The organism is Ensifer sp. ZNC0028, from assembly GCF_000799055.1.
Lineage (GTDB): Bacteria > Pseudomonadota > Alphaproteobacteria > Rhizobiales > Rhizobiaceae > Ensifer.
This window is the reverse complement of the sequence record NZ_JTLA01000055.1, coordinates 1-56,009: the sequence shown is the minus strand read 5'-3', so window position 1 is coordinate 56,009 and position 56,009 is coordinate 1. Positions and strand designations below refer to the sequence as shown.

Here is a 56,009-nt window from a genome sequence, read left to right as displayed (position 1 = left end):
CGAGTCCTATGCGACGGACGAGGGTGGCGAGATCTGGCTGATCAACTCCTATCTGCCGGAATATCTGCAGGCGAACCGCTTCAACCATGAAACGCGGCGGCGGCGGAAACTGCTTCTGTCGAAGCGCGAGGTCAACCGGCTACAGGGTGCTGTCAACCGCGAAGGCATGTCGCTGATCCCGCTGAAGATCTACTTCAACGATCGCGGCCGCGCCAAGCTGGAACTGGCGCTGGGCAAGGGCAAGAAGCTGCACGACAAGCGCGAGACGTCGAAGGAACGCGACTGGAACCGCCAGAAGAACCGCCTTCTGAAGGACCGCGGCTAAGAGAAATCCCTTTGCGTTGCATCCGCCAAAGACGGCCGGTGCAACGCGACAGTCGCCCACCGCGCGCTGAAAAAGCTGCCGGCAATTTGAGATTTTTGAGAGAAGTTCAACGATCGACGTCGTTGATGCGGGGCGTTTCGAATGGCGCTCGCGCAATCGCGCGCCTTGCGTTCGGGCGAACGCTTCAGATCTCGACCGGATCGGCCACCGGCTCGGTGTTGTGGCGCGGGGTGCGTTCGGACGGTTCGCGGCCGATTTCGGCACGCAGCGTTGCAAGATCGATAAAGTGGTCGGCCTGACGGCGCAGGTCGTCGGCGATCATCGGCGGCTGCGTCGACATCGTCGAGACGACGGAAACCTTGCGCCCCTTGCGCTGAAGCGCTTCCACCAGCGTGGTGAAATCGCCGTCGCCGGAGAAGATGACGAGGTGATCGACGGTTTCGGACTGCTCCATGGCATCGATCGCCAGCTCGATATCCATATTGCCCTTGATCTTGCGGCGGCCGAGCGAGTCGGTGAACTCCTTGGCCGGCTTCGTCACGACCTTGTAACCGTTATAGTCTAGCCAATCGATGAGCGGGCGGATTGAAGAGTATTCCTGATCCTCGATGAGGGCCGTGTAGTAGTAGGCGCGCAATAGATAGCCGCGCTTCTGGAATGCTTTCAGGAGCTTACGGTAGTCGATGTCGAAGCCGAGGCTTTTCGATGCCGCGTAAAGATTCGCGCCGTCGATAAAGAGTGCGATTTTTTCGCGGGGGTCGAACATCGTCTTTCCTTTTTCAATAGCGGCGCATCAAAGGCCGCCTGCCGGCGGGTGCGCAAAAGTAAGTCGATTACATTAATAATTGCTGATATGGCAAATAATGTAGCTTATGTATTGCATTATTCCAGCCGCGCGCTCGCGAATATAGCTAGTTTTAGCAGTTGCTATAGATCGTCCACATCTCTGGGTCGCCTTTTCCATCAGGGGCTTCATTCCCGATCTGAAGATGCAACCTAAATGTGTGAGCGACGTTTCCAGCTCATTCGCATCGCATTTTATCACGAAGTGTGACGTTACGTGAGCGTCCCTTGAAGGAAAAACTTGAACTTGCCTTGTTTTGATTGTATCCGGGCGCTTAATTCCAGAAATCGGACCCGATGAGGCGCCGTCAGGCGACTGCTCCGGTTTCGTGTTGTCAATCCGTGCAGCGGCGATGCCGCCGCGCTTCGAGCCCAAAAGGACAGGCAATGGCCCGCGTCACCGTCGAAGATTGCATCGACAAGGTCGATAACCGTTTCGAACTCGTTCTGCTTGCCAGCCACCGCGCGCGCCTGATTTCTCAGGGCGCCGCCATCACCATCGACCGCGACAACGACAAGAACCCCGTCGTCGCACTCCGCGAGATCGCAGATGAGACCCTGTCTCCTGGCGACCTCAAGGAAGACCTGATCCACTCGCTGCAGAAGCATGTTGAAGTGGACGAGCCCGAGCCCGATCCGGCTTCGCTGCTCCAGACCGATGCCGAGACGACCTTTACCGAAGTCGCCGAGGACGAAGATCAGCCGGAAGCCATCACCTTCGACCGCATGTCGGAAGAAGAACTGCTTGCCGGCATCGAAGGTCTCGTGCCGCCGGAAAAGAGCGACGACTACTGAGATCCGTCGCGGAACGCCCGTTCCCACGTGTTTTCAAAGCAGTGCGCCACTCGTATGATTGGCGCACTTTTTTATTGATTTCTTCTAGAGCGGGAAATGGAAAGTGTTTGCGGTTTTCCGCCTGCATCCCGCTCTAAATTAGGAGAACGATCACGTTTATGATTTTAGGTCGGTGGGACCTGAAATCATCATGATCTAGAGGATCGCCAGCGAATGATGCGCCAATACGAGCTCGTTGAGCGCGTGCAAAAATACAAGCCCGACGTCAATGAGGCCTTGCTCAACAAGGCCTACGTCTATGCGATGCAGAAGCATGGCCAGCAGAAGCGGGCAAGCGGCGATCCCTATATATCCCACCCCCTGGAGGTGGCGGCAATCCTGACGGAGATGCGTCTCGACGAGTCGACCATTGCCGTTGCTCTTCTGCACGACACGATCGAGGACACGACGGCCACGCGGCAGGAGATCGACGATCTCTTCGGCGAGGATATCGGCGCGCTCGTCGAGGGGCTGACGAAGATCAAGAAGCTCGATCTCGTTACCAAGAAGGCCAAGCAGGCGGAAAACCTGCGCAAGCTGTTGCTCGCCATTTCGGACGATGTGCGGGTTTTGCTCGTCAAGCTCGCTGACCGGCTTCACAACATGCGCACGCTCGACCACATGTCGGCGGAGAAGCGCGCCCGCATCTCCGAAGAGACCATGGATATCTACGCGCCACTCGCCGGCCGCATGGGTATGCAGGACATGCGCGAGGAACTCGAAAACCTTTCGTTCCGCCATATCAACCCCGAGGCCTTCGAAACGGTCACCCGGCGGCTCGAGGAATTGTCCGAGCGCAACGAGGGCCTGATCAAGAAGATCGAAGACGAGCTTCGCGAACTGCTTCAGGCCGAGGGCCTGAAGGCGGCACAGGTCAAGGGCCGGCAGAAGAAGCCCTATTCGGTCTTCCGCAAGATGCAGTCGAAGTCTCTGTCCTTCGAACAACTGTCCGACGTCTGGGGCTTCCGCATCATCGTCGATGATATCCCGGCCTGCTACCGCGCGCTCGGTATCGTTCATACGCGCTGGCGCGTCGTTCCCGGTCGTTTCAAGGACTACATCTCCACCCCGAAGCAGAACGACTACCAGTCGATCCACACGACCATCGTCGGCCCGTCCCGCCAGCGCATCGAACTGCAGATCCGCACGCGCCGCATGAACGACATCGCCGAATACGGTATCGCGGCCCATTCGCTCTACAAGGACGGGGAGGGGAAAGAGGGTGCGTCGGCAGATGCGGCCCTGTCGCCGACGTCGAATGCCTATTCCTGGCTCCGGCGCACGATCGAATCGCTCGCGGAGGGCGACAATCCGGAAGAGTTCCTGGAGCACACCAAGCTCGAACTGTTCCAGGACCAGGTCTTCTGCTTCACGCCCAAGGGCCAGTTGATCGCGCTGCCGCGCGGCGCGACGCCGATCGACTTTGCCTATGCCGTCCACACCAACATTGGTGATACCTGCGTCGGCGCCAAGATCAACGGCCGTATCATGCCGCTGGTCACCCGCCTCAACAATGGCGACGAAGTGGAGATCATCCGCTCAGGCATCCAGGTGCCGCCGCCCGCCTGGGAAGAAATCGTCGTCACCGGCAAGGCCCGCTCGGCGATCCGTCGCGCAACGCGTGCGGCCATCCGCAAGCAATATGCCGGCCTCGGCTATCGCATTCTGGAGCGCACCTTCGAGCGCGCTGGCAAGACCTTTTCGCGCGAGGCGCTGAAGCCGGCGCTGCATCGGCTCGGCCAGAAGGAGGTCGAGGACGCCATCGCCTCCGTCGGCCGCGGCGAGCTTTCCTCGCTCGACGTGCTGCGCGCAGTGTTCCCGGATCATCAGGACGAGCGGGTCACGGTGAAGCCCAGCGCCGACGACGGCTGGTTCAACATGCGCAGCGCCGCCGGCATGGTGTTCAAGTTGCCGGGCCGCGGCAAGGATGTGAACGGCGTCGCCCAGGCCGAAGGGCCGGAGGCCCTGCCGATCCGTGGTCTTTCGGGCAATGCCGAAGTGCATTTCAGCCCGGCGGGGGCCATTCCCGGAGACCGCATCGTCGGCATCATGGAGAAGGACAAGGGCATCACCATCTACCCGATCCAGTCGCCGATCCTGCAGAAGTTCGATGACGAGCCGGAGCGCTGGATCGATGTGCGCTGGGATCTGGACGAGGCCAACAGCAGCCGCTTCATTGCCCGCATCGCGATCAGCGCCCTGAACGAACCGGGGACGCTTGCCGAGGTGGCCCAGGCGATCGCCACCAGCGACGTCAATATCCGGACTTTGTCGATGGGGCGCGTGGCCGCCGACTTCAGCGAACTGCAGTTCGACCTCGAGGTCTGGGATCTTCGCCAGCTCAATCACCTGATCACGCAGCTCAAGGAATTGCCAAGCGTGTCCATGGTGAAGCGCCTGTTCGAATAAGCCGACTGGCTGCGCCCTGCGCAGTTGCCTGCAAAACAGGCAGGCTGCGCATGACGAAACGGCAAGCCATGCCAATGGCGCATGGCTGCCGCCATTTCCTGTATCTGGTGGAACAGGGACCTCTAAACTATCTTCTCGGTCGGGAGGTAAACAAAGAGGTTTGCCATGTTTAATCAGTTGAAGAAGATCACCCGCGCTCTGCGCGTCCCCACTCAGGAAGAGCGCGAGCTCGCCTATCTCAATAGCTCGGTCGACCGTATCGATCTCGAGTACCGCCAGCGCCAGATCGATCGCGGCCTGTTCCGTAACTACTAAGCCCGCTGAGTCCCGTCTTCTGGCGGCATCCTGAGCCATGCGTTCGCCGGATGGCTCGCCTGCGACATGCGCGCGGCGCCTGGGCGGGTTGCAAGCGACAGGCAGGACGCCTATCTTGCGGCCAGCAAACAGGCGGACGCGCGGTCTTGTGCCGGCTGACGGCTTAAAGACGCGGTCATGACGGCATAATGTTATTCAGGCGCAGAAAACCGGTTACGATTTCCGAAAGGCTGCGGTCCATCCTTTGGCCGCGCAAAGGGTTTGCGCGCGGCCCGCGTTATGTGACGCTGCGTGTGTTGCGCCTTTCATCGACACCGCATTCGATCGCCGTCGGCGTGGCGGCGGGTGCCGCTTCGTCCTTCACGCCATTTTTCGGCCTGCACATCATTATTGCCGTTGCGCTCGCTTTCCTGTTCTCGGGTAATCTCGTCGCGGCCGCGATCACGACAGCGCTCGCCAATCCCGTGACGATCCCGATGATCCTGACGGCGTCCTACGAACTTGGGACGGCGATCCTCGGCGTCGAGAGCGCGCACGCCGCAAGCTCGGCCGACGTCATGCGCATGGTCGAGCACCTCGACCTTCCGGCTCTTTGGGGTCCGGTGTTCAAGCCGATGCTGGTGGGCTCGTTGCCGCTCGCGGCAGGCGGCGCACTTCTTTCCTACATTGCGGCTTACCAGGCGGCCCGGCTCTTTCAAAAGCGCCGCCGGGCACGCACCAAAGAGCTTGGATCCTCTTCATGATCATAGGCATAGGCAGCGATCTGATCGATATCAGACGGATCGAAAACTCGCTTTCCCGCTTCGGCGAACGCTTCGTTCAGCGCTGTTTCACGGAGATCGAGATCGCCAAGTCCGAAGGGCGGAAGAACCGCGCGGCATCTTACGCCAAGCGCTTCGCCGCCAAGGAAGCCTGTTCGAAGGCGCTCGGCACGGGCCTCGCGCAAGGCGTCTTCTGGAAAGACATGGGCGTCATCAATTTGCCGGGCGGCAAGCCAACGATGAACCTGACCGGAGGTGCCGCGGCGCGTCTGGAGCAGATGCTGCCGCCGCATCATCGCGCCGCCATCCATCTGACGATTACCGACGATTTCCCCCTGGCCCAGGCCTTCGTGATTATCGAGGCGCTGCCCGTTGCCCCGATTGAGGGAACGGTTTAGAGCATTCCGCTGGAAAAACCGGCCCTGACCAATTGAAGGGGCGGCGGTTTGCAGCATATGAGACCGGGATTGCGCGCAGTCCAAAGCCGGACCGAGAGTCCGGACAAAAGTTGAGAGCAAGCCCCACGCGGGCGTTGCGATGATAAAGGAACACAGTAGCGTGGCAGAAAAGACAGAAGCGAAGCAGAGCGGCCTCTGGGAGAACGTGAAGGTCGTCATCCAGGCATTGCTCCTGGCTTTGGTCATCCGTACGGTTCTCTTTCAGCCCTTCACCATTCCGTCCGGCTCGATGATGCCGACGCTGCTGGTTGGCGACTACATCTTCGTCAACAAGTTCGCCTACGGCTTCTCCAAGTATTCGCTGCCGCTTTCGCCCGACCTGTTCTCTGGCCGCATCTTCGCAAGTGAGCCGAAGCGCGGCGATATCGTCGTCTTCCGCTTCCCGCCGAACCCGGATATCGACTACATCAAGCGTCTCGTCGGCCTTCCGGGCGACCGCATCCAGGTGCGCAACAGCATTCTCTACATCAATGACAAGCCGGTTGAGCGCACGCCGGATGGCGGTTTCCGCGCCGACGACCAATACGACACCGGCGCCGACGTTCCGGTTTTCCGCGAAACGATGGACAATGGCGTCTCCTATGACACGCTTGACCAGTTCCCGGATGCACGCGGCGACAACACCCGCGAGTTCATCGTGCCCGCCGGCCATTACTTCATGATGGGCGACAACCGCGACAACTCGGCCGACAGCCGCTTCGACGTCGGCTTCGTGCCGGCCGAAAACCTCGTCGGCCGCGCCAGCATGATCTTCTTCTCGCTCGGTCACGACACGTCGTTCCGCCAAGTGTGGAAGTGGCCGACGAACCTGCGCTACGACCGTCTGTTCAAGGCGGTCGAATGATGAAGTCGCGGTCGCTGGGCGCGGAGGATCGGGTAAAGCTTGAGGCCGTGATCGGTTATCAGTTCGCGGAGAAGGAGCGCCTTGACCGGGCGCTCACCCATTCCAGCGCGCGAAGCGCCAAGGGTTCGAACTATCAGCGCCTCGAATTCCTGGGCGACCGGGTACTCGGGCTTTGCGTAGCGGAGCTTCTGTTCCAGACCTTTCGCGATGCCAATGAGGGCGAGCTTTCGGTCCGGCTGAACCAGCTCGTCAGCGCCGAAAGCTGCGCCAAGGTCGCCGACGACCTGGAGCTGCACCAATTCATCCGCACCGGCTCGGACGTCAAGAAGATAACCGGCAAGGCGATGATGAATGTGCGGGCGGATGTGGTAGAGTCGCTGATCGCCGCCATCTATCTCGATGGCGGTCTCGAAGCTGCCCGCGGCTTCGTGCTGCGCCATTGGAAGGATCGCGCAGTGCGCGCCGATGGGGCTCGCCGCGATGCAAAGACCGAATTGCAGGAATGGGCGCATGCCAAGTTCGGCATCGCGCCGGCCTACCGGACGGATGAGCGTTCCGGCCCTGACCACGACCCCCGCTTCACGGTAACCGTCGAAGTCACGGGTGTCGCGCCGGAGACCGGAACGGACAGATCCAAGCGCGGAGCCGAACAGGTAGCCGCGACGAAATTGTTGGAACGCGAAGGCGTGTGGCGGAAGAGTTCCGCCGGAAATTGACGGAAAACATGACGGACATGGAAAAAGATACGGCCGCCGAAGGCGCGCCGACCCACTCGGGCTTCGTGGCGATGATCGGCGCGACCAACGCCGGAAAGTCGACCCTGGTCAACCGCCTCGTCGGCGCCAAGGTTTCGATCGTCAGCCACAAGGTGCAGACAACGCGCGCGATCGTGCGTGGCATCGCCATTCATGACAACGCCCAGATCGTTTTCATGGACACGCCCGGCATCTTCAAGCCGCGCCGCCGGCTCGACCGCGCCATGGTCACGACCGCCTGGGGCGGCGCCAAGGATGCGGACGTGATCATGTTCCTGATCGATAGCGAACGCGGCCTGAAGGGCGATGCGGAAGCGATCCTCGAGGGCCTCAAGGAAGTGCACCAGCCGAAGATCCTGGTGCTGAACAAGATCGACCAGGTGCGTCCTGAAGACCTCTTGAAGCTGGCGGCCGCCGCCAACGAGACGATCAAGTTCGAGCGCACCTTCATGATCTCGGCGCTGAACGGCTCGGGCTGCAAGGATCTGATGGATTATCTGGCCGAGACGCTGCCGGAGGGCCCCTGGTACTATCCGGAAGACCAGATCTCCGATCTGCCGATGCGCCAGCTCGCCGCTGAAATCACCCGCGAAAAGCTCTTTTTGCGTCTGCATCAGGAGCTTCCCTACGCCTCGCATGTCGAGACCGAGAAGTGGGAAGAGCGCAAGGACGGCTCGGTGCGCATCGAGCAGGTGATCTATGTCGAGCGCGAGAGCCAGAAGAAGATTGCGCTTGGCAAGGGCGGTGACGCGATCAAGGCGATCTCGACCGCATCGCGCAAGGAGATCTCCGAGATCCTCGAGCAGCCGGTGCACCTGTTCCTGTTCGTCAAGGTACGCGAGAACTGGGGCGACGACCCCGAGCGCTTCCGTGAAATGGGCCTGGAATTCCCGCGATAAGGCCGCGCGCACACCGTCTGGTGTGATGTTTTTCGGCACCCGTTGAAACGGGTGCCGTGCCGCTCACCGCCCAGGTGGGCTCAAGCGCCTGAAATGCGCTTTCCATTCGCATCGAGAACCGGTTCGCCATCCTCCTTCGAGAACGGGCCCTTGTGCGTGTCGGGCAGGATGTCGAGCACCCGCTCGGACGGGCGGCAGAGCTGTGTGCCGATCGGGGTGACGACGAAGGGGCGGTTGATAAGGATCGGGTGCGCCATCATCGCTTCGAGCAGCCGTTCGTCGCTGACCGTGGGGTCGCCGAGCCCAAGCTCCGCATAGGGCGTGCCTTTCTCGCGGAGAGCGTCACGCACGGTCAGGCCGGCATCGGCTATCATCTTTTCCAGCGCCTGCCGAGACGGCGGCGCCTGCAGATACTCGATCACCGTCGGCTCGATACCGGCGTTGCGGATCATCGCCAGCGTGTTGCGCGAGGTGCCGCAGGCGGGGTTGTGGTAGATCGTGACGTTCATGTGCTTGCCTTCCGCGGGATTGAGACCGCCGTTGCGGCCAGCGTCGACGGTTGCTCAAAGCCATAGGGGCGAAGCTCGCCGCAGGCAAGCCGGCCGCCCGCGTCAGTTCGTACCGGCGTCGGCGACCTGCCGCTTTGCGAGAGCCGGGCCGATCATCTCGATCCGGTTGGTCCAGATGTAACCGGAGAACCCTGGCGGTACCATTTCCAGATCCTGCATCGTGTCGATGCCGGTGGTGGAGTCGCCACCGTCAAAGGGGCCGAGCAGGATGATCTCGCTTCCGGCCGCCTTCATCCGCGCAGCAAAGCGGTCGGGCCAGCCCCAGAGAAACGGCGCATAGTTTCCCGGCACGGCGACGAGGGTGTTCTTGCACGCGTCCGGGACGATGCCGGTCCAACCATAGCCGAAGTACTGCATCAGGCATGCCTTCGTCGACGTCCGGTCGTAACCGCGCATGCCCTCCAGGCGTTTCAGCGTCTCGCGGGTCGGCTCTTCGCCGCCATAGACGCCGAAAACGGCCTCCTGCCATTGCGGTTGCGCCTCGACGCGCGCCGCGAGTTCTGCGCCTTCTTCGGCGCGCCGGCTCTTGAAGTTGATCAGGAACTTGCGGTCGGGCAGGGCGGCCAGCACCTCCTCGAGCGTCGGCATCTGGCCGACGCCCTTGCCGCGGAAGGGGAAGGTCTTGCCGCCGTCGGCCGTATAGCCGTAGCCGATGTCGAGAGACTTCAGCGTCGCCATCGGCGTTTCCTCGGTCACACCCTTGGCCTCTGTCCGGCAATCGAGCGTCCAGTCGTGGAAGACGGCGAACTGTCTGTCGGGCGTCAGATGCACGTCGAGTTCGACGACATCGGCGCCTACCTCGAAGGCCGCCTGCATCGAGGCAATCGTGTTTTCGAGATAGGGATGCTCCGGCGTCCTGATGATCGTCGCCGTACACGTGTCCCTGCCGACATTCTCCTTCGGATAGGTTTGATGCATGCCCCGGTGGGCAAGCAGCTTTGCGGCACCCGCCGGCGGCGCGATGAACAACGATGTGTTCATCAACCACACGACCGCGACAAACAGCACGAAAATGGCAAGCGCTTTCTTCATCCTGATTCTCCTCTGGGAATCGGGATTGCCCGACATTGTGGCGCGACGATGTTGCTTTGCACGTATCGCGTGCGTGCATGTCGCGGATTGCGAACAATGTGTCACCCGTGCGCGCGATTGACCGTGAGCCGGGCCCCGTGAGAGGTAGCCGTCACTGACGTGCGATCCAGGAGAAGTGAGATGCCGCAACTCGTCGAAGGAAAATGGGTCAAGGGCGACGTTGCGGCGAGCGAGATGAAGGGCGGCGCGTTCCACCGCGAGCCGACGCGGTTTCACCGCTGGGTCACGCCCGATGGCAGGCCGGGCCCGGACGGGCAAGAAGCCTTGCCGGCCGAGGCCGGGCGCTACCGCCTGTTCGTTTCCTATCTTTGCCCCTGGGCCTCGCGCACGATCGCCTTCCGCAATCTGAAGGGCTTGCAGGACATTGTCGGCCTGACGGTTTCCAATCCGGAATTGGGCGAAGACGGCTGGGTTTATGACGAACCCGTCGATGCCGGTGCACGCGTCGGCAAGATCCGCTTCCATCACGAACTCTATGTGGCGAGCGACCCGACCTACACCGGAAAGGTCTCTGTTCCCGTACTCTGGGACATGCAGGAAGGGCGGATCGTCAACAACGAGTCCGCTGATATCATCCGCATCCTGAACTCGGCCTTCGACGGGCTCACCGGCAACCGGCTCGACTTCTACCCCGAGGCCCTGCGCGCCGCGATCGAGCGCTGGAACGGCCCGATCTACGAGCGTGTCAACAATGGCGTCTATCGCTCCGGCTTCGCCAAGACACAAGGCGCCTATGACGAGGCGGTGGCAAGCCTGTTCGGCATGCTCGACGAGCTGGAAGCCCACCTTGCGGACAACCGTTATCTTGCCGGCGAGCACCTGACAGAGGCCGACATCCGCCTCTTCGTCACCCTGGTTCGCTTCGACGCGGCCTATCACGGCGCGTTCAAATGCAACATCCGCCGGATCGAGGACTATCCTGCGCTGTCGAACTATCTGCGCGAGATCTACCAGTGGCCAGGCATCCGCGAGAGCGTGCGTATCGACCACATCAAGCGCGGGTACTACGGCATTGCCCACATCAACCCGACGCGCATCGTGCCTGCAGGCCCGCTGCTCGATTTCGACCGACCCCATGACCGCGCGCGCCTGCCCGGTCTAGGCGTCGCTGAAATCTAGGTTTGTTTCTCAGCATTTGCTAAGGAAACAAATTTATGAGGGGCCATAAAGAACCCATTGCCAATCGATCGAAGCTTCCTACCTTAATTTGAGTTCTGATGGATAAGAGCCCGATGGCGGCGGCCTGACGAATTCTCGGCGCGGCACCCAAGAGGAGCCAGATGTGTCCCGCCGGATACCCGTGAGGCTACGCCCGTGCCGGTTCTCGCCGCTTCCGGACGCGCTGGCGCCTGTTCCCGATGCGCCCCGCGCAACCACTCCTGAAGCCCCGAAAGAGCCGACCCTTCGCATCTCTCATGCACCAGGACACGTTCGATAGGTCTGGTAGGGGTGGGATATGAATGCAGCATTGTTGACATTGCTTCGCCGTCTGGTGCGCAACGGTAACCTGACGGTCGTATTTTCTTCCGGTGAAGAAGTGATCCTGGGTGACGGCAGTGGAAAGCCGGCATCAATCCGCATCATCGATGCGGAGGCGGAGGCGGCGATCGTTCGCGATCCCGCTCTTCGCTTCGGTGAAATGTACATGGACGGGCGTGTCGTCATCGAGAAGGGCGATATCTTTGACGTGCTCTCGATCGTGAAAAGGAACGGGCTCGAGAACGCCGCAACGGCGACCAATACGTTGGCTGCCCTCTGGCATGTGTTGCGCCAGCAGATGCGGAGCCGCATGCCGGTCAACCGCAACCGGCACAACGTCGCCCATCACTACGATCTCGATCGCAAGCTCTTCAACCTGTTCCTCGATGAGGACTGGCAATATTCCTGCGCCTATTTTCAACCGCGTGGAATATCGCTCGATGCGGCCCAACTCGCCAAGAAACGGCACATCGCGGCAAAGCTCCTGCTGGAGCCCGGCCAGAAGGTGCTGGAGGTCGGCTCCGGCTGGGGCGGCATGGCCATGTATCTGGCCGAATCCTCGGGCGTTGAGGTTACCGGCATCACGCTCAGCGAAGAGCAGCTGAAGGTCTCGCGTGATCGCGCCGCCAGGCGCGGGCTCTCCGATCGCGTCCGCTTCGAACTGCAGGACTATCGCACCCTGCAAGGCCGGCAGTTCGACCGCATTGTCTCCGTCGGCATGTTCGAGCATGTCGGCATCGGCAACTACGGCAACTTCTTCGAGAAGATGAACGCGCTGTTGAAGCCTGACGGCGTCATGCTGCTGCATTCGATCGGCCAGATCTACAAGCCCTGGGCCACCAATCCGTGGATCGAGAAGTACATCTTTCCCGGCGGCTATATCCCGGCGATTTCGGAGGTTTTGCCTTCCGTCGAGCGCACGCGGCTCCTGGTGAAAGATGTCGAAATCCTGCCGATGCATTACGCCTGGACATTGAAAGCCTGGCGCGAGCGCTTCGTCGCCCGGCGCGAGGAAGCGATCAAGCTTTATGACGAGCGGTTCTTCCGCATGTGGGAGTTCTATCTGGCTGCGTCGGAGACGGCCTTCCTCTACGACAAGCACTTCATCTTCCAGCTACAGATCTCGCCGTCTCTCAGTGCGGTTCCGGCCTCGCGCGGCTATATCGAGGAGAGGGAGCGGCAATTGATCGAGTTCGAAAAGCGCCGCCCACCGCTCGAACCCGTCAACACCTGGGATGCCGTGCCTGAGCAGGAGCATGTCGAGCCTGCCGCCATGGCGTGCTGAACCATCGGCCGTCCCGCCTGAAAGCGGGGCGGCCGATCCATCTTCTGTGGAGTTCCGGTTTTCCGCCGAAGGCCTTCACTTGGCCTTCAAGGTCTGCGCCTTTATGGTCGCCGACCAAACAGCAAAGACGGAATTCCCATATGGCCAGCCCTGCAAAACCCATCGCCGCCATTATCGCCAGCGAAATCAAGGCAACACCTTCGCAGGTCGTTGCAGCGGTCGAGCTGCTCGACGAGGGCGCCACGGTGCCGTTCATCGCACGTTACCGCAAGGAAGTGACGGGCGGGCTCGACGATACGCAACTGCGTACGCTTGCGGAACGGCTGACCTATCTGCGTGAACTCGAGGCGCGCCGGGCATCGATCCTCGAATCGATCCGCGGCCAGGACAAGCTGACCGCCGAACTCGAAGCCAAGATCGCCGCCGTCGAAACCAAGGCCGAACTCGAAGACATCTATCTGCCCTATAAGCCGAAGCGCCGGACCAAGGCCGAGATCGCCCGCGAGTGTGGCCTCGGGCCTCTGGCAGAGGCGATCCTTGCCGATCGCTCGGTGGCACCTGCCGACCGCGCCGCCGCCTTCCTGACTGCCGAGGTGGCCGACGTGAAGACGGCGCTCGACGGTGCGCGCGACATCATCGCCGAAGGTATGACGGAAAATGCCGATCTGCTCGGCCGCCTGCGCAACCACATGAAGGGCGCCGCCTTCCTGCGCGCCAAGGTCGTCGACGGCAAGCAGGAGGCGGGCGCCAAGTTCTCCGACTACTTCGATCATTCCGAGCGCTGGGCAACGACACCGGGCCACCGGGCGCTGGCCATGCTGCGCGGCTGGAACGAAGAGGTGCTCTCGGTCGACATCGTCGTCGACCAGGACGATACCTCGCCGGTCAAGCCGGTCGAGCGCATGATCGCCGCCGCCTACAATGTTGGCGGTCACCTGCCGGGCGACAAGTGGCTTGCCGAGATGATCGGCTGGACCTGGCGCGTGAAGCTTTCCATGTCGCTGTCGCTCGACCTCATGCGCGAACTGCGCGAGCGCGCCGAGGAAGAGGCGATCCACGTTTTTGCCCGCAACCTCAAGGATCTGCTGCTGGCGGCACCTGCGGGATCGCGGGCGACGATGGGGCTCGACCCGGGCATCCGCACCGGTGTCAAGGTCGCCATCGTCGACGGCACCGGCAAGTTGCTCGAAACGACGACCGTCTACCCGTTCCCGCCGAAGAACGACGTCCGCGGCACCCAGGCCGAACTCGCTTCGCTGATCCGCAAGCACAAGGTGGAACTGATCGCCATCGGCAACGGCACCGGCAGCCGCGAAACCGAAAAGCTCGTGGCCGACATGCTCTCGCAGCTTCCGGCGCCGAAGCCGACAAAGGTCATCGTCTCCGAGGCCGGCGCCTCGGTTTATTCGGCGTCCGAAACCGCCGCCCTGGAATTCCCCGGCCTCGACGTTTCGCTGCGCGGCGCGGTCTCGATCGCCCGTCGCCTGCAGGATCCGCTCGCCGAACTCGTGAAGATCGAGCCGAAGTCGATCGGTGTTGGCCAGTACCAGCACGACGTCGACCAGTCGAAGCTCAGCCGCTCACTGGATGCGGTGGTGGAAGACGCGGTGAATGCCGTTGGCGTCGACGTGAACACGGCTTCTGCTCCGCTGCTTGCCCGTGTGTCCGGTCTCGGCAAATCCTCGGCCGAGGCGATTGTCGCCCATCGCGACGCGACCGGCCCCTTTGCGAGCCGCAAGGAACTGTTGAACGTGCCGCGTCTTGGCGCCCGCACCTTCGAACAGTGCGCGGGCTTCCTGCGCATTCCGAACGGCAAGGAGCCGCTCGACGCCTCCTCGGTCCATCCGGAGGCCTATGGTGTCGCCAAGAAGATCGTTGCGGCCTGTGGTCGCGACGTCCGGGCGCTGATGGGCGACAGCGTCGCGCTGAAGAGCCTCGACCCGAAGGTCTTCGTCGACGAGCGCTTCGGCCTGCCGACGGTCAAGGACATCCTTGCGGAACTGGAAAAGCCCGGCCGCGACCCGCGCCCGAGCTTCAAGACCGCGACCTTTGCCGACGGTATCGACGACATCAAGGATTTGAAGGTCGGCATGCAGCTCGAGGGCACCGTGACCAATGTCGCCGCCTTCGGCGCCTTCGTCGACATCGGCGTGCACCAGGACGGCCTCGTGCACGTGTCCCAGCTCGCGGATCGCTTCGTCAAGGATCCGCATGAGGTGGTAAAGGCCGGCGATGTGGTGACCGTTCGTGTCACCGAGGTCGATGTTCCCCGCAAGCGGATCGGCCTCACCATGCGCAAGGATGGTGGCGCCGAGACGGGCCGCGAGCCGCGGTCAGGCGCACCGGGCGGCAACAACAATCGTGGCCCGGCCCCGCGCCAGCAGAAGCCGCAGCAACCGGCCCAGGGCGCCTTCGGTGCGGCGCTGATGGAAGCGATGAAGCGCAAATAGGGCAGGGCTTCGCCGCGGGCGCATCCGGCGCCCCGGCCGCTTGCTCTATAAATTAGTTAATTGTAATAATCCGGCTTTTCCACCATACTGGCTGCAGGGCGGCGCGGGTACACCGTGCCCATGCCGCAGCCGGCCGGCGACGGAAAGGTCAACGCAAACTCCTTCGCCGCGCGTCCGGTGAAAGGAGTTCGGTGATGGTGGGCAGTGCGATCCGCGGCCTGGCATTGGCCGCCCTCTTGGCGGCGGGCGTGGTGGCGCGTCCGGTTCCCGCGATCTCCCAGGCTCCGGTCAATTGTGCCGACCGGTCCGAAGTGATCGGGTTTCTGACGCGACAATATCAGGAGAAGCCGGCGGCAACCGCGCTGATCAACCAGCAGGCGATCATGGAGATATACGCTGCCGACAATGGCAGCTGGACGCTGATCGTCACCGACGTCAACGGGCGCAGCTGCGTCATTCTCGCCGGCAAGAGCTGGGAAACCCTGCCGCCCTTGCCGATACCGAAGGCCTAGCCGCTCTGGGGGAGTGGGCTCAGCCGCTCCTGTCAGAGCGAGCGGCCGACGCTCGAATAGCTGAAGCCGTGCTTCACCACCTCGTCCTGGCGGTAAATATTCCTGAGGTCGACGAGAATGGGCGTCTTCATCACGGTCTTGAGCCGGCGGAAGTCGAGTGCCCGGAACTCGTTCCACTCGGTAACGATCACCAGGGCATCGGCTTCGTTGGCGGCCTCGTAGGGGTCGCTGGCATAGTCGATCCCGTCAATCAGCTTCTTCGCGTTTTCCATGCCTTCCGGATCATAGCCGATGACATGAGCGCCGGCATCCTGCAGCGTCTGCACGACCACGATCGCCGGGCTGTCGCGCATGTCGTCGGTGTTCGGCTTGAAGGTGAGGCCGAGGATTGCGATCTTGCGGCCGCGCACGTCGCCACCGGCGGCGGCGATGACCTTGCGGCCCATGGCCCGCTTGCGGTTGTCGTTGACGGCCACCGTCGTCTCGACCAGCCGTACCGGGCTGTCATAGTCCTGCGCGGTCTTGACCAGCGCCAGGGTGTCCTTCGGGAAGCACGATCCGCCGTAACCGGGGCCGGCATGCAGGAATTTCGAGCCGATGCGGCCATCGAGGCCGATGCCGCGGGCAACGTCCTGGACGTTGGCGCCGACCCGTTCGCACAGGTCCGCCATCTCGTTGATGAAGGTGATCTTCATCGCGAGGAACGCATTGCCGGCATATTTGATCAGCTCGGAGGTGCGGCGCGAGGTGAAGACCAGCGGCGACTGGTTGAGATAGAGCGGGCGATAGACCTCGGTCATCACGTCCCGTGCCCGCGCGTCGTCGCCCGAAAGGCCGATGACGATGCGGTCCGGCCGCTTGAAGTCTTCGATCGCGGCACCTTCGCGCAGGAACTCCGGGTTGGAAACGACGGCGAAATCGGCGTCCGGATTGGTTTCGCGGATGATGCGTTCGACCTCGTCGCCGGTGCCGACCGGAACGGTCGATTTCGTCACGATCACGGTGAACCCCTTGAGGTTCTGGGCAATCTCGCGGGCAGCGGCATGCACATAGGAAAGGTCGGCATGGCCGTCGCCGCGCCGCGACGGGGTGCCGACCGCAATGAAGATGACGTCGCTGTCGGCGACGGCGGCAACGAGATCGGTCGTGAAGGTGAGACGGCCCGAAGCGACGTTGCTTGCCACCAGCTGGTCGAGACCGGGTTCGAAGATCGGAATGCGCCCCTGCATCAAGGCGTCGATCTTGCTCTCATCCTTGTCGAGACAAACGACGTCGTGACCGAAGTCCGCAAAACACACGCCGGAAACAAGGCCAACATAGCCGGCGCCGATCATCGTGATTTTCATAGGCTCTTTCCCTTGTTGTGTTCCACCGCGAGCTCAGTTCATAGAACGTGCAATTGCGTATTTTTGCAATTGCTTATGCGCTCAGGTTCACACCCATTTATGCTCGATTGCGCGTAAAGCAAGCCGTCCCGCCAACAGAATAATCCGTGGGGATTAGCTGGCGAGCGGCTTACCGGTTCGCGTTGTAGTAATCCTTGTACCAGGCAGCGAAGCGCGCCACGCCTTCTTCGACGGGGAGAGAGGGCTTGAAATCGGTCAGCGCTTCGAGAAGGTCGGGGGAGGCGTAGGTGCGGGGCACGTCGCCCTGCTGCATCGGCAGCATGTTGCGCACCGCCGGCTTGCCGACGGCCTTTTCGACCGTTTCGACGAAGGTCATCAGTTCGACCGGCTGGCCGCCGCCGATATTGACCACGCGGAAGGGTCCCTGGCGCGACAGCGTGTCCTTGGCCTTTTCCTCAGGCACGCGGTTTTCTTCCGCCGGCGCCACATGGGAAAGCCTGAGAATGCCTTCTACGAGGTCGTCGATATAGGTGAAGTCGCGGCTCATGCGGCCTTCGCCGTAGATGTCGATCGGCTGCCCCTTGTGGATGGCATCGACGAACTTGAACAGCGCCATGTCGGGCCGTCCCCAGGGGCCGTAGACCGTGAAGAAACGGAAAGCCGTGGTCGGCACCCTGTAGAGATGGGCGTAGCTGTGCGCCATCAGCTCCATCGACTTCTTGGTGGCGGCATAGAGCGTCATCGGCTCGTCGGCGCGGTCGGTTTCGGCAAACGGGATTTTCTCGTTGGCGCCGTAGATCGAGGACGTCGAGGCCAGCATCAGGTGCTTCGGGTTAAGCTCCCGCGCCAGTTCCAGAATGTTCCAGGAGCCGACTAGGTTGGAATCCACATAGGCCTTCGGATTTTCGAGGCTATAGCGCACGCCCGCCTGAGCGGCGAGGTGGATGATGACCTCGGGTTCGGCAAGCTCAGCGGCCCGGCGCAGCGCGTCCCTGTCCTCGAGCATGCCGACGACGGGCTTGAAGCCGTTCGAACGGGCGAGGATCGCATGCCGATCCTCTTTCAGCGTCACGTCGTAATAGGGGGTCATGCCATCGAAGCCGACCACGAAATGCCCTTCGTCGATCAGCCGCTTGGCGAGGTGAAAGCCGATGAAGCCTGCGGTGCCGGTGATGAGGTAGCGCACGACGATGTCCCCAATTTACGTATCGGCCGTTCATACGAAGAAAGGCGATCGATTGAAAGCCGAAACCATCGGTCTGGTTACCGGTCGAGGTCCTGTTGCAGGGCAGACAGCACCGACATCGCATGGCCGGCATACTGGCTGATCCAGCGATCATGGATCGCCTGGATCGGCAATGCGTTCAGATGGTTCCAACGCTCACGCCCCTCGCGGCGAACGAGTACGAGCTCGGCTTGCTCGAGAACCTTCAGGTGCTGCATGACCGTGCAGCGGTCGAGATTGCTGAAGCGTTCGCAGAGCATGCCGGTGGTCTGCGGCTCCTGCCGCATGGCGTCGAGCATCTGGCGGCGCAGCCCATTGGCAAGCGCTTTGAAAACCAGGTCGTCTTTCGATTCGGTTGACATGTTATTTTTGTGTAACATATTCTTGTTAGTCTCGACAGGAGGAATACACCATGCCCTTTGAATTTCGTGTGAATGGACGGATCAGCCGCCCTGTCGCCCAGGTCTTCGATGCGGTGGTCAATCCGGACCAGCTCAGCCGCTACTTCGTGACGCTTGGCGGTGTCAGCGGGCCGCTGGTCGCCGGCGCAACCGTGACCTGGTGGGGCGAAGTGCCGATTGAGGTGGAGGTGGTCGAGCCCAACGAGCGGATCGTCTTTCGCTGGCCCGCCATGGTCGCCGAGGGCGAGGATGCCTACCAGACCCGTGTGGAAATGCGCTTCCAGTCGCTGGAGGATGGCACCACCATGGTGACGATTGCCGAAAACGGCTGGCGCGAGAACGGGCAGGGGCAGAAGAGCTCCTACGCCAACTGCGAAGGCTGGTCGCAGATGCTCGCCTGCATGAAAGCCTGGCTCGAATACGGCATCAATCTGCGCGACGGCTATTACCTCAGCGAACTCTCAGGCAAGCCGGCGCTCGAGCCGCAGGCCTAGAAACCGCCTGGAGCGGTAACGCCGCAAGCGGAAGGACATCTCGAGGCCGCAGCAGGAGCGCCCATCGCACGTTCGTGCCCGCGGGCGGCGCTTTTGCTCGCTTGCGGCAATTCTTCGTGGGCTTTGACAGATCAACATCGCAGCCGCACCCAGACGGGTCGGCGGCCAACAGCAGCGTGCGTCATGACGAAAATTACCGGTGGTATCAACATCGCAATGAAGGTCCCCTCGCATCAATATGAAGCGGTGATCGCCTTCTATCGCGACACAGTTGGCCTCGAACCCATCCCGGAAAAGTTGCCTGCCATCGGCTTCAAGCTTGGGCCGAACCAGCTGTGGATCGACGAGGCTGCGAATTTCAGCCAGGCGGAAGTCTGGCTCGAACTCTTCACCGATGACCATGCCGGTGCCCTTGGGCAGCTCGCCGCCAACGGGGTCGTACGCTGCGACGCGGTCGAGGATCTGGGTGAAGGCTTTCGTGGCGGCTGGATCATGAACCCGGCCAATATCGTACACATGGTCAGGGCGCCGGACGCCTGGTAAGGCGCCCGGCCGCCGGATTTCACCTGTCCTCAGTACATCGGAGGGAGGCCGCCATTGTTGGCGCTTGCCATCGGGATGCCGCCGGCCGGCTCGGTCATCGGCGGTTCGGCCTGCAGCACGACGACGCGTGAATCGAGCGGCACGCGGCTGTAGAGGTCGATGATATCGGGGTTGAAGAGGCGGATGCAGCCGCTCGAAACGGCCTTGCCGATCGACCAGGCCTCGGTCGTGCCGTGAATGCGGAACAGCGTGTCGCGGTTGCCCTGGAAGAGATAGAGCGCGCGCGGTCCGAGAGGATTGCGCACGCCCGGCTCCATGCCGCCGGCAAGCGGGCCGTAGCGTTCCGGCTCGCGCTCGACCATGCTTTGCGTCGGCGTCCAGCGTGGCCATTCGGCCTTGCGCGCGATGCGCGCTTCGCCCTCGAATTCGAGACCGGCCTTGCCGACGCCGATGCCGTAGCGCATCGCCATGCCGCCATCTTGCACAAGGTACAGAAAGCGGTTCTGGGTATCGATGACGATCGTGCCCGGCGGCTCATGCGTCTGGTAGGCGACCTGCTGGCGCAGATAGCGCTTGTCGACCTTGCTGATGTCGATGGCATCCAGCGGGAACTTTTCGTTCGGCAGCGGGCCGTACATCGCCACGTAGTATGGATCCGGTCCCTTCGGCTTGGCAGGTCCCGACGTGGTGACGCAGCTTGCGAGCGTCGAGGTGGCGAGAAGAAGGGCGAAGAGCTGCGCCAGGCGGCCGGCGCTGTTCCGGGACACACACATAATTTGAATTTTGATCCTGCTGATTGTCATTTTCGGGCGGGAGGCACGGCTTTTGCCGCTCTTCCGTTCTAATGTCAAAGACGGCGTCGGGGCGGCGACAGCATGTCGCAAATGAGGCAACCGATGAGTGTGGCCGAATGGCGACAGTCGGCAACGGTGCTTTGCGCTCGCAACATAGCTTGATCCTCTTTCGACCACGGGTGTATGCCATAGCCATGCAATGGAGCGATCAGGCCATCATTCTCGGGATCCGGCGGCACGGCGAAAGCTCTGCTATCGTCGAGGTCATGAGCGCCACCCACGGCCGGCACCTCGGCATGGTGCGCTCCGGCCGCTCGCGCTCGATGCAGCCGGTGCTGCAGCCGGGCAACTCGGTGGAGGTCACCTGGCGCGCGCGGCTCGACGAGCACATGGGCGAGTTCCGGATCGAGCCGGTTGAGTTGCGCGCCGCCCGGCTGATGGAGACGGCGACCTCGGTCTACGGCATCCAGGCGCTGGGCGCGCTCTTGCGCCTGCTTCCCGAGCGTGACCCGCATCCGCATCTCTACGAGGCGCTGACCGTTATCGTCGATCATCTGGCCGATCCCGCGGATGCCGGCGAATTGTTCGTGCGCTTCGAGCTCGCAGTCCTCAACGACCTCGGCTTCGGCCTCGATCTGACCGAATGCGTCGCAACCGGCACCCGCGCTGAGCTCGTCTACGTCTCGCCGAAATCGGGCAGGGCGGTCTGCCGGGAAGCCGGAGAGCGTTATGCCGATCGCATGCTGGCGCTGCCGGATTTCTTGTCCGCCGAAGCGCGAAGGGCTGCGGACCACGACAGCCTTGCCGCCGCCTTCCGGCTGACGGCCTTCTTCCTTCACCGCCATGTCTATGAACCGCGCGGCCTCGATGTTTCTTCCGCCCGTGACGGCTTCGTCCATGCGGCGCTGAAGGCGCTGAAAGCGCAATCCTCGGCCGCCTGACCCCAGGAGTTATCGATGCACCAGGAACTTTACCCCGGCATGGCCGTGTCCGGCATCGGCGTGTTGTCGCTTGACCGTGTCGCCCGCGACGGCGGCCTGAAGGCGATGCAGGACCTTTTGAGCGGCGACCTGCCGGCCCCGCCGATGTCGAAGACGCTGAAGTTCGGACTAAGCGAAGTGGAAGAGGGGCGGGTGGTCTTCAGGGGACTGCCGACCGAAGAACACCTCAATCCGCTCGGCACGGTTCATGGCGGATGGACGGCAACGATCATGGATTCGGCCCTCGGCTGCGCGGTCTTCACCACGGTCAAACCGGGGGAGGCCTATACGACGGTCGAGTTCAAGGTGAACCTCGTGCGCCCGCTGCTGCCCGATATGGGCGAGGTTTTCTGCGAGGGAAGCATCGTGCATCGCGGCCGCACCATCGCGACCTCCGAAGCCTGGCTGCGCGACCGCAACGGCAAGCTGCTCGCCCACGGCACCGAAACCTGCGCCATCTTCCCGATCGACAATCTCAGGCGTTAAGCAATTCCAGGAAAAGTGCGCAGCGGTTTTCCGTCCGGAATTGCGAACTGGGAAAGCCAATTCCAGGAAAAGTGCGCAGCGGTTTTCCGTCTGGGATTGCGAACCGGGAAGGCCAATTCCAGGAAGTGCGCGGCGCTCTTCCGTCCGGGATAGCGTCGCTGTAACCACCTCTGAAACAAGAAACGCCGCGCTGAGTTGCGCGGCGTTCTTGCTTGTAATCGCAGTCCCGGTTAGCCGATGCGGCCGCCGCCCTGCTTGGTCACCGCAACGACGGCCGGGCGTACCGGCATGTCGTCCTTGAAGTCCGGCCAGCGAGTGGCTGGGGTCTCGTAGGTGGCAAGGCCGGCGTCGCCCGGATGCTGGATGGCCAGGAAGAAGGTGTCCGATGTCGGGTTGAAGCAGGGGCCGCACATTTCGGCGCCGACCGGCACGCGGAAGAAGAGCTTCGACGTGCCGCGGGCGGCACCGTCCGTGTCGATCGCCCAGATACCGTCGGTACGGCCGGTGTCCTTCTCGTTGTTGCCGTCGGTCGAAACCCAGAGGCGGCCATCGGTGTCGATGGCGCAATTGTCGGGCATGCCGAACCAGCCGTTCTTGGTGGTCGCGGTCGAGAACGAAGCGCCGACATCGGCCACGCTTGGGTCGCCACACTTCAAAAGAACATCCCAGCGGCTCTTGAGCGAGGCGAAGTCGCCATCGGTCTCGGTGATCTCGACGATGTGACCGAAGGCGTTCTTGGCGCGCGGGTTGGCGGCGTCGACTTCGTCGGCCTTGCGCTTGGTGTTGTTGGTCAGCATGACGTAGACCTTGCCCGTCTTCGGGTTCGGCTGAACGTCTTCCGGACGGTCCATCTTGGTGGCGCCGAGCGCGTCCGAGGCAAGACGGGTGTTGATCAGCACGTCAGCCTGCGAGGCAAACCCGTTGGCTTCCGTCAGCGGGCCTTCGCCGTGAACAAGCGGCATCCAGGTGACAGTGCCGTCTTCGTCGAACTTGGCGACGTAGAGCGTGCCCTCGTCGAAGAGGTCCATGTTGGCGGCGCGGTCGTCAGGGTTGAAGACGCCCTTAGTCACGAACTTGTAGACATAGTCGTAGCGCTCGTCGTCGCCGGAATAGAGCACGACGCGACCGTCCTTGTTGACGATCGATTCGCAGCCTTCATGCTTGAAGCGGCCGAGAGCCGTGCGCTTCTTCGGCACCGAGGTCGGGTCCAGCGCATCGACCTCGACGATCCAGCCGAAGCGATTGGCTTCGTTCGGCTCCTTGGAGATGTCGAAACGGTCGTAGAAGGACGCCCATTCATACTGGCCGCCCGGTGCGCCGAGCCGCTTCAGCTGCTTGTATTCCGGATGGTCCTCGGCGATCTCGCCGCCGAAGTAGCCGTTGAAGTTTTCCTCGGCCATCATGTAGGTGCCCCAGGCGGTGACGCCGCCGGCGCAGTTGTTGAGCGTGCCGAACACCTTTTTGCCGGTCGGGTCGGAGGGCGTCTTCAGGCGGTCGTGGCCGGCGGCAGGGCCGGTGATCTGCATCTCGGTGTTGACGGTGATGCGACGGTTGTTCTTGCCGTCGAGAACCGGCTGCCACTTGCCGTCGACCTTGCGGATCTCGATGATCGTGCCGCCATGGGCCGCCATCTCGATGTCGACCAGCTCCTTGCTGTATTCGCCGAGAACGACCTTCTCTTCCTCGACTTCCTTGCCGTCCTTCGTCACCTTTTCCTTCACGACGCTGGCGAAGGCGGGGAACATCAGTTCGGCATTGGTGTATTCGTGGTTGACGACGAGCAGGCCGTGGTCGGCGCTGCCGTCGAGCGGGATGAAGCCAACATAGTCGTTGTTGTAGCCGAACAGCTTTTCCTGGGCGGCCGCCGTCTGGTTCTTCGGGTCGAACTCCGGGCTGTCGGCGAAGATCTTGTCGCCCCAGCGAAGCAGGATATCGGCATCGTAGCCTTCGGCGACATGGTGCTTCTCGTCGACGCCGGCTTCGATCTCGGTGAAGTCGAACAGCGAACCGTCCTCGGCGCGTGCCTCTTCGGCGGTCAGGAGAGCGAGCGGGCTGACGGTGGTCGAGATCGCGGCAACCGCCAGCGAGCCGCCGATGAACGACCGGCGCGAGAAGCGGCGATGGATGATGTCGCCCATCGTCGGGTTGGCGGAACAGTTGTGGCCGACATCTTCCAGCTCTTCCCTGCGTTCCGTCAGCGTCTTGAATTCGGTCTCTTCCGTCTGGGCGAGATGCTTGTCCATGATCGGGTCTCCTGGTTGAACGATGGAAACCACTGCGCGAGGCAGCGGTGTTCATCCGCCTGTACCAGCTGCCCAATGACAGTTCTGCGACATTTCCGTGAAGAGATTACAGCGCTCGGCCGTCTATAGATTTGGCGCTTGCACAAAAGTCTGTATGGTTGCGCGCGCCGGCGATTGCGACTGCCAGGGGAAAGTATGTTCGAACTTATTGCTTTAGCTGCCTTTATTCTGGCCCTGTCCGCCTATCTCGGCAACCGCAGGACGACCGAGCGCCTTGGTGCCGAACTGGCCGCCCTCAAGGCGGAGGTCGTGGCGCTGAAGGCCGCGCCGGGCGATCGCGCTCCGGCCGAAGGAGCGACCGAGGCGCTTACGGCTGCGGACGAGTTGCCGGCTGTGCCGGAGACGCTGGGGCCGGAGACGTTGGACGATGCTACTGCCGCCATGTCGGCCAGCGCGCGCGAAGGCGCTCGGATTTTCGGCGATGCAGAGGGAACCGCGGCCGAAATCGAGGGCGAGGAGACGATCGCTGCCAGCACGGAAGCACCGCAGCCGGTCGCAACGGCACCCCGTCAGACCGAGAGCCTGGAAAGCCGTCTCGGCGCCCGGTGGGCCGTCTGGGTTGGCGGCATCGCATTGGCGCTCGGCGGCGTCTTCATGGTCAAGTACTCGATCGACGCCGGCCTGCTGAGCCCGGCGGTTCGCCTGACGCTTGCCGCTTTGTTCGGCCTCCTGCTGATGGCCGCTGGCGAGGTCATCCGTCGGCGCGCCGTGCCCGTGATCGCCAACGAATTCCAGAATGCCATGATCCCCGGCATCCTGACGGCCGCCGGTGCCGTCACACTCTTCGGGGTCGCCTATGCCGCCTATGGCATCTACGACTATATCGGCACGGGCACGGCCTTCGTTCTCTTGGCGGCGATTTCGCTTGCGACCGTCGGCCTGTCGCTGCTGCATGGGCAGGCGCTCGCTGGCCTCGGCCTGCTTGCCTCGCTCGCAACGCCGCTGCTCGTCTCGAGCAATGAACCGCGCCCCTGGGTGCTCTTCGGCTTCCTCTCGATCGTGTGGCTCGCGACCTTGCTTGCGTCGCGCCTGCGCAGCTGGACCGTCGTTCCGACCTTGGCCAATGCGGGCGTCGGGCTTTGGGGCCTGGCCTACATCACCGCTGTCGCGCCATTCGAACCGCGGCCGGTCGCCTTTGCGCTGCTGGTGATGATCGTTGGCATCGGCCTCATCTGGCCGGGCGCCACGGAAGCGGCGCCTGCGCCCGAAGCGCCAGAAGGGGCGGAGCGACGCGGCGCCGTTGCCGGTCCCTGGGAGCGGCTGTTCATCCCGCCGCATGCGGCCATCTCCATTTCGGCTGCCGTCGCCGCCACCGTGCTTGCGCTCCTTCTCATCAGCCCGGCGGTGGCCGCGGTCAAATATCCGGTGACGGAGTTTGCCGTCGTCATTGCGGCGCTGGCAGCCCTGGGGGCCTGGCGGCCGACGGCCGTGTACCCCGCCGCGCTTTCGGCGGTCGGCGCTGTCGCTGGCGTCTGGAGCCTGACGGCGCTGAGCGGCGTGCTCGCCTATCTCGATCCTTCGCTAGCCGATGCCCTTCCGGCTGTCGTCCTGCCCGGGCGCACCGCCATGTTCACCGCTATGCTGCTTGCTGCGCTGTTTATCGGCCTCGGTGGTTTCGTGTTGTCGCGCCGGCTCGTCGCCCATCCGCAATATTCGACGCTCTGGGCGGGCATTGCCGCGGTCGTTCCGATCGCGCTTGTCGCCATGTCGTTCCTGATGACCGGCAACTATTCCTTCGACCTGCCGCACGGCCTGTTCTCGCTCATCGCTGGGGCAGCGCTGCTGGCGCTTGCGGACTGGCTCTACCGCCGCGACGGCGCGGCGGAGGCGCGCGACACGGCGGCCGGCTTGCTGGTGGCCGGCTCGTTCGCCCTCTTCGTGCTTGCCCTCCATGCCTGGACGGACGGGCTGGTCACGACGCTTGCGATCGCCGTGCTCGGCACCGCCTACACACTTGCGACCCGCGTTCGCACCTGGCCGATCCTGCCGTGGATGACCGGCGCGGCGGCCATCGTCGTTCTGGGGCGCATCGCCTGGGAACCGACGATCGTCGGTGCCGGCGATCTTGGCACGACGCCTGTCTTCAATGCTCTGCTGCCGGGTTACGGCGTTCCCGCCGTGTTGCTTGCAGGCTCCGCCTATTTCCTGAGATCCTGGCCCGGCATCCGCGTGCGCAACCTTTTACAGGCGCTCGCCAGCCTCTTCGTGTTGCTGACGCTCGCGATCCTGGTGCGCCACGCGATGAACGGCGGCGTGCTCGACAGCGCTGTGCCGACGCTCGGCGAGCAGTCGATCTACACGCTGCTGGCAATCGGCGCCTCGGCGATCTTCATGAGCCTCGACATGAAGTCGCCGAGCCCGGTCTTCCGCTATGGCGGCATGGGCCTCGGCGTGCTTTCGATGCTGTCGGTGCTTTCGGCACATCTCCTCGGCCTCAACCCCTATTTCAGCGGCGAACTGCTGGGACGTATTCCGTTCTTCGATCTGCTGTTGATCGGCTACCTGCTGCCGGGGCTCGGCTATTCCGGCCTTGCCTGGTATGCGCGCGACAAGCGGCCCTTGCCCTATGTCATGGCGCTTGCCGTCAGCGGCGCGGTGCTTGCCTTCGCCTGGGCGAGCCTCACGGTCCGCCGTGTCTGGCAGGGGGAAAACATCGCGGAATGGAAGGGCTTCCTGCAGGGCGAGACCTACACCTACTCGGTCGTCTGGCTGCTGCTCGGCGTGTTGCTGCTGGTGTTGGGCTCGCGCTTCCACGCCAAGAGCATCCGCATCGCTTCGGCCGTTCTCGTCTTCGTCGCCGTGCTGAAGGTGTTTCTGATCGACATGTCCAACCTCGAAGGTTTCCTCAGGGCTCTGTCCTTCATCGGGCTTGGCGGGGTATTGATCGGAATAGGGCTCTTCTACCAGAAGATCCTGTCCGGCGTCGTCGCTGCACCGACGGCGCCGGCAAAGCCTGCCGAACAGCAATAGGAAAGCATGACAGAGATTTCGAAACTCGCGGCAGCCTTCGCGCCGCATGAGGAGCTTGCTGCAGCGCTGCTGCCGAATGCCTTTGCCGCCGATGACGGCTCGCACGATGCAGCGCATCTGATCCGGGTCTGGAAGAATGCCGCCCGCATCCAGGCGGAAGAGGGCGGCAACGCGCGTTTGCTCGCCGCCGCGGTGCTGCTGCATGACTGCGTCTCGGTCGAGAAGAATTCGCCCTTGCGCACCCAGGCGTCGCGACTGGCGGCTGAGAAGGCAACGGGCATTCTGAAAGATCTCGGTTGGGGCGCGGATGAGATTGCCGCGGTGGCGCACGCCATCCTGACGCACAGCTTCTCGGCCAACATCCCGCCGGAAACGCTGGAGGCGAAGATCCTTCAGGATGCCGATCGGCTGGATGCGATCGGCATGGTCGGCGCTGCCCGCTGTTTCTATATCGCCGGACGTATGGGCAGCGGCCTCTACGACCCGCTCGATCCATTGGCCGAGGCGCGGGCGCTCGATGACAAGGCCTTCGCCATCGATCATTTCGAAACCAAACTTTTCCGGCTGGCCGACGGCTTCAAGACCAAGGCCGGGCGCCGGCTCGCCACGGAACGCGAGCAGCGGCTGCGCGATGTGCTTGCCATGATGCTCGATGAAATCTAGTTGCCGGGAAGGGCGTGTCGCGCTTCTTTGTGCGGGTGTGTAGATTGCACCGGAACATTTCTCCGTTTCCATCAATCCGAGAAATGATCTAGGCCTTTCAACACATTGTGCCGCGCTGATGAATCGGATCGTCAGGCACGTGAATCAGTTTCTGAAGACGAGGGAAGTGCCCATGAAGGTGACCGGTCTCAACATTCATCCGCTGAAGAGCGGTCGCGCGATTGTCCGCGAAACGGTCTCGATCAATCTCGACGGCGTCGAGGGCGATCGGCGCTTCATGTTGGTGGAGCCGGAGGGGCGCTTCATCACCCAGCGCGAATTGCAGCTGCTGGCGCAGGTCGAGGCCAGCCACATCGATGGCGGCGTGCACCTGAAGATGGGTGACCGAGAGATCTCGGTTCGCTTCGATCCCGACCGCAGGCTGAACGTCGTCGTCTGGGGCAGCGAAGTCGATGCAGCCGTGTCGGACGAAACGACGGACGCGGTCCTCTCCTCATGGTTTGGCCGCCCGGTCAGGCTCGCCCATATGGACGCCTCGGCCGAGCGCCATGTCGGCGCCGAATGGGCGGGTACCGCGGCGCCCGTCGGCTTTGCCGATGGCTTTCCGGTGTTGATTACGACGACGGGTTCGCTCGCCGACCTCAACCGGACGCTTGCCGAAAAGGGACAGGAGCCCGTCGGCATGGATCGTTTCCGCACCAATATCCTGGTTGATTGCGATGACGCCTGGGATGAAGACTTCTGGGAAAGCGTCGAGATCGGTGGCATCCGCTTCGATCTCGTCAAACCCTGCGCCCGTTGCATCATGACCACGCAGGACCAAGTAACCGGCGAGCGCATTGGCGGCAACCCGATCCAGGGACTCGCCGAAAAGCGCATGTCCTCTGACCGACGTGTGCCCGGCGTTCTCTTCGGTTGGAATGCGGTGCCGCGCAGCGAAGGCACCGTGACGCTCGGCGACGCGGTCAAGATCATCGGCCGACGCGGCGAGCGCTGGCCGATGAAGGTGCGGGCTTCGGCTTAGTTCAGAAGCATTCCGAACGGAAACCATTTCAAGCCTCTCTTACGCCCAGGGCGTGATGCCGAGAAGTTTGGCGCCGAGATCCGAGAGGCTGGCGGGGGAGGCGTTGTGCTTCTCCCATTCGCGCGGATCGCCGGGGAAGGCGTCGCGCTTCGGATGATCGAGCTCGCGCCACAGTCGCACCCGCTCCTCGCGCTCGGCGACATTGTTCCATTCCGCCGGGTGCATCGAGATATATTGCGCCATGCGCACGCGGCCGTCGGAGTGGTTGGGCCGCACGCCGTGGGCGAGCAGGCTGTTGAAGATCATCAGGTCGCCGGCCTCCATCTCGATGTTGACCGTTGAGAGACCGGTCATGTCGGGGTGCATGGGGTCGCGGTCGGTGCTTTGTGTCTTTTCCCAGCTTTCAAAGTTTTCGAACAGTTCCGGCACGCACTGGAAGCCGCCCACGTCGCCGTCCTGCTTTTTCAGGCTGAGCACGCCCTGGACGCCGATCGGCAGCGGCCGGATCGAGGTGTCGACGTCCCAGTGAATGAAGCCGTTGGGATTGCCCTTGACCTTCTTCGGCGGATTGAGGTTGGCGCGGTCGATCGTCACCCACAGGTCCTCGCGGTCCCAGATGTCGACGAAGGCGCCGTAGATGCGCGGCTCCTGGCGATTGTCCCAGAGATACTGGTGATTGTAGATCTCCAGCATGCCGGTGTTGTTGAGTTCCTTCATCTTGTGCTCGCGTCGCTGCGGCGCGTACCAGGTCGAGGGATCGTTCGGATCCTTCTCGTCGAAGCGCCAGAGCAGATCGACGAGGCGCTCGACATTGGCCGGCGCTACCGCCTGGCGAACGATGACATAGCCCTTCGTGATCCAGTGCTGCCAGTCCGCTTCCGAAAGCACGCGCAACGGCAGCCGCTTCCGGATGTCCTTCAGTTGAATGTCGAGATGGGCCGCTGTCGGGTGGCTGTCTCTGAGTGGCTGCATGGGTATCTCCTCGCCTCGGGAAGGTTGGTTGGTGATGAGAAACCTAGACCTTTCACTGCTGCCGCTGTTGCACGCAGCCTGCCAAAATTGATACTATTCTGGCTTCCAAGGAGAAAGTGGCGCAACATGAAGGCTGTTTTGCAGAAGATATCGAGGCCGACCAATGCCTCATCCATCCTGCTCGACCGCCGGCTCGACGATGCCATCCCGTTCCAATGGCACCATCATCCCGAGTTCGAACTGACGCTGACCCTCAACTCGCGTGGCCAGCGCTTCATCGGCGACCATATCGGCGCCTATGACGACGGCGACCTCGTGCTGGTCGGTTCCAACCTGCCGCACACCTGGCATTCCGCCGGCAAGCTCGAGGAGGCGGAGCCGCACGTGGCGCTGGTGCTCTGGTTCCATCCGGAGTGGGTGGAGCGCCTGGAGGAGGGGTTTGTCGAACTCGCCGGCGTCAAGGCGATGTTCGAGCGTTCGGCCCCGGGGCTGCAGTTCACGCCGGACGCGGCAGCGCGCGTACGCCCGCTGTTCGAAGGGTTGCGCCGGTTGGCGCCGGAGGAGCGCCTGCCGGATGTCCTGTCGATGCTGACGATCCTGGCGCGCGAGCAGGTGGTCACGCCGCTCTCGAGCCGGGTCGTCACGCCATCGGGCCGATCGGTCGACCGCGGCCGCCTCGACCGGGTGCTCGACCATATCCATCTGCATTACGCTGAAAACCCGTCGATGGACGAACTCGCCGATCTGGCAGCGCTCAGCCTTTCCGGCCTGCATCGCCTGTTCCTGCGCCACCTCAACATGCCGGTCTCGGAATATCTGATGCGGCTTAGGATCGGCGAGGCCTGCGCGCTGCTCAGTGGTTCGACGCGCTCGATCGCCCATATCGCCGATGCCGTCGGCTATCGTTCGCTTGCCAACTTCAATCGTCAGTTCAAGGCGGCCAAGGGCATGACGCCTCGAGCGTTTCGCGACCGGTTCCGCAGTGCCGCTTGATCAAGGCATCAATTCCGGTGATTGCGGCGTCAATTTAATTGGCTTTTATCTGTTTTAGCAGCCGCATAGGATCGCGCTCCATCAATCGGAGAGATTCCATGTCCGCTGTTTCCGGAGCATCCGCGCCGTCCAGTGCCCGTCAGGAGATGCCCTGGCTGATCATTGCGGCCGGCTCGGTCGTCGCGATGCTCACCTTCGGCCCGCGCTCGGCGATGGGCTTTTTCCAGCTGCCGATGCTCGCAGATACCGGCTGGGACCGGACGACCTTCGGTCTTGCCATGGCGCTGCAGAACCTCTGCTGGGGCCTGAGCCAGCCGTTTTTCGGTGCGATTGCGGACAAGTTCGGTACGTGGCGGGTGCTTGCCATGTCGGGCCTTCTCTACGCAGCAGGCCTGTTCATCATGGCCTTTGCCGATGCGCCGATCTGGCTGCACATCGGCGGCGGCGTGCTCGTCGGCATGGCGGTGGGCTCCGGCTCCTTCGGCATTCTGCTCTCCGCCTTTGCCCGCAACGTCACTCCGCATCAGCGCTCGCTTGCCTTCGGCATCTGCACGGCGGCCGGTTCGGCCGGCATGTTCCTGTTCGCGCCACTCAGCCAGGGCCTGATCTCGGCCTATGGCTGGTCGGACAGCCTGGTTTATCTCGGCGTCCTGATGTTGCTGGTGCCGTTCTTCGCGATCCCGCTGCGCGGCAACGCGTCCTCCGGCCGCCAGAGCGAGGCTCAGTACAAGCAGTCGATCGGCGAGGCGCTGAAGGAAGCGCTTGGCCACAAGAGCTATCTGCTGCTCGTCTCCGGCTTCTTCGTCTGCGGCTACCAGGTTGCCTTCATCACCGCGCACTTCCCGGCCTATATCGGCGATATCGGCATCGACGCGCGTTACGCGGTGATCGCGCTGGCGCTGATCGGCTTCTTCAACATCATCGGCTCGCTGTCGGCAGGCTTCATCGCCCAGCGCTACTCGAAGCCCTATTTCCTGGCGCTGATCTATATCGCGCGCTCGGTGGCGGTGACGGCCTTCCTGCTTTTGCCGCAGACGCCGACCTCGGTCATCGTCTTTGCCATCGTCATGGGCCTGCTCTGGCTTTCGACGGTGCCGCCGACCAATGCGCTGGTCGCGATTATGTTCGGCACACGGCACCTCGGCCTGCTCGGCGGCATCGTCTTCCTCTCGCACCAGGTCGGCTCGTTCCTGGGCGTGTGGATGGGTGGCTACCTCTACGACCACTTCGGGTCCTACGATCCGGTGTGGTGGCTCGGCGTAGCGCTCGGCATCTTCGCGGCAATCGTCCATTGGCCGATCGAGGAGAAGGGCGTGGCACGCCCCGCCATGGCCTGAACGAAAACGAAAATCAGAAGCGCTGCGAAAAGCGGCGCTTCTATTCTTGAATTCTGTCACAAAACTTTCTAAATCAACCCATGCGGCTTTGCCGCTTTTGTTTTGGTTCAATTATGCTCAGATTGAGCATAATTGAAGAGCCGCCCAGGAAGAGGGGCGGAGAGGAGATGTCGATGACGCGCCTTGCACCCCGCACCGCGACCGTGGCGAAACCGGTTTTTGTCAGCGCCGCTGAGCGCTTCGGCATCATCGAAAGACCCGAGCTTGCCTTTACGCCGGCGGTCGCGCGCGAAACCGAGCATCTTTACGAGAAGGTCAAGGATTTCATTCCGGCGATCGAGTGGCCGGTCTATGCGCCCTATGTGCACGCCATCAACCGGCTGAAGAAGGAGCGCAACGCCGTCATCCTCGCGCATAACTACCAGACGCCGGATATCTTCCACTGCGTCGCCGATATCGTCGGTGACTCGCTGCAGCTGGCGCGCGATGCCGCCAAGGTCGATGCCGAGATCATCATCCAGTGCGGCGTGCACTTCATGGCCGAAACGTCGAAACTGCTGAGCCCGGAAAAGACCGTGCTGATCCCCGACGCCAAGGCGGGTTGCTCGCTATCGGAATCGATCACCGGCGCCGATGTCCGCCTGTTGAAGCAGCGCTACCCCGGCGTTCCCGTCGTCACCTATGTCAACACGTCCGCCGACGTGAAGGCCGAGACCGACATCTGCTGCACCTCGTCGAACGTGCTTGATGTCGTCGAGAGCCTGGAATCCGACACGGTGCTCTGCATTCCCGACGAGTACCTGGCGATGAACGTGGCGCGCCAGACCAACAAGAAGATCCTGACCTGGAAGGGCCACTGCGAGGTGCACGAGCGCTTCACCGCCGCCGAACTGCTCGCCTACAAGGAAGCCAATCCGGGCATCGAGATCATCGGCCATCCCGAATGCCATCCGGACGTAATCGCCGTCTGCGACTTCGCTGGTTCGACCTCCGGCATGATCAACTACGTCAAGGACAATCGCCCGTCGAAGGTGCTGCTCGTCACCGAATGCTCGATGGCGTCGAACATCCAGGCGGAGATCGAAGGCGTCGAGTTCGTCAAGCCGTGCAACCTCTGTCCGCACATGAAGCGCATCACGCTGCCGAAGATCCTCGACAGCCTGCTGACCATGACGGAGGAGGTTCTCGTCGACCCCGCGATTGCTGATCGCGCCCGCTTGGCGGTCGAGCGCATGGTGAACCTCAAGCAGTAACAATTTCAACCGGCTCACACCGGATGCAGGCATGCGCATTGGAGGAGAATGAATCATGCTGACCGACCATTTCCGCCCGCAATCCTTCAACGGGATTGACGACATCGTCATCGTCGGTGGCGGCCTGGCCGGCCTCTTCTGCGCGCTGAAGCTGAGCCCGAGGCCGGTGACGATCCTTGCCGCAGCCCCGATCGGCCATGGCGCCTCGTCGGCCTGGGCGCAAGGGGGGATTGCCGCCGCCATGAGCCCCGGCGACACCTTCGAAAAACACGTCGCCGATACGCTTGCCGCCGGTGCCGGCATCGTCGACGAGAAGATGACGCGCATGATGGTGGCCGAAGGCCCGGCGCGCATCCATGACCTGCTCGACTATGGCGTACCCTTCGATCGCGATCTCGAAGGCAAGCTACTGCTCTCGCGTGAGGCGGCTCATTCCGAGCGCCGTATCGTCCGCGTCAAGGGCGACATGGCCGGCAAGGCGATCATGGAAGCGCTGATTGCCGCCGTCCGCCGGACGCCGTCGATCCGCGTGATCGAAGGCTATGTGGTCGAGGAGCTGGTGCGCGAAGGCCGGTTCATCTCCGGCGTCGTCGCCCGGCCCGATGCCGGACAGTCGAAGAAGCGCGTGGCTTTCCCGGCCCGCGCCGTCGTGCTCTGCTCCGGTGGCGTTGGCCACCTCTATGCGGTCACCACCAACCCGTGGGAAGCCTGCGGGCAGGGGCTCGGCATGGCCGCCCGCGCCGGCGCGATCATCGCCGATCCGGAATTCGTGCAGTTCCACCCGACCGCCATAAACATCGGCAAGGATCCGGCGCCGCTCGCGACCGAGGCGCTGCGCGGTGACGGCGCCCAGCTTCTGAACGCCGCCGGCCATCGCTTCATGCTCGATATCCACCCGGACGGCGAGCTTGCGCCGCGCGACATCGTTTCGCGTGGTGTCTTTGCCGAGGTCCAGGCCGGCCGCGGGGCCTTCCTCGATTGCACCAAGGCGGTTGGCAAGCATTTCCCCGAGATGTTCCCGACGGTCTATGCTTCCTGCATGGCGGCCGGCATCGATCCGGTCACGCAGCCGATCCCGGTGGTGCCGGCGGTTCACTATCACATGGGCGGCGTGCTCACCGATGCCGAAGGCCGCACCTCGATCGATGGCCTCTGGGCAGCCGGCGAGGTGACCTCGACCGGCGTGCACGGCGCAAACCGCCTTGCCTCCAACTCGCTGCTCGAAGCCGTGGTCTTTGCCGCGCGTATTGCTGAAAACATCAAGGGCACGCTGCCGACACCGCAGTTGACCGAATGGGGCGACAATGCCGGCGAGAACGACGACCCGGTGACGGTCGAAGATAGCCCGCAGCTGACGATCCTGCGCAAGGTCATGAGCGACTGTGTCGGTGTGATCCGCACGCGCGAAAGCCTGGTGCGGGCGATCCGCGAGATCGAGCAACTCGAGCGCGACAACACCCGCATGCGCTTCACCAACATCATCACGACAGCCAAGCTGATCGCCGTCGGCGCGCTTCGCCGCACCGAAAGCCGCGGCGGTCACTTCCGCGCCGACTGCCCGCAGGAACGCCCGGAATGGCGTCGCCGCACCTATCTGACGCTCGCTGAGGCCAATCGCCTGGCGCGTGAACTGGCAGAGACGGAAGCAGCCTGAGGCAGCCTGGTCGGCCGCTTTCGAATGGAACCTTTGGAATGAGTGACACGATGACAGCAGCCCTCCGCCCCGAACTGCCCGCACTGATGATCGAGGATCAGGTGCGCGCGGCACTGCTTGAGGATCTCGGCCGCGCCGGCGATATCACGACGCTTTCGACGATCGGGCCGGACCTGACGGCAACGGCCGGTATGAATGCGCGTGATCCCGGCGTCATTGCAGGACTGGAGCTCGCGCGTGCAGCCTTCCGTCTGGTCGACCCGTCGATCCGCTTCGAGGCACTGGTGGCGGACGGCGACCGGGTCGAACCGGGTATGGCGATCGCCCGGATCTCCGGCCGCGCTCGCGGCCTGCTGTCGGCCGAACGTGTCGGCTTGAACTTCCTCATGCATCTCTCGGGCATCGCCACCTATACGGCGAAGTTCGCAGACGAGATCGTCCACACGCGTGCGAAGGTCTGCTGCACCCGCAAGACCATTCCGGGCCTGCGGGCGCTGGAGAAATACGCCGTGCGCCTGGGCGGCGGCTCCAATCACCGCTACGGGCTGGACGACGCGGTGCTGATCAAGGACAACCACATCGCCGTTTCCGGCGGTGTCGCCAGCGCCGTCCACGCGGCGCGCGCCTATTGCGGCCATCTCGTCAAGATCGAGATCGAGGTCGATGGCCTCGACCAGATGCGCGAGGCGCTGACGGCCCAACCCGACGTCATCCTGCTCGACAACATGGGGCCCGACTTGCTCCGCGAGGCCGTTGCGATCAACCGGGCGCACTGGCAGCTCTCCACCGACGCCTATGCGGTCGATGCCCGCCGGACGCGGTTGGAGGCTTCAGGAAACGTCAATATCGATACGGTGCGGGCAATCGCCGAGAGCGGCATCGACTACATCTCGACCTCGAAGATCACGATGGCCGCCCCGACGCTCGACATCGGTCTCGACATCGCCATCAAGAAATAGCCGGAGACACGATCAGCGCTGCATGATGAAGGGGCAGGAGAAGCGCTCGCCGACGGTGATCTGCGTACCGCAATCATAACGGCAGGTCTTGAACTGTCCGTTCGTGTCCTGACTGTTGAGATTGCAGATGGTCGTCTGCGGTTGCATGCCGCCGCCCTGCTGGTTCTTGAAGTAGTCGGGCATCTTCGGCTTCTCGTCGGTTCCCGATTGCGGCGAGGTGCCGAGCAGCGACGTCAAAAAGGCCAGTGCGAGCAGCATGGTTGTCACCTCGGTCGTAGATATCGGGTCGCTCGGCGGCAGGTGGCGACTATTCGGCCTCGTCCCGCAGCACCGATCATAGCATCATCGCTCCTATGTAGGGCGTGCCGCCGGATGTTTTTAGGTGCCGGTCCAGCTCAGGAACTGATGGCTGCGATCATCGCCCGCCGACCTTGAGCCCCGGGGCAGGGCGCTCGTCGAGGATCTGACGGCGGAAGCGGAAGAGGGCGGCCGGCCGCCCACCGGTGGAAGAGAGCGTCATGCCCGTCGGCTCGACCAACTCGGCCCCTTCGACCAGGCGCCGGAAATTTTGCTTGTGCAGATGGCGCCCGGAGATCGCCTCGACGGTTGCCTGCAGATCGGTCAGCGTGAACTCGGGCGGCATCAGCTCGAAGACAACCGGCCGATATTTGATCTTGCCGCGCAGCCTCGCCATCGCCGTGGCGACGATGCGGCGATGGTCGTGGCGCATTGCCAGCCCGACGGTCAGAATGTCGCTGCCGTTGCCGCGGCCGTCGATCGCCGCCTCCGGCACGAGCCCTGCCTCGTACAGCAACTCATAACGCTCGAGCACGCGCTCCTCGTCCCAGGGAAAATCGGCGAGGCCGAAGGCCAGGCGAATGCGCGCCCGGCGCCCGGCAATCCGGGCGGCCTGCTCCTCGCCGGATACGCCGGTTTCCCAGCGGGCAAGCGCCGGCAGGATGGCCTGGTCGAGCACCGCCGGGCGTCCCTGCCGCCAGTCTTCCCAGGGCAGGTAACCGTACCAGTCGCGCCAGTGCGCGCCCGCTTCGGCCAGCCGTTCGGTATTCTCGGCATCGGTTCTGGTCAGCGCCAGATAGCCGACAGAGACCATGTGCTTGCCTTCTTCGCCGGGCAGCCGCTGGCGGCCACGATCGCCGAAGGTGTAGAGCTGCTCGATATAGCCGAGCTTCAGCGCCGTACGTTTTTCGACGCGATCCCGCAGGCTCGTCTCAAACGTCCGGTGGAGCGCCGGATCGAAGGGGCCGAACGGCAGGCTGTCGCGCGCGTCGCCGTCGCTTTCGCTGACGGCGAGGATGCGCGGGCTGCGGTTGACCACGGCGACGATCGCCGCATTGAGGCCGATCTCGACCGTTGTCGGCTGTATCTCAATCGGCAACGGCTGCTCCTTCGGAAGCAAGCGGCAGAAGGAACGGTGCGTTGCCGTCGGCATCCGCACCGCGACCGATCGCGCGAACGGCTGTGACGAGCCGGCCGTTGCGCTCGAGTACGGCGTCACCGATCTCGACAAGCCGGCTATTGGGGGTCGCAAAGGGCGAGGCTCGGCGCAGCCGTTGCACCAGTTGCGTGTCGTCCTGGTTCGGCTCGGCCGCAAGCGCGGCGATCAGGGCGGCTGCGGGCGAGCGGGAGACGCCCATCCAGCAATGAACGAGCAGCGGCCGTGCGCGGTCCCATTCGCGCGCAAAGGCGACGATCTGCCGGACATGGTCTTCCTGCGGCGCGATGAGGTCGCCGGTGCCGGCAAAGGTGATGTCGTTCATTCCGAGCGTGAGATGCCGCGCCTTGGCGATGACGCCGGGGCGATGAAAGTCCTGGCCCTTGGCGACGAGGCTGATCATCTCTGTGCAGCCATGGCGGACGGCCATTTCGGCGATGCGGGAAAGTGGTGAAACAATGATGTCGGGCATGTTAGATTTCCGCGCGTGCAGGCAGGCGCTGCGCTTCCAGCGCCAGGAACCGCTCGGTGAACAACCGCTGCGCCTCGACCGCCGGCACGGGATCGATCAGCAGCGTCTCGCGGGTGATGCCGCGCGGCTGGCCGAAGAATTTTCGCGCCTCTTCGACCGAGAAGCCGGCAAGCACGGTCGCTTCGAAATAGGCGGCGACATGGTCGGCCTTCTTGATCTTGTCCTTCAATTCCTTGGAGCAATGCGGCGGCAGGCCGAAACGGAGATGGATGGCGCTTTCCAGCCGCTTTTCGACCGATTTGTAGCCACCGCCGACCACCGCCTTGAACGGCGAGATCATGTCGCCGATCACGTATTCCGGCGCGTCGTGCAAAAGCGCCAGCAGGCAATCGTCGCTGCTGCATTTGTTGCTGCGGCGAAAAATGTCCTCGACCATCAGGCTGTGCTGGGCGACCGAGAAGGCATGGTCGCCGGCGGTCTGCCCGTTCCAGCGGGCGACGCGCGCGAGACCGTGGGCGATATCGCCGATCTCGACGTCGAGCGGCGACGGGTCGAGCAGGTCCAGCCGGCGGCCGGAGAGCATGCGCTGCCAGGCGCGGGCCGTCGTCACGCGCTCGCCTCGTCGGCAGACGTCGGGAAGGTGAGCCCGGCCCATTCGGGCAGGACCAATGTCACCGGCACGTCGCCGGCAAGCAGCGGGATGCCGTTCGCCATCGCTTCGCCGGCCTTATCGATGCGCACGATCGCGAGTGCCGACTTGCCCTGTACCGTGCCGAGCGTGCCGATCGACTTGTCGTTTGCGGTGATCGTCGTTCCCGTCGGGGGAAGGGCGGCGTGGGCAGAAACGATCACGACCCGGCGGCGCGGCGTGCTGCGGTGCTGCATGCGCGACACCACTTCCTGGCCGACATAGCAGCCCTTCTTGAAGGAAAGGCCGCCGTTCTTGTCCATAAGCACATCATGGGGGAAGGCGTCCTGCACCGCATAATCGGCGCCGGCATTGGCAATGCCCGCCGCGATCCGCAGCCGTTCGAGGTCTTCTGCGCCGGCCGTGTCGCCGGTGGCTTCCCCATAGGCGCGAAAGAGCGCAATGCCCGCCTTCTCGAAACGGTGGTCGCGATAGGCACCCGCGGGTGCTGCTTCGTCGAATATTACGGTGACGGCGTCGGATGTCTTGATCGAAAGCTCGACTGCCGAGCGAAGCTTGTACATCGTCAGGCGCTTCAGCAGCGCTTCGACCTGGTCATGTGCCGTTTCCAACCGTAGGCCGTCGCCGTCGCGGGAGATCAGGAACTCGAACAGGATCTTGCCCTGTGGCGTCAGCAGAGCGCCGGGACGCGCTTCGTCGGGTGCAAGCGCGTCGAGATCGGTGGTGATCAGTCCCTGGAGAAGATCTTCGGCGTCCTTGCCGGAAATGGCGACGATCGCGCGATCGTCGAGGCGAACTCTGGGCATCGTTCGAATCCTGTTCGACGGGAAAGGAGAATCCCGCGCTAACCTAGCAGACGATCACCTGAATGGCCGCGGCCGACTCGGGCCCCGGTTCCACCGGTGATCTCTTGGCGAAGAGGTAGGATGTTCAGCTGTCAACGGCAAGCGTGGTCGCCGGCGGTCAATCGCCGGCGATGAAGAATTTCCACTTTCCGTCCGGCATGATGCCGACGCGGTAGAAGTTGTAGCTGCCGAATTCTTCCATGTCGGCGAAATCACCGGCCGTGACCAGGCGGAACAGGTCGACCTTCTCCGGTGCCGTCAGCGTCGAGAGCTTCTTTTCCGCGAAATAGGGCCAGACATAGGCTTCCTGGGGCGTGCCCTTGTCCACCAGCACAAACCCGGTCGACAGAACGTCGAGCAGGATCGCTAGGATTTCGACGCCTTCCTGGTCGCCCGAAAGGCTCTTCAGGATCGACACCGGGTCTTCGTCGCCGGTGACGCCGGTGACCTGGGTCTGGTTCGGGCCCTTGCCGAGCAGCGAGCGCAGCCGCTCGATATCGCCGGAAGCCGCTGCCTCGACGATCAGCTCACGCATGCGGGCGACCGGCGCTGGGATTTTGGAAATGTCGGTCAGCACTTCGACAGGCCCGGTCGGCTCCGGCTCTTCGGCTTCGGGAGCGTCTTCCTTGGTGGCTGTCGCCGACTTGTTGATCAGCGGATCGGGCATCGGAATTTCGAGCGGAAGCTTCTCTTCCTCATCCGGCTCTTCGGCTACGGGCGGCGTCGCCTTCTGGTCGCCCGCGGCAGGCTGTTGCTCGGTCGGGACGGGTTGCGGCGCGCCCTGCAATTCGCTGAGAGCGAAGGCGGGAGAAACCGCTGCCGGGGTGGTCAAGGCGACACCGGCCAACAGCAGTGTAGCGAGGCGAACCGGAAGGGTCCGGTTTGCGAGATTCCGATGCATCGGGCAGTCCTGATATTACTGAATCGTGCGCTGGGGCGAGAACTCGCCGGCGAGCACGCGCTCGCGAAGCGAATTGAGCATTGCTTCGGCGCCGTCTTCGCCATGAAGCCGAACGGTTTCCCGCATGGCAAGGGCAATGGCTGCATCGGCGATGATTTCCGGCTCGATACCGTCGGCCATTCCGTCCGCCCAGGCCTCGCTCTGGTGTTCCAGCGCAGCCTGCATTTTCTCGTGGACGATCATGTCATCGATGTCGGTCAGGCTTGGTTCCATCATTCGTTCCATGCGACTTCCATTGTGCAAGCGGTTCATTTTATGGCCGTTCGGCTGAACTCCGACTGAACGGCCGTGACGGACTCGCCACTTCTTACCACTCTCTTAACGAACTTAGCAGCCTTTTCCCGAAACGACACGGGGTCGTGAGAAAAGAGGTTAATTTATTGCTAATTTCCAAAGCGGGCGACGATTTCTGACGCAAGTGTTGCGCCTTCGGCACGATATCGCTGTTCGGCGACGATCGCAGGCCCCGTGCAGCTCGTATAGACGGATGCGAAGGTGCGATACCCGCGGTTGAAGGCGGCCGTCATCCGCTCGCGCCGTTTGATTTCGGTGGCGGTTTCCTTGTCGATCAGTTCCTGCATCGAGCGGCGCCAGACATCCTCCGGTTCCTTGACGCAGAGATTGCGGAGGTAGTGCACGGAGCCGAGGATCTCGGAGAGCCGAACCAGCCGCTGGTCGTAGGGCGTCGGCTTTTCCTCCACGGCGGCCGGGGCTGCGGTCTCGGTCTTGGCCGGCTCTTTCGTAGGTGATTTTTGCGCTGCCGCGCCAGTGGCGACTGTCAAGGCAATGCCGGCGAGCGTAAGCCTTGTAAGGATCGGGACAGGGATCATGATTTCACCAAGCCCGAATTGGCGGCGGTTTCAAGGCCGTCGCCTGATGTCGCGGCGTTCGCTCCGGCGCCGGAGAGCCTTTCCACACATTCTCGCACGCTGTCGGGGATCGGCAGGGCGAAGATCTCCTGAGCCGTGAACCAGCCGAGCCCTGCGGCGTCGTCGCTGGCGACGGCAACTGCGCCGGCATCGGCCTCGGCCCTGAAGACCGACAGCAGGAAGTGTCGCCCCTCGGACTCTTTGCCCGGCAGATCGTAGACTTCGAACAGCACCGGATCGCGCGCCTTGATGCCGGTTTCCTCGAGCAATTCGCGAAGTGCTGTCTCCGCCGGCGTCTCGCCGGCTTCCGCCCGGCCGCCCGGAAAGGCGTACATGTCGGCCGACGGCGGGTTGGCCCGGCGGACGAGCAGATAGCGGCCGTCGCGTTCGAGAATGACGGAGGAGGCAAGTTCGGGCTTGGTAGGCATCGGGGAATCAAATCGTCTCGGTAGCGTTGACCCATCCTACGTGAAGTGCCACATCCATGTCATGTGCGGACGTTTTGCGCTGACGGCGACACCCGACGAAATAATGGAATTGTTCAGCCTGCTGGAAAGCGACGACTTTCCGGCGCGCTTCAATATCGCGCCAACCCAGCCGATCATGGTTGTCGTCGCCGGCGAGCGTGCCGCACCAGGCAGCAACCTGCCGGAGCGCCGGGCGCTGCTCGTGCGCTGGGGCTTCATGCCGGGCTGGGTCAAGGACCCGCGCGACTTTCCACTGTTGATCAATGCGCGGGTCGAATCGGCAATCGAAAAGGCGTCGTTCCGTGCCGCCATGCGGCACCGGCGGGTCCTTGTGCCGGCCTCCGGCTTCTACGAATGGCGCCGGCCGCCGAAGGGTAGCCGTGAGCCGTCGCAGGCCTATTGGGTGCGCCCGAGGAAGGGCGGCATCGTCGCCTTCGCCGGTTTGATGGAAACCTGGTCCTCGGCCGACGGCTCCGAGGTCGACACTGCGGCCATCCTGACGACGGCCGCCAACGCCTCGATCCGACAGATCCATGACCGTATGCCGGTCGTCATCCAACCCGAGGATTTTGCCCGCTGGCTGGATTGCAAGACGCAGGAACCGCGCGAGGTTGCCGATCTCTTCGGCCCGGTCGCGGAGGACTACTTCGAGGCGATCCCTGTTTCGGACAAGGTCAACAAGGTCGTCAACACCGGTCCCGAAATCCAGGATGCCGTCACGCCCAGGTCGGTTGCTGATGCCCAGCTAAAAGGCAAGGGCAGGCCGACCGAGCCCGATGGCGGGCAGATGTCTCTCTTTTAAGGAAAAGAGCGTCGGAACCGTCAGGCTGGCCGCTTGGTCAGCTTGCCAGCCGGCTTCGCCTTCACCTGCAGCGCTGCGGCAAGTACGGCCTTCAGGCCGAGCGGGCGATACTGTTCGACGAGGTTGGCGGATTTGGCGATGTCTTTGGTCTTTGCGGCTTTCACTTGCACTCACTCCTTGATGCTTTCCCGAACCGGATACACTGCCGCTTTCGCACGTCTTCACGAAAGCGACGCTCCTCCTTGCTCTCCGGAGACAGGATTTCGTGGTGTGCTACCAACTACACCGCGAATCTGTTTTCCGCATGGCGATCTCAGATAAGCCTAATCATGACAAATCCATGACCGCGGAATCCTTTCGATAGTCGGCTGTGCTTGCACGCGGCTGACCTCTTGACCGAAATCGGGTGACGCGCGATAAGTGAGGCCATGAAAACGGTTATCTGCATTATCTGCCGGAACATTATTCGCTAGCGCTCCGCTGGCCTGGCCGTTTTCGTCTCCTAAAATCCAAGATGACAAACGCGCGGGCCTCCCGGGCGCGGTATTTTACGGTCGTATGCATCTTGGAGAATGGCAATGGGCGGAACGCCGACACTGAAGCTGTACAACACGCTGACGCGGGAGAAGATCGAGTTCAAGCCGATCGATCCCGACAACGTTCGCATGTATGTCTGCGGCCCGACGGTCTATGACTATGCCCATATCGGCAATGCTCGGCCGGTCATCGTCTTCGATGTCCTGTTCCGGCTGCTGCGCCATGTCTATGGCGCGGATCACGTCACCTATGCGCGCAACATCACCGACGTCGACGACAAGATCAACGCGCGGGCGCTGCGGGACTATCCGACCCTGCCGCTCAACGACGCGATCCGCCGGGTGACGGAGAAGACCGAAACGCAGTTTCTCGAGGATGCCAGGGCGCTCGGCTGCCTCGATCCTGATGTCCAGCCGCGGGCCACCGACAACATCGCGCAGATGATCGACATCATCGAAAAGCTCCTCGCCAAGGGCCACGCGTACCAGGCGGGCGGCGAGGTGCTGTTCGATACCAAATCGATGGCCGATTACGGTCAGCTCTCGAAGCGCAATCTCGACGAACAGCAGGCCGGCGCCCGTGTCGCCGTCGAGGCGCATAAGAAGAGCCCGGGCGATTTCGTGTTGTGGAAGCTTTCTGGCGACAACGAACCGGGCTGGGAAAGCCCGTGGGGCAGGGGCCGCCCCGGCTGGCACATCGAGTGCTCGGCCATGAGCAGCCGCTACCTCGGCGAAGTCTTCGACATCCACGGCGGCGGGCTGGATCTGATCTTCCCGCACCATGAAAACGAGATTGCCCAGTCCCGTTGCGCTCACGGCACGCAAGTGATGGCAAACGTCTGGATGCACAACGGCTTCCTGCAGGTCGAAGGCCGCAAGATGTCGAAGTCCGAGGGCAACTTCGTCACCATCTACGAGTTGCTGCACACGGAAAAATTCGCCGGCCGCCAGTGGCCGGGCGATGTGCTGAGGCTCGCCATGCTGATGACGCACTATCGCGAACCGATCGATTTTTCGGTGAAGCGGTTGGAAGAAGCAGAGCATCTGCTCTCCAAGTGGCCGGTCCCGGGTGACGCCAAGGGTGAGGCCGATCCGGCCGTGGTCGCCGCACTGGCCGACGACCTCAACACGGTCGCGGCGGTCCAGGCGGTCCATGCGCTCGCCCAGAAGGCGGCAGCTGATCCGAAGCTGCTTGGGACCTTTGCCGCAAGTGCCGCGTTGATCGGCGTGGTGCCGCAGGCGGTCGAACTCGACGAGGGGCTGGTCCGCGACATCGACAGCCGCGTGCGGGCCCGTCTGGAACTGCTGAAGGCGAAGAACTTCGCGGAGGCCGACAAGATCCGCGACGATCTGCTGGCGCGCGGCGTTCAGCTCAAGGACGGCAAGGATCCGGCAACCGGCGAGCGGGTGACGACCTGGGATATCAAACGGTGACGGCTGCCTAGCTATCGAGCCCTGTCCGATCCTTCTGATCGGTTCGGACAGGGTATCTGAAAGGGCGGCGAAAAGCGGAGCGCATGCATGAAAGAGGAGTTCGTGCGATGATCGACCATACGGGCATTCCCGTCGCGGATTTCGAGCGGGCGCAGTCGTTCTACGACAAGGCCTTTGCTCCGCTTGGCGCCTCCTTGCTGATGATGGTGCCGCTGGAACACACCGGCGGTCTCAAGGTGGGTGGTTATGGCCGCGAGCGGCCGGTCTTCTGGCTGCATGAGACGGCTGCAACGGGGCCGGGCCGGCACTACGCCTTTTCGGCGCGCAGTCGCGCCGAGGTCGATGCCTTCTATCAAGCGGCAATGGCCGCCGGCGGGCGTGACAACGGCAAACCGGGGCTGAGAGCGCACTACCACCCGGACTATTACGGGGCCTTCGTGTTCGATCCCGACGGCAACAATATCGAAGCCGTCTGCCATGCGCCGGGCTGAGGAGAAATCGCGATGAGTCTGGACAACAGGCCCTATTATACAGGTGGTTGCCAGTGTGGCGCAGTGCGTTTTCGCATCGAGGGCAGGCTCGGCGATGCGTCGGTCTGTCATTGTCGCATGTGCCAGAAGGCGAGCGGCAACTTCTACCTGCCGCTGGTTTCCGTCGGCGGCGCCCATGTCACCTGGACGCGCGGCGAGCGCAAGCGCTACCAGTCGTCCAATTTCGGCTGGCGCGGTTTTTGCGGCGATTGCGGCACGCCGCTGACCTATGAGGCGCCGGACGGCATGGCATTGGCGATTGCCGCCTTCGACGAACCGCAGGGCATCACGCCAACGGTGCAATGGGGCATTGAAAGCAAGTTGCCCTATACCGACCACGTGGCCGCGCTGCCCGGTGTTCACACGATGGAAGACCCGGACGCGGTGGAATTCCTGGAGAAACTCGTTTCCTATCAGCATCCCGACCATGACACCGAGACCTGGCCCCCGGAGGAGAAGCGATGACCGAAAACGTTCGAACAGGTGGATGCCAATGCGGCGCGGTCCGCTTCCGGATCAAGGGCGAACTCGGGCGCCCGTCGATCTGCCATTGCCGCATGTGCCAGAAACAATTCGGCTCGTTTTTCTCGGCGCTGGTGACGGCGCCGAAGGATGGTGTCGAATGGGTGCGGGACGAGCCGAGCTACTTCCAGTCCTCGGTCAACATCGACCGTGGCTTTTGCCCGAAATGCGGAACGCCGATGACCTACCGGCATCCGGGCGGCCTCGAGATCGCCATCGGCACCTTCGACGATCGTTCCGATCTTGCGCCGAAAATCCAGGTCAACCACGCCTCGCGTTTGCCCTGGGTCGAGACGATCTTCGAGCAGCCGGTGCTTGAGGATCAGGATTTCTACGCCAGGCAGGAAAGCATCATCTCGTTCCAGCACCCGGACCACGAGACAGACCAATGGCATCCTTCGGGAGCATTCCGGTGACCATCGCGCGCATCTATACGGGCGGATGCCAATGCGGCGCCGTGCGCTACCGCGCCGAGGGCGTGCTTTCGGACCCGCATATTTGTCATTGCCGCATGTGCCAGAAGGCGACCGGCAACTATTTCATGCCGCTCGCCAATGCGTCCCGCGACACGTTCGACATCACCCGCGGCCAGCCGTCCTGGTTCCGCTCGTCGCATCTGGTGCGCCGCGGCTTCTGCAGTGATTGCGGCACGCCGCTGTTCTACGATATGCCCGACGAGAGCTTCATCAACATCGCGCTCGGCTCGCTCGACGACCCTGATGACGTGCAGCCCGTCTACCAGTCCGGCGTCGAATCCCGCGTCATTTGGTTCTCGCGGCTCGCGGGCCTGCCGCCAAGGGAGACGGATGACGGCACCGAGGTCTCGGCGACCCGCCATCTGATCGTTCTCGAAACAAACCGCCAGCATCCCGACTACGACACCGTGCACTGGCCGCTCACGAAAGACTGAAAATGACGACTGTTCTGCGTACGCTTTATCCGGAAATCGAACCCTATGCCTCGGGCCATCTCGATGTCGGCGACGGGCACGTGATCTATTGGGAAAGGGTCGGCACGCCAGGCGCCAAGCCCGCCGTGTTCCTGCATGGCGGCCCCGGCGGCACGATCTCGCCGAACCATCGCCGCCTTTTCGATCCGGCGCTCTATGACGTAACGCTGTTCGACCAGCGCGGTTGCGGCAAGTCGACGCCGAATGCCAGGATCGAAGCCAACACCACCTGGCATCTCGTCGCCGATATCGAGCGGCTGCGCGAGATGGCCGGCGCCGACAGGTGGCTGGTCTTCGGCGGTTCCTGGGGATCGACGCTGGCGCTCGCCTATGCCGAGAAGCACCCGGAACGGATTTCCGAACTGGTGCTGCGCGGCATCTACACGCTGACCAAGGCCGAGCTCGATTGGTACTACCAGTTCGGCGTCTCGGAAATGTTTCCGGACAAATGGGAGCGTTTCATCGCGCCCATTCCCGAGAACGAGCGCCACGAGATGATGCAAGCCTATCACCGCCGCCTGATGAGCGACGATAAGGCGACGCGCCTTGAGGCAGCCAAGGCCTGGAGCATCTGGGAGGGCGAGACGATCACGTTGTTGCCGGAACTTGCAACCAGCGCGCCCTTCGCCGAGGACGATTACGCCGACGCCTTCGCGCGGATCGAGAACCACTTCTTCGTCAATGCCGGGTGGATGGAGGATGGCCAATTGCTGCGCGACGCCCACCGGCTGCACGGCATTCCAGGTGTCATCATCCATGGGCGCTACGACATGCCGTGCCCGGCGAAATACGCTTGGCAACTGCACAAGGCCTGGCCGGGATCGGAGCTTCATCTGATCGAAGGCGCAGGCCACGCCTATTCCGAGCCCGGCATCCTCGATCGGCTGATCCGCACCACGGACCAGTTCGCAGGCAAGACCGAGCAAAACTAAACAGAGCATTTTTGGACGAGAGCCATGACCAGGGAACGCATCTACCTCTTCGACACGACGCTGAGAGACGGGCAACAGACGCCCGGCATCGACTTTTCCGTCGAAGACAAGATTGCGATTGCCGGCCTGCTCGATCAGTTCGGCATGGACTATATCGAAGGCGGCTATCCCGGCGCGAACCCGACCGACACGGAGTTCTTCGGGCGCAAGCGAACCCAGAAGGCCTCCTTCGTCGCCTTCGGCATGACCAAGCGCGCCGGGGTTTCCGCGTCGAACGACCCAGGCCTCGCGGCACTGCTGGCGGCGAAAAGCGACGCTATCTGTCTTGTCGCCAAGAGCTGGGACTATCACGTCGAGGTGGCGCTCGGCTGCACCAACGAGGAGAACCTCGACAACATCAGCGCCTCGGTCGAGGCGGTGGTCGCCTCGGGCCGCGAGGCGATGGTCGATTGCGAGCATTTCTTCGACGGCTACAAGGCCAATCCCGCCTATGCGCTTGCCTGCGCGAAGACGGCCTTTGACGCCGGCGCGCGCTGGGTGGTGCTCTGCGACACCAATGGCGGCACGCAGCCGCCGGAGGTGCGCGAGATCGTCGCCGCCGTGATCGCTGCCGGCGTGCCCGGTGCCAATCTCGGCATCCACGCCCACAACGACACCGGCCAGGCGGTCGCCAATTCGCTTGCCGCGGTCGAGGCCGGCGTGCGCCAGATCCAGGGAACGCTGAACGGCATCGGCGAGCGTTGCGGCAACGCCAATCTCGTCACGCTGATCCCGACGCTGGCGTTGAAGGAGACCTATTCAAGCCGCTTCGAAACGGCGATCGACGCCGACCGGCTGCTGGAGCTGACGAAGCTCGCCCATTCCTTCGATGAACTCTTGAACCGTTCGCCTGACCAACAGGCCCCTTACGTCGGCGCGTCGGCCTTTGCCACCAAGGCTGGCATCCACGCCTCGGCGCTGCTCAAGGACCCGCGCACCTACGAGCATGTGGCGCCCGAAAGCATCGGCAACCTGCGCAAGGTCATGGTGTCCGACCAGGGCGGCAAGGCCAATTTCATCAATGCCTTGAAGCGACGCGGCATCGTTGTCAGCAAGGACGATCCGAAGCTCGACAAGCTGATCGCCATCGTCAAGGAACGCGAAGCGACCGGCTATGCCTATGAAGGCGCGGATGCGAGCTTTGCGCTGCTCGCAAGCCGCATCCTCGGCACGGTGCCGGATTTCTTCCATGTCGAAAGCTTCCGGGTGATGGTCGAGCGCCGCTTCGATGCCAACGGCCATCTGAAGACCGTGTCGGAAGCGGTGGTGAAGGTGGTTGTCGACGGCGAGACGATGATGTCGGTCGCCGAAGGCCACGGCCCGGTCAACGCGCTGGACCTGGCGCTGCGCAAGGACCTCGGCAAGTACCAGTCGGAAATCGAAGACCTGGAGCTTGCGGACTACAAGGTCCGTATCCTCAATGGCGGGACCGAGGCGATCACCCGCGTTCTGATCGAATCGACCGATGGCACGGGCGCGCGCTGGTGGACCGTGGGGGTCTCCGACAACATCATCGATGCGTCTTTCCAGGCACTGATGGACAGTATCGTCTTCAAGCTGCTGAAGAACCGCGACCACGTCGGACTGATCGCGGCCGAGTAATCTCCGGCGATCGGTCCAGAAACGTTGATGGACTGAGCCTGGGGGAGGGTGAGCAAAACTCATTCTCCCTTCACGGAAATGAATTGGTGCATCACCGGCCATTGGGGTAGGACGCGCCAATGGGAGATCGTGCCGGCCGACAGGCTGTGCCCTCCCTTCTGACCGGAGAGCGGCCATTGCCGCCAGGGCTCTCCGGCAAAACACCAGGAAAAGATGATATGGCCGAGCCGAAAGCACCCGCCGAAAATACCGATTCCGCGAAAGGCTTTGCCTTCGCGCTGACCGCCTATCTGCTTTGGGGCTTCCTGCCCTTCTTCATGAAGGCGGTCGCCCATATCCCGGCGCCGGAAGTGGTGGCGCACCGGATCGTGTGGTCGGTGCCGCTCGCGGGTCTCGTGCTTCTCTGGCTCGGGCGTACCGACGACATCAAGGCGGCACTGCGCTCGCCGCGCATGCTGTGCATGGCCGCACTGACCGCCGTGCTCATCACGATCAACTGGGGCATTTATGTCTGGGCGATCGGTGCGGGCCGCGCCATCGAAACCGCGCTCGGCTACTACATCAATCCGCTCTTCTCGATCTTTCTCGGCGCCGTGCTTTTGAAGGAGAGGCCGAACCCGGCGCAGATGGTTGCCATCGCGCTCGCTGCCTCCGCCGTTGCCGTGCTTGCCTTCGACGCCGGCGGTCTGCCGTGGGTGTCGATCGGCCTTTGCCTGTCCTGGGGGTTCTACGCCTTCTTCCGCAAGACCCTGCCGGTTGGCCCCAACCAGGGCTTCTTCCTGGAAGTCCTGCTTTTGAGCGTACCGGCCATCGGCTACATCATCTGGCTGGAGACGACGGGGCAGGGCCATTTCGGCGATACCGGCATGGCGGACGTCCTGTGGCTGCTGTCCTGCGGTATTGTCACGGCCGTGCCGCTGATGATCTATGCCAACGGCGCCAAGCTCCTGCGCCTGTCGACGATCGGCATCATGCAGTACATCGCGCCGACGATGATCTTCGTGATCGCCGTCTTCGTCTTCCACGAGCCCTTCGGTACGGCAAAGCTCATCGCCTTCGGCCTGATCTGGGCGGCGCTGGTGATCTATACCGGCGCCATGCTGGCGGAAAGCAGGGCGCGCCGCGCCCTGCAGGCAAGCCCCGCCGAATAAGGTCGGTTGCGATAGAAACAAAAAAGGCGCGCCGGGGGCGCGCCTTTTTTGTTGGCTGAACAGGTTTCTCAAAGCTTGGAGATGATCTCGGCTTCGCCGTCGCGGCCGTTGCCGCCGTTGGCGGCCGCCAGGATGGTCGGCACGATGTCGGCGGCATCGTTGACGACGAGCGGCTGCACCAGATGCGCCGTGTGGACGAAGCCCTCTTCGCGCATGTGCTGCAGGAGGTCCATCATCGGCCTCCAGAAATTGTTGATGTTGCCGAAGACCATCGGCTTGCGGTGACGCCCGAGCTGCGCCCAGGTCATGATCTCGACGATCTCTTCCAGCGTACCGATGCCGCCGGGCAGCGCCACGAAAGCGTCGGCACGTTCGAACATCGTGTGCTTGCGCTCGTGCATGTCGGCCGTCACGATCAGCTCGTTCAGCTGGCCGAGCGAATGGCGGGTCGCTTCCTTGTCCATCAGGAATTCGGGGATGATCCCGGTGACTTCGCCGCCGTTGGAAAGCACACCGCTGGCGACCGCTCCCATGATGCCGCGGGTGCCGCCGCCATAGACCAGGCGAAGCCCGTGATCGGCGATGGATCGGCCAAGCGCGCGCCCGGCTTCCATGTAGGCATTGTCACGTCCCGGCTGTGAACCACAGTAGACGCAGATGGATCGAATCGTGCTGTTCTCGGTGCTCATGCCCTCAAAAAACATTGCAGCGCAGCATGGGTCAAGAAAAATGAGGGGAAACCCGGCTTTCTGCGGGTTGCCGCCCCTTCGGCTGCTTGTATGCCGAATCGCGAATCGCTAGCAATTTCAGTGATTGATTGAAGAAATCGGACGAGTTGCTTGCTGTTGCGCTATAATGACGGCGCAAGCCCGCACCGCAGGCCGATGAGAGGGCATGCGCGGAGCGTTGCTCCGCTCCGTGTGGAGAGTGGCATGATCAAAAATAAGGCCGGCTGGGTGGCCATTTCTGTCCTCGTGGCAGCAACAGCGTTGATGGTATTCGTAATTCAACCGAACTTGCGCGGCGACGGCAAGAAGCCGGCAGCCGATCAGGCGGCAGGCACCGCGACGCAGTCGACCGAGGCGACGCCCGCGACTGGTGGACCGCAGGCGACCGGCGCCTCTGCCGAGACCGCCAAGACGGATGCTGCGCCGCAGCAGGAGCAGCCGAAGGCCGAAGCGGCGACCGCCGCCAACGTGCCTGCGACCGATCCGGCCGTTCCCGGTTTCGACGTGCTGCGTGTTGAGCCCGATGGCTCGACGGTGATCGCCGGCCACGCCCAGCCGAATTCGAAGCTTGAGATCCTCAGCGGCGACACCGTGGTCGGCACCGCCGATGTCGGCGCGACCGGCGACTTTGCCGCGGTCTTCGACAATCCCCTTCCGGCGGGTGACCATCAGCTCACGCTGCGCAGCACCGGTGAAAACGGCGCGGTGAAGAGCTCCGAGGAAGTAGCGACCGTTTCCGTTCCCAAGGATCCGTCCGGTCAATTGCTTGCCATGGTCTCGAAGCCGGGTACGGCGAGCCGTCTGATCACGACGCCGGGTGCGGCGGAGGAAGTCGCGGCTGCGGACCTCAAGCCGGCCGAGGTTGCCTCCGCAACGCCGCAGGCGGTCGATGCCGCCACGGCGCCGGCGCAGCTTTCCGGCGTTCCGGGCCTGCAGGTGAGTGCGGTCGAGATCGAAGGCAGCAAGATGTTCGTCGCCGGCAGCGCCAAGGCCGGCGCGTTGGTGCGCGTCTATGCCGACGACAGGCTCGTCGGCGAAATGAAGGCCGACGACAAGGGGCACTTCGTCGTCGACGGTGAGATCGAGTTGACGGTTGGCAGCCACATCATTCGGGCGGACATGCTGAACGAGGACGGCACCAAGGTCGTGATGCGCGCCTCGGTTCCCTTCGACCGGCCTGCAGGATCGCAGGTCGCAGCCGTTGCGCCTTCGGGCACGCCGTCGGCAACCGCCGGTCTCGATGGCCTGCGCGCGGAAGCTGGAAAGGCGCTGGCGCTCTTGAAGGGGCTCTATGCCAATGGCAAGGTCCCGAACGGTGAGCAACTGGCTGCCGCCCGTTCGGCGACCGAGATCGCGTTGAAGTCGCTTGCGGATTTCCGTCTTGCCGACAATTCCGACCAGACACTCGTCGCCTCGGCGACCCGGGCCGCAAAGGCCGCGGCCAGCGCGCTCGCAGCGCTGAAGGCAGCGCCTCAGGACCCGTCGAGCGTTGCGACGGCCCTTACCAAGGTTGATGCGACCGTCGGTGCGGTCCTGGCCGAGCAGGGCAGTGCCACGCCGGCGTCGCCCGAGAAGGCTCAGCCGAAGGACAATGCCCCGGCGCCGGGTGAACTGGCAAAGGCGATGGGTGCTGGGAGCGCGGTTGTAAACGATGCCGCACCGGCACAGCCGGCGACCGAGACAGCAGCCGTTGTAGCCTCGCCCGACCAGCCCCAGACGCTCGAGCAGGCTCCCCTCAAGGAGAGCAAGAGTTCGGTGATCATCCGCCGCGGCGACACGCTGTGGCAGATCTCGCGCCGCGTCTACGGCGCGGGCCTGCGCTACACCACGATCTATCTCGCCAACCAGGACCAGATCGAGGACCCGGACCGCATTCGTCCGGGCCAGGTCTTCGGCGTGCCGGACAAGGCGCTGCCGGACGAAGAATCGCGGGAAATTCACAAGAAGCACATGAAACAAGAGCAATAAGCAGCCGATCTGCGGCCGCCGACATTGCGGCGGCTGCGGCGGATGCCTATCTCCCGACCAAGGGCGGCGCCTTCGACAGGGCGCCGCTTTTCATTGAACGGTGATGACGGCGCCTGAGGTCTTCGTTTACAGGGAGGGCTCAGCGCAGAGCTTGGATGCGCGACAACCTGCCTCCAAGCGCGCAAACGTAAGAGCGGATCAGAACGTGGCACCCCAGAAGAAAACCGTCTCGGCCGATACCAGCAATCCCCTGCAGACGATCGCCAATCTGTGGCCCTACATGTGGCCGTCGGACAGGGCCGATCTCAAGCTCCGGGTGATCTGGGCAACGGTCATTCTGATCATCGCCAAGGTCGTGCTGATCCTCGTTCCCTATTCCTTCAAATGGGCAACCGATGCGCTGAACGGCAAGTCGGATGTCCTGGGCTTTCTGCCCGTGTTCATGACCGGCGCGGTCATGCTGGTGCTTGCCTATAACCTTGCCCGTCTTTTGCAGGCCGGTTTGAACCAGTTGCGCGACGCACTGTTTGCAAGCGTCGGCCAGCATGCCGTCCGGCAACTCGCCTACAAGACCTTCATACACATGCACCAGTTGTCGCTCCGCTTCCATCTGGAGCGGCGCACCGGTGGGCTTTCGCGCGTCATCGAGCGCGGTACCAAGGGCATCGAAACGATCGTCCGCTTCACGATCCTCAACAGTGTGCCGACCCTGATCGAGTTCCTGCTGACGGCGGTGATCTTCTGGTGGGGCTACGGCTTCAGCTATCTCCTCGTCACCGCTGTCACCGTCTGGCTCTACATCTGGTTCACCGTGCGCGCGAGCGACTGGCGCATCGCCATCCGCCGTTCGATGAACGACAGCGACACCGACGCCAACACCAAGGCGATCGACTCGCTGCTGAACTTCGAGACGGTCAAGTATTTCGGCAACGAGGAGATGGAAGCCCGTCGCTTCGACAAGTCGATGGAACGCTACGAGGCGGCGGCGACCCAGGTCTGGACGTCGCTCGGCTGGCTCAACTTCGGCCAGGCGCTGATCTTCGGCGCCGGTACGGCTGTGATGATGATCATGTCGGCGCTGGCCGTGCAGCGCGGCGAGCAGACGCTGGGCGATTTCGTCTTCATCAACGCCATGCTGATCCAGCTTGCGATCCCGCTCAATTTCATCGGCTTCGTCTACCGCGAAATCCGGCAGGGGCTCACCGACATCGAGCATATGTTCGACCTGCTCGACGTGCGGGCCGAAGTGGTGGATCGCCCGGATGCGAGCGAACTCGTCATCGGCAAGGGCGCCATCGCCTTCAAGGACGTGCATTTCGCCTATGATGCGGCGCGCCCGATCCTGAAGGGCATCACCTTCGAGGTGCCCGCCGGCAAGACGGTTGCCGTGGTCGGCCCGTCCGGTGCCGGCAAGTCGACGCTCTCGCGGCTGCTCTATCGCTTCTACGACGTGCAGGAAGGGGCGATCACCATCGATGGCCAGGACGTGCGCACAGTGACGCAGAAGAGCCTGCGCTCGGTGATCGGCATGGTGCCGCAGGACACGGTGCTCTTCAACGACACCATCGCCTACAACATCCTCTATGGCCGTGTTTCGGCGAGCGAAGCCGAAGTCGAGGCGGCGGCCGAAGCCGCGCAGATCGCCGAGTTCATCCGCACCCTGCCGGAAGGCTTCCAGGCCATGGTCGGCGAACGGGGGCTGAAGCTTTCGGGCGGCGAGAAGCAGCGCGTTGCGATCGCCCGCACCATTCTCAAGGCGCCGCCGATACTGATCCTCGACGAGGCGACCTCGGCGCTGGACACGCGCACGGAGCAGGAGATCCAGTCGGCCCTCGACGTCGTGTCGCGCAACCGCACGACGCTTGTCATCGCGCACCGGCTTTCGACCGTCATCAACGCCGACGAGATCATCGTGCTGAAGGACGGCGTCATTGCCGAACGCGGCACCCATGGCGAACTGATCGACCGCGACGGGCTCTATGCCTCGATGTGGAGCCGCCAGCGCGAAGCGACGCAGGCCGAAGAGCAACTGAAGCGCGTGCGCGAGAGCGACGATCTGGGCATCGTCACGCGTGGCGAGCCGGCGGTTTGATGGCGTCTTTTTCTTTGCTGAGCGCGACGCGTTTTGTCGCTACCGGGCGGGCGGCGTTGCCCACCGGGACATTTCGCGCTAGAGCGGGGGCAGGAAATGCGTTTGCGGTTTTCCGTCCGCATCCCGCGCTAACTTATAGAAAACGATCACGTTCCACGGAAAATCTGGAGTAGAGTTCATGAGCCTGGTCAATACGATCCGCAACACGCTCGTCCCGGTGCACAAGGAAGGCTACCGCTTTGTGGCGATCTTCTTCGTCGTGTCGCTGGTGCTTGGCTTCCTGTGGGAGCCGTTGATGTGGATCGGCTTCGTGCTGACCGCGTGGTGCGCTTACTTCTTCCGCGATCCCGAGCGCATGACGCCGCTTGACGATGATCTGGTGATCAGCCCGGCTGACGGCCGCGTCTCGTCGATCGCGACGGTCCTGCCGCCGGAAGAACTGAACCTCGGCTCGGAACCGATGCTGCGCATCTCCGTTTTCATGAATGTGTTCAACTGCCACGTGAACCGCGCGCCGATGGCCGGTACCATCACCCGCATCGCCTATCGCGCCGGCAAGTTCGTCAATGCCGAGCTCGACAAGGCCAGCCAGGAGAACGAGCGCAATGGTCTGGTGATCGATACCAAGCACGGTGCCATCGGCGTCGTTCAGATCGCCGGCCTCGTTGCCCGCCGCATCCTGTGCTGGAAGTATGAGAACGGCTCGCTGGAGGCCGGTGAACGCTTCGGCCTGATCCGCTTCGGCTCGCGCCTCGACGTGTTCCTGCCGGCCGGCGCCGAG

At 63.1% G+C, this 56,009-nt stretch carries 57 protein-coding genes (1 of these 57 running past the window's edge); 37 read left to right on the top strand and 20 right to left on the bottom strand.

Annotated elements, in window-relative coordinates; genetic code table 11:
- Window positions 1-325: the 3' portion of an SsrA-binding protein SmpB gene (gene smpB, locus L981_RS13575; RefSeq protein ID WP_043616668.1), read on the top strand. Its footprint begins 155 nt before the window's first position; 325 of the gene's 480 nt are visible here — the last part of the coding sequence; its start codon lies beyond the left edge, outside the window; the stop codon is at window positions 323-325.
- A gap of 184 nt (window positions 326-509) precedes the next feature.
- Here the strand turns inward: smpB and L981_RS13570 are convergent, their stop codons facing one another.
- Complete coding sequence (locus L981_RS13570; RefSeq protein ID WP_043616666.1) at window positions 510-1,091, bottom strand: NYN domain-containing protein; 582 nt, start codon at window positions 1,089-1,091, stop codon at window positions 510-512.
- A 464-nt stretch (window positions 1,092-1,555) separates the two neighbouring features.
- On the opposite strand from L981_RS13570, the gene rpoZ reads away from it, so the two are divergent.
- From rpoZ to era, 8 genes are all read left to right on the top strand, one after another.
- Complete coding sequence (rpoZ, locus tag L981_RS13565) at window positions 1,556-1,963, top strand: DNA-directed RNA polymerase subunit omega (protein ID WP_034804144.1); 408 nt, start codon at window positions 1,556-1,558, stop codon at window positions 1,961-1,963.
- 213 nt (window positions 1,964-2,176) lie between these two features.
- Window positions 2,177-4,411, top strand: a complete 2,235-nt coding sequence (locus tag L981_RS13560) for a bifunctional (p)ppGpp synthetase/guanosine-3',5'-bis(diphosphate) 3'-pyrophosphohydrolase (RefSeq protein ID WP_043616664.1) — start codon at window positions 2,177-2,179, stop codon at window positions 4,409-4,411.
- Between the two features lie 165 nt (window positions 4,412-4,576).
- A complete protein-coding gene (locus L981_RS33765; RefSeq protein WP_065377015.1) occupies window positions 4,577-4,726 on the top strand; it encodes a DUF3563 family protein in 150 nt (49 codons plus the stop codon).
- A 188-nt stretch (window positions 4,727-4,914) separates the two neighbouring features.
- The gene (locus L981_RS13555) at window positions 4,915-5,469 is read left to right on the top strand and encodes a DUF2062 domain-containing protein (RefSeq protein WP_043616662.1); all 555 of its coding nucleotides are present in this window, start codon (window positions 4,915-4,917) and stop codon (window positions 5,467-5,469) included.
- Window positions 5,466-5,885 (top strand): holo-ACP synthase, encoded by a 420-nt coding sequence (gene acpS, locus L981_RS13550; RefSeq protein WP_034804122.1) that lies wholly within the window; start codon window positions 5,466-5,468, stop codon window positions 5,883-5,885. Before L981_RS13555 ends, acpS begins: the two co-directional genes overlap by 4 nt.
- A gap of 160 nt (window positions 5,886-6,045) precedes the next feature.
- A complete protein-coding gene (gene lepB / locus L981_RS13545; protein ID WP_043616659.1) occupies window positions 6,046-6,789 on the top strand; it encodes a signal peptidase I in 744 nt (247 codons plus the stop codon).
- Window positions 6,789-7,505, top strand: a complete 717-nt coding sequence (gene rnc / locus L981_RS13540) for a ribonuclease III (protein ID WP_156134075.1) — start codon at window positions 6,789-6,791, stop codon at window positions 7,503-7,505. Before lepB ends, rnc begins: the two co-directional genes overlap by 1 nt.
- Window positions 7,506-7,513: 8 nt before the next feature.
- The gene (gene era / locus L981_RS13535; protein ID WP_043616701.1) at window positions 7,514-8,443 is read left to right on the top strand and encodes a GTPase Era; all 930 of its coding nucleotides are present in this window, start codon (window positions 7,514-7,516) and stop codon (window positions 8,441-8,443) included.
- 80 nt (window positions 8,444-8,523) lie between these two features.
- Here the strand turns inward: era and arsC are convergent, their stop codons facing one another.
- Complete coding sequence (arsC, locus tag L981_RS13530; RefSeq protein ID WP_043616656.1) at window positions 8,524-8,952, bottom strand: arsenate reductase (glutaredoxin); 429 nt, start codon at window positions 8,950-8,952, stop codon at window positions 8,524-8,526.
- Between the two features lie 102 nt (window positions 8,953-9,054).
- A complete protein-coding gene (locus L981_RS13525) occupies window positions 9,055-10,044 on the bottom strand; it encodes a glycerophosphodiester phosphodiesterase family protein (protein WP_043616654.1) in 990 nt (329 codons plus the stop codon).
- Window positions 10,045-10,224: 180 nt separating this feature from the next.
- On the opposite strand from L981_RS13525, the gene L981_RS13520 reads away from it, so the two are divergent.
- The 4 genes from L981_RS13520 to L981_RS13505 all read left to right on the top strand — a co-directional run bounded on the left by L981_RS13520 (window position 10,225) and on the right by L981_RS13505 (window position 15,830).
- Window positions 10,225-11,223, top strand: coding sequence for a glutathione S-transferase family protein (locus L981_RS13520; protein WP_043616651.1), 999 nt, complete (start codon window positions 10,225-10,227; stop codon window positions 11,221-11,223).
- Window positions 11,224-11,560: 337 nt separating this feature from the next.
- Entirely contained in the window at window positions 11,561-12,868 is a 1,308-nt protein-coding gene (locus L981_RS13515; protein WP_052201787.1) for a cyclopropane-fatty-acyl-phospholipid synthase family protein, read from the top strand.
- Between the two features lie 140 nt (window positions 12,869-13,008).
- Window positions 13,009-15,318 carry a Tex family protein gene (locus L981_RS13510; RefSeq protein ID WP_043616648.1) on the top strand — a complete coding sequence of 770 codons (2,310 nt, stop codon included), beginning with the start codon at window positions 13,009-13,011 and terminating at the stop codon, window positions 15,316-15,318.
- A gap of 194 nt (window positions 15,319-15,512) precedes the next feature.
- Entirely contained in the window at window positions 15,513-15,830 is a 318-nt protein-coding gene (locus L981_RS13505) for a hypothetical protein (RefSeq protein ID WP_043616646.1), read from the top strand.
- 32 nt (window positions 15,831-15,862) lie between these two features.
- Here the strand turns inward: L981_RS13505 and rkpK are convergent, their stop codons facing one another.
- The 3 genes from rkpK to L981_RS13490 all read right to left on the bottom strand — a co-directional run bounded on the left by rkpK (window position 15,863) and on the right by L981_RS13490 (window position 18,763).
- Complete coding sequence (rkpK, locus tag L981_RS13500; protein ID WP_043616643.1) at window positions 15,863-17,176, bottom strand: UDP-glucose 6-dehydrogenase; 1,314 nt, start codon at window positions 17,174-17,176, stop codon at window positions 15,863-15,865.
- Between the two features lie 169 nt (window positions 17,177-17,345).
- Window positions 17,346-18,362 carry an NAD-dependent epimerase gene (locus L981_RS13495; RefSeq protein ID WP_043616639.1) on the bottom strand — a complete coding sequence of 339 codons (1,017 nt, stop codon included), beginning with the start codon at window positions 18,360-18,362 and terminating at the stop codon, window positions 17,346-17,348.
- Between the two features lie 77 nt (window positions 18,363-18,439).
- Complete coding sequence (locus L981_RS13490) at window positions 18,440-18,763, bottom strand: helix-turn-helix transcriptional regulator (RefSeq protein WP_043616635.1); 324 nt, start codon at window positions 18,761-18,763, stop codon at window positions 18,440-18,442.
- Window positions 18,764-18,813: 50 nt separating this feature from the next.
- Between L981_RS13490 and L981_RS13485 the strand changes: the two genes are divergently transcribed.
- On the top strand, window positions 18,814-19,296 hold the full coding sequence (locus L981_RS13485) for an SRPBCC domain-containing protein (RefSeq protein WP_043616633.1): 483 nt from the start codon (window positions 18,814-18,816) through the stop codon (window positions 19,294-19,296).
- A 183-nt stretch (window positions 19,297-19,479) separates the two neighbouring features.
- A complete protein-coding gene (locus L981_RS13480; protein WP_043616630.1) occupies window positions 19,480-19,839 on the top strand; it encodes a glyoxalase/bleomycin resistance/dioxygenase family protein in 360 nt (119 codons plus the stop codon).
- 29 nt (window positions 19,840-19,868) lie between these two features.
- Here L981_RS13480 and L981_RS13475 read toward each other — a convergent pair whose 3' ends face one another.
- Window positions 19,869-20,612 carry a L,D-transpeptidase gene (locus tag L981_RS13475; RefSeq protein WP_043616628.1) on the bottom strand — a complete coding sequence of 248 codons (744 nt, stop codon included), beginning with the start codon at window positions 20,610-20,612 and terminating at the stop codon, window positions 19,869-19,871.
- A gap of 215 nt (window positions 20,613-20,827) precedes the next feature.
- Between L981_RS13475 and recO the strand changes: the two genes are divergently transcribed.
- The gene (gene recO / locus L981_RS13470; protein ID WP_082006014.1) at window positions 20,828-21,574 is read left to right on the top strand and encodes a DNA repair protein RecO; all 747 of its coding nucleotides are present in this window, start codon (window positions 20,828-20,830) and stop codon (window positions 21,572-21,574) included.
- 15 nt (window positions 21,575-21,589) lie between these two features.
- Window positions 21,590-22,099 (top strand): PaaI family thioesterase, encoded by a 510-nt coding sequence (locus tag L981_RS13465; protein WP_043616624.1) that lies wholly within the window; start codon window positions 21,590-21,592, stop codon window positions 22,097-22,099.
- A 230-nt stretch (window positions 22,100-22,329) separates the two neighbouring features.
- Here the strand turns inward: L981_RS13465 and L981_RS13460 are convergent, their stop codons facing one another.
- A complete protein-coding gene (locus L981_RS13460) occupies window positions 22,330-24,342 on the bottom strand; it encodes a PhoX family phosphatase (protein WP_043616622.1) in 2,013 nt (670 codons plus the stop codon).
- Between the two features lie 195 nt (window positions 24,343-24,537).
- Here L981_RS13460 and L981_RS13455 point away from each other — a divergent pair, with 195 nt between their 5' ends.
- The 3 genes from L981_RS13455 to L981_RS13445 all read left to right on the top strand — a co-directional run bounded on the left by L981_RS13455 (window position 24,538) and on the right by L981_RS13445 (window position 29,059).
- The gene (locus tag L981_RS13455; RefSeq protein WP_052201786.1) at window positions 24,538-27,372 is read left to right on the top strand and encodes a DUF2339 domain-containing protein; all 2,835 of its coding nucleotides are present in this window, start codon (window positions 24,538-24,540) and stop codon (window positions 27,370-27,372) included.
- Window positions 27,373-27,378: 6 nt separating this feature from the next.
- Window positions 27,379-28,035, top strand: a complete 657-nt coding sequence (locus L981_RS13450) for an HD domain-containing protein (RefSeq protein WP_043616619.1) — start codon at window positions 27,379-27,381, stop codon at window positions 28,033-28,035.
- A 172-nt stretch (window positions 28,036-28,207) separates the two neighbouring features.
- Window positions 28,208-29,059 carry an MOSC domain-containing protein gene (locus tag L981_RS13445; RefSeq protein ID WP_043616616.1) on the top strand — a complete coding sequence of 284 codons (852 nt, stop codon included), beginning with the start codon at window positions 28,208-28,210 and terminating at the stop codon, window positions 29,057-29,059.
- 39 nt (window positions 29,060-29,098) lie between these two features.
- Here the strand turns inward: L981_RS13445 and L981_RS13440 are convergent, their stop codons facing one another.
- Window positions 29,099-30,031, bottom strand: coding sequence for a phytanoyl-CoA dioxygenase family protein (locus L981_RS13440; protein WP_043616614.1), 933 nt, complete (start codon window positions 30,029-30,031; stop codon window positions 29,099-29,101).
- Window positions 30,032-30,157: 126 nt separating this feature from the next.
- Here L981_RS13440 and L981_RS13435 point away from each other — a divergent pair, with 126 nt between their 5' ends.
- From L981_RS13435 to nadC, 5 genes are all read left to right on the top strand, one after another.
- Complete coding sequence (locus tag L981_RS13435; protein WP_043616611.1) at window positions 30,158-31,024, top strand: AraC family transcriptional regulator; 867 nt, start codon at window positions 30,158-30,160, stop codon at window positions 31,022-31,024.
- 98 nt (window positions 31,025-31,122) lie between these two features.
- Entirely contained in the window at window positions 31,123-32,361 is a 1,239-nt protein-coding gene (locus L981_RS13430) for an MFS transporter (RefSeq protein WP_043616608.1), read from the top strand.
- A 173-nt stretch (window positions 32,362-32,534) separates the two neighbouring features.
- The gene (gene nadA / locus L981_RS13425) at window positions 32,535-33,614 is read left to right on the top strand and encodes a quinolinate synthase NadA (RefSeq protein WP_043616689.1); all 1,080 of its coding nucleotides are present in this window, start codon (window positions 32,535-32,537) and stop codon (window positions 33,612-33,614) included.
- A gap of 55 nt (window positions 33,615-33,669) precedes the next feature.
- Window positions 33,670-35,268: an L-aspartate oxidase gene (locus L981_RS13420; protein ID WP_043616606.1), complete on the top strand. Its 1,599-nt coding sequence runs from the start codon at window positions 33,670-33,672 to the stop codon at window positions 35,266-35,268.
- A gap of 50 nt (window positions 35,269-35,318) precedes the next feature.
- Window positions 35,319-36,227, top strand: coding sequence for a carboxylating nicotinate-nucleotide diphosphorylase (gene nadC / locus L981_RS13415; protein ID WP_043616686.1), 909 nt, complete (start codon window positions 35,319-35,321; stop codon window positions 36,225-36,227).
- 12 nt (window positions 36,228-36,239) lie between these two features.
- Here nadC and L981_RS13410 read toward each other — a convergent pair whose 3' ends face one another.
- The 9 genes from L981_RS13410 to L981_RS13370 all read right to left on the bottom strand — a co-directional run bounded on the left by L981_RS13410 (window position 36,240) and on the right by L981_RS13370 (window position 41,904).
- A complete protein-coding gene (locus L981_RS13410) occupies window positions 36,240-36,485 on the bottom strand; it encodes a hypothetical protein (protein ID WP_043616603.1) in 246 nt (81 codons plus the stop codon).
- 157 nt (window positions 36,486-36,642) lie between these two features.
- Window positions 36,643-37,677: an NAD regulator gene (locus L981_RS13405; protein WP_052201785.1), complete on the bottom strand. Its 1,035-nt coding sequence runs from the start codon at window positions 37,675-37,677 to the stop codon at window positions 36,643-36,645.
- Window positions 37,613-38,152, bottom strand: a complete 540-nt coding sequence (locus tag L981_RS13400; protein ID WP_043616596.1) for a tyrosine phosphatase family protein — start codon at window positions 38,150-38,152, stop codon at window positions 37,613-37,615. The genes L981_RS13405 and L981_RS13400 overlap by 65 nt, the downstream gene beginning before the upstream one ends.
- 1 nt (window position 38,153) lies before the next feature.
- Window positions 38,154-38,762 (bottom strand): YfbR-like 5'-deoxynucleotidase, encoded by a 609-nt coding sequence (locus L981_RS13395; RefSeq protein WP_043616593.1) that lies wholly within the window; start codon window positions 38,760-38,762, stop codon window positions 38,154-38,156.
- The gene (locus L981_RS13390; protein WP_043616590.1) at window positions 38,759-39,607 is read right to left on the bottom strand and encodes a folate-binding protein YgfZ; all 849 of its coding nucleotides are present in this window, start codon (window positions 39,605-39,607) and stop codon (window positions 38,759-38,761) included. The genes L981_RS13395 and L981_RS13390 overlap by 4 nt, the downstream gene beginning before the upstream one ends.
- Window positions 39,608-39,764: 157 nt before the next feature.
- The gene (locus tag L981_RS13385) at window positions 39,765-40,547 is read right to left on the bottom strand and encodes a hypothetical protein (protein WP_043616587.1); all 783 of its coding nucleotides are present in this window, start codon (window positions 40,545-40,547) and stop codon (window positions 39,765-39,767) included.
- A gap of 15 nt (window positions 40,548-40,562) precedes the next feature.
- The gene (locus L981_RS13380) at window positions 40,563-40,832 is read right to left on the bottom strand and encodes a hypothetical protein (protein ID WP_089043914.1); all 270 of its coding nucleotides are present in this window, start codon (window positions 40,830-40,832) and stop codon (window positions 40,563-40,565) included.
- A 158-nt stretch (window positions 40,833-40,990) separates the two neighbouring features.
- Window positions 40,991-41,437: a TIGR02301 family protein gene (locus tag L981_RS13375; RefSeq protein WP_043616584.1), complete on the bottom strand. Its 447-nt coding sequence runs from the start codon at window positions 41,435-41,437 to the stop codon at window positions 40,991-40,993.
- Window positions 41,434-41,904: an NUDIX hydrolase gene (locus L981_RS13370; protein WP_043616581.1), complete on the bottom strand. Its 471-nt coding sequence runs from the start codon at window positions 41,902-41,904 to the stop codon at window positions 41,434-41,436. Before L981_RS13370 ends, L981_RS13375 begins: the two co-directional genes overlap by 4 nt.
- Before the next feature lie 61 nt (window positions 41,905-41,965).
- On the opposite strand from L981_RS13370, the gene L981_RS13365 reads away from it, so the two are divergent.
- Window positions 41,966-42,745, top strand: a complete 780-nt coding sequence (locus L981_RS13365; RefSeq protein ID WP_043616578.1) for an SOS response-associated peptidase — start codon at window positions 41,966-41,968, stop codon at window positions 42,743-42,745.
- 20 nt (window positions 42,746-42,765) lie between these two features.
- Here the strand turns inward: L981_RS13365 and L981_RS35025 are convergent, their stop codons facing one another.
- On the bottom strand, window positions 42,766-42,909 hold the full coding sequence (locus L981_RS35025) for a hypothetical protein (protein WP_197067130.1): 144 nt from the start codon (window positions 42,907-42,909) through the stop codon (window positions 42,766-42,768).
- A 414-nt stretch (window positions 42,910-43,323) separates the two neighbouring features.
- Between L981_RS35025 and cysS the strand changes: the two genes are divergently transcribed.
- From cysS to rarD, 8 genes are all read left to right on the top strand, one after another.
- Window positions 43,324-44,715 (top strand): cysteine--tRNA ligase, encoded by a 1,392-nt coding sequence (gene cysS / locus L981_RS13360; RefSeq protein WP_043616576.1) that lies wholly within the window; start codon window positions 43,324-43,326, stop codon window positions 44,713-44,715.
- A 107-nt stretch (window positions 44,716-44,822) separates the two neighbouring features.
- Window positions 44,823-45,206 (top strand): VOC family protein, encoded by a 384-nt coding sequence (locus L981_RS13355; RefSeq protein ID WP_043616574.1) that lies wholly within the window; start codon window positions 44,823-44,825, stop codon window positions 45,204-45,206.
- Between the two features lie 12 nt (window positions 45,207-45,218).
- On the top strand, window positions 45,219-45,710 hold the full coding sequence (locus L981_RS13350) for a GFA family protein (protein WP_043616572.1): 492 nt from the start codon (window positions 45,219-45,221) through the stop codon (window positions 45,708-45,710).
- Entirely contained in the window at window positions 45,707-46,183 is a 477-nt protein-coding gene (locus L981_RS13345) for a GFA family protein (protein WP_043616569.1), read from the top strand. The genes L981_RS13350 and L981_RS13345 overlap by 4 nt, the downstream gene beginning before the upstream one ends.
- Complete coding sequence (locus L981_RS13340) at window positions 46,156-46,677, top strand: GFA family protein (RefSeq protein ID WP_043616566.1); 522 nt, start codon at window positions 46,156-46,158, stop codon at window positions 46,675-46,677. The genes L981_RS13345 and L981_RS13340 overlap by 28 nt, the downstream gene beginning before the upstream one ends.
- Before the next feature lie 2 nt (window positions 46,678-46,679).
- The gene (pip, locus tag L981_RS13335) at window positions 46,680-47,648 is read left to right on the top strand and encodes a prolyl aminopeptidase (RefSeq protein WP_043616563.1); all 969 of its coding nucleotides are present in this window, start codon (window positions 46,680-46,682) and stop codon (window positions 47,646-47,648) included.
- 24 nt (window positions 47,649-47,672) lie between these two features.
- Complete coding sequence (gene cimA / locus L981_RS13330) at window positions 47,673-49,289, top strand: citramalate synthase (RefSeq protein WP_043616560.1); 1,617 nt, start codon at window positions 47,673-47,675, stop codon at window positions 49,287-49,289.
- A 218-nt stretch (window positions 49,290-49,507) separates the two neighbouring features.
- Window positions 49,508-50,440 (top strand): EamA family transporter RarD, encoded by a 933-nt coding sequence (gene rarD / locus L981_RS13325; protein WP_043616557.1) that lies wholly within the window; start codon window positions 49,508-49,510, stop codon window positions 50,438-50,440.
- A gap of 68 nt (window positions 50,441-50,508) precedes the next feature.
- Here rarD and L981_RS13320 read toward each other — a convergent pair whose 3' ends face one another.
- Window positions 50,509-51,129, bottom strand: a complete 621-nt coding sequence (locus L981_RS13320; RefSeq protein WP_034804006.1) for a TIGR00730 family Rossman fold protein — start codon at window positions 51,127-51,129, stop codon at window positions 50,509-50,511.
- 243 nt (window positions 51,130-51,372) lie between these two features.
- Between L981_RS13320 and L981_RS13315 the strand changes: the two genes are divergently transcribed.
- From L981_RS13315 to L981_RS13305, 3 genes are all read left to right on the top strand, one after another.
- Window positions 51,373-53,136, top strand: coding sequence for a LysM peptidoglycan-binding domain-containing protein (locus L981_RS13315; protein WP_043616554.1), 1,764 nt, complete (start codon window positions 51,373-51,375; stop codon window positions 53,134-53,136).
- A gap of 205 nt (window positions 53,137-53,341) precedes the next feature.
- The gene (locus L981_RS13310) at window positions 53,342-55,228 is read left to right on the top strand and encodes an ABC transporter ATP-binding protein/permease (protein WP_043616551.1); all 1,887 of its coding nucleotides are present in this window, start codon (window positions 53,342-53,344) and stop codon (window positions 55,226-55,228) included.
- Between the two features lie 178 nt (window positions 55,229-55,406).
- A partial coding sequence (locus tag L981_RS13305; protein WP_043616548.1) for a phosphatidylserine decarboxylase occupies window positions 55,407-56,009 on the top strand: 603 nt, incomplete at its 3' end.

Bases quoted from the DNA above. Each gene is read 5' to 3' on its own strand.
- L981_RS13570 (WP_043616666.1), bottom strand. From the start codon at position 1,091: ATGTTCGACCCCCGCGAAAAAATCGCACTCTTTATCGACGGCGCGAAT.
- rpoZ (WP_034804144.1), top strand. From the start codon at position 1,556: ATGGCCCGCGTCACCGTCGAAGATTGCATCGACAAGGTCGATAACCGT.
- L981_RS13560 (WP_043616664.1), top strand. From the start codon at position 2,177: ATGATGCGCCAATACGAGCTCGTTGAGCGCGTGCAAAAATACAAGCCC.
- L981_RS33765 (WP_065377015.1), top strand. From the start codon at position 4,577: ATGTTTAATCAGTTGAAGAAGATCACCCGCGCTCTGCGCGTCCCCACT.
- L981_RS13555 (WP_043616662.1), top strand. From the start codon at position 4,915: ATGTTATTCAGGCGCAGAAAACCGGTTACGATTTCCGAAAGGCTGCGG.
- acpS (WP_034804122.1), top strand. From the start codon at position 5,466: ATGATCATAGGCATAGGCAGCGATCTGATCGATATCAGACGGATCGAA.
- rnc (WP_156134075.1), top strand. From the start codon at position 6,789: ATGAAGTCGCGGTCGCTGGGCGCGGAGGATCGGGTAAAGCTTGAGGCC.
- era (WP_043616701.1), top strand. From the start codon at position 7,514: ATGACGGACATGGAAAAAGATACGGCCGCCGAAGGCGCGCCGACCCAC.
- arsC (WP_043616656.1), bottom strand. From the start codon at position 8,952: ATGAACGTCACGATCTACCACAACCCCGCCTGCGGCACCTCGCGCAAC.
- L981_RS13525 (WP_043616654.1), bottom strand. From the start codon at position 10,044: ATGAAGAAAGCGCTTGCCATTTTCGTGCTGTTTGTCGCGGTCGTGTGG.
- L981_RS13520 (WP_043616651.1), top strand. From the start codon at position 10,225: ATGCCGCAACTCGTCGAAGGAAAATGGGTCAAGGGCGACGTTGCGGCG.
- L981_RS13515 (WP_052201787.1), top strand. From the start codon at position 11,561: ATGAATGCAGCATTGTTGACATTGCTTCGCCGTCTGGTGCGCAACGGT.
- L981_RS13510 (WP_043616648.1), top strand. From the start codon at position 13,009: ATGGCCAGCCCTGCAAAACCCATCGCCGCCATTATCGCCAGCGAAATC.
- L981_RS13505 (WP_043616646.1), top strand. From the start codon at position 15,513: ATGGTGGGCAGTGCGATCCGCGGCCTGGCATTGGCCGCCCTCTTGGCG.
- rkpK (WP_043616643.1), bottom strand. From the start codon at position 17,176: ATGAAAATCACGATGATCGGCGCCGGCTATGTTGGCCTTGTTTCCGGC.
- L981_RS13490 (WP_043616635.1), bottom strand. From the start codon at position 18,763: ATGTCAACCGAATCGAAAGACGACCTGGTTTTCAAAGCGCTTGCCAAT.
- L981_RS13485 (WP_043616633.1), top strand. From the start codon at position 18,814: ATGCCCTTTGAATTTCGTGTGAATGGACGGATCAGCCGCCCTGTCGCC.
- L981_RS13480 (WP_043616630.1), top strand. From the start codon at position 19,480: ATGACGAAAATTACCGGTGGTATCAACATCGCAATGAAGGTCCCCTCG.
- L981_RS13475 (WP_043616628.1), bottom strand. From the start codon at position 20,612: ATGTGTGTGTCCCGGAACAGCGCCGGCCGCCTGGCGCAGCTCTTCGCC.
- recO (WP_082006014.1), top strand. From the start codon at position 20,828: ATGCAATGGAGCGATCAGGCCATCATTCTCGGGATCCGGCGGCACGGC.
- L981_RS13465 (WP_043616624.1), top strand. From the start codon at position 21,590: ATGCACCAGGAACTTTACCCCGGCATGGCCGTGTCCGGCATCGGCGTG.
- L981_RS13460 (WP_043616622.1), bottom strand. From the start codon at position 24,342: ATGGACAAGCATCTCGCCCAGACGGAAGAGACCGAATTCAAGACGCTG.
- L981_RS13455 (WP_052201786.1), top strand. From the start codon at position 24,538: ATGTTCGAACTTATTGCTTTAGCTGCCTTTATTCTGGCCCTGTCCGCC.
- L981_RS13450 (WP_043616619.1), top strand. From the start codon at position 27,379: ATGACAGAGATTTCGAAACTCGCGGCAGCCTTCGCGCCGCATGAGGAG.
- L981_RS13445 (WP_043616616.1), top strand. From the start codon at position 28,208: ATGAAGGTGACCGGTCTCAACATTCATCCGCTGAAGAGCGGTCGCGCG.
- L981_RS13440 (WP_043616614.1), bottom strand. From the start codon at position 30,031: ATGCAGCCACTCAGAGACAGCCACCCGACAGCGGCCCATCTCGACATT.
- L981_RS13435 (WP_043616611.1), top strand. From the start codon at position 30,158: ATGAAGGCTGTTTTGCAGAAGATATCGAGGCCGACCAATGCCTCATCC.
- L981_RS13430 (WP_043616608.1), top strand. From the start codon at position 31,123: ATGTCCGCTGTTTCCGGAGCATCCGCGCCGTCCAGTGCCCGTCAGGAG.
- nadA (WP_043616689.1), top strand. From the start codon at position 32,535: ATGACGCGCCTTGCACCCCGCACCGCGACCGTGGCGAAACCGGTTTTT.
- L981_RS13420 (WP_043616606.1), top strand. From the start codon at position 33,670: ATGCTGACCGACCATTTCCGCCCGCAATCCTTCAACGGGATTGACGAC.
- nadC (WP_043616686.1), top strand. From the start codon at position 35,319: ATGACAGCAGCCCTCCGCCCCGAACTGCCCGCACTGATGATCGAGGAT.
- L981_RS13410 (WP_043616603.1), bottom strand. From the start codon at position 36,485: ATGCTGCTCGCACTGGCCTTTTTGACGTCGCTGCTCGGCACCTCGCCG.
- L981_RS13405 (WP_052201785.1), bottom strand. From the start codon at position 37,677: ATGCCGACGGCAACGCACCGTTCCTTCTGCCGCTTGCTTCCGAAGGAG.
- L981_RS13400 (WP_043616596.1), bottom strand. From the start codon at position 38,152: ATGCCCGACATCATTGTTTCACCACTTTCCCGCATCGCCGAAATGGCC.
- L981_RS13390 (WP_043616590.1), bottom strand. From the start codon at position 39,607: ATGCCCAGAGTTCGCCTCGACGATCGCGCGATCGTCGCCATTTCCGGC.
- L981_RS13385 (WP_043616587.1), bottom strand. From the start codon at position 40,547: ATGCATCGGAATCTCGCAAACCGGACCCTTCCGGTTCGCCTCGCTACA.
- L981_RS13380 (WP_089043914.1), bottom strand. From the start codon at position 40,832: ATGGAACGAATGATGGAACCAAGCCTGACCGACATCGATGACATGATC.
- L981_RS13375 (WP_043616584.1), bottom strand. From the start codon at position 41,437: ATGATCCCTGTCCCGATCCTTACAAGGCTTACGCTCGCCGGCATTGCC.
- L981_RS13370 (WP_043616581.1), bottom strand. From the start codon at position 41,904: ATGCCTACCAAGCCCGAACTTGCCTCCTCCGTCATTCTCGAACGCGAC.
- L981_RS13365 (WP_043616578.1), top strand. From the start codon at position 41,966: ATGTGCGGACGTTTTGCGCTGACGGCGACACCCGACGAAATAATGGAA.
- cysS (WP_043616576.1), top strand. From the start codon at position 43,324: ATGGGCGGAACGCCGACACTGAAGCTGTACAACACGCTGACGCGGGAG.
- L981_RS13355 (WP_043616574.1), top strand. From the start codon at position 44,823: ATGATCGACCATACGGGCATTCCCGTCGCGGATTTCGAGCGGGCGCAG.
- L981_RS13350 (WP_043616572.1), top strand. From the start codon at position 45,219: ATGAGTCTGGACAACAGGCCCTATTATACAGGTGGTTGCCAGTGTGGC.
- L981_RS13345 (WP_043616569.1), top strand. From the start codon at position 45,707: ATGACCGAAAACGTTCGAACAGGTGGATGCCAATGCGGCGCGGTCCGC.
- L981_RS13340 (WP_043616566.1), top strand. From the start codon at position 46,156: ATGGCATCCTTCGGGAGCATTCCGGTGACCATCGCGCGCATCTATACG.
- pip (WP_043616563.1), top strand. From the start codon at position 46,680: ATGACGACTGTTCTGCGTACGCTTTATCCGGAAATCGAACCCTATGCC.
- cimA (WP_043616560.1), top strand. From the start codon at position 47,673: ATGACCAGGGAACGCATCTACCTCTTCGACACGACGCTGAGAGACGGG.
- rarD (WP_043616557.1), top strand. From the start codon at position 49,508: ATGGCCGAGCCGAAAGCACCCGCCGAAAATACCGATTCCGCGAAAGGC.
- L981_RS13320 (WP_034804006.1), bottom strand. From the start codon at position 51,129: ATGAGCACCGAGAACAGCACGATTCGATCCATCTGCGTCTACTGTGGT.
- L981_RS13315 (WP_043616554.1), top strand. From the start codon at position 51,373: ATGATCAAAAATAAGGCCGGCTGGGTGGCCATTTCTGTCCTCGTGGCA.